We start from the raw sequence: 56,722 nt of genomic DNA, 5'->3' as shown, positions 1-56,722 counted from the left end.
GGTTGAACACCTGCACCCCGGCCTCGCGGCAGGCCGCGAGGTCGATGTTGTCGGTTCCGGAGCCCGCCCGTGCCACCACCTTCAGCCGGCTGCCGCGCCGGATCACGTCTCCGGTGATCCGCACGCCGCTGCGCACGACCAGGGCGTCGGCATCGGCGGCCAGGTCGAGGAGTTCCTCGTGGGCGGGCTGGATCCGCACCGTGATGTCGTGGTCCCGCCCCAGGTCCGCAAGGGCGTCCGCGGACACGGGGTCCAGGACGACGACGCGTGCTCGATAGGTCATGCCGTCGATCCAACCGCAGACCGCAAGGCTTGGCAAGTAATTGACAGAGTCATTGACACACGCGCCTGCCCGCCTCTACCTTCATCGAGCTGCCGGACGTGGACACTCGCGATAATCGCCAGCACAGCACGCTGTAAAGAAATTGCCCAAGTTGGTGACCGACGGGCTCAGCACCGTCTCGTGACGTCCCAAGAAAGGCCGTAGATGCTCAAGCGCAACTCTGCCTCTTTCCGTTCCGTACTCGCGTCCCACGACGTGGTCAGGGTCGCGGGCGCCCACCACGCGCTCAGCGGGGTCCTGGCCCAGGAGGCCGGATTCCAGGCCGTGTGGTCGTCGAGTTTCGAGGTCTCCGCGTCCCGGTGCCTGCCCGACGCGAGCATCCTGAGCATGACGGAGTACCTGGAGGCAGCGGCCAACATCCAGAAGGCCCTCGACATCCCGGTCGTGGCGGACTGCGACACCGGGTACGGCGGCAACTACAACGTGGCGCACATGGTCCACGAGTTCGAAGGGGCCGGCATCACGGCGGTCTGCATGGAGGACAAGCTCTTCCCGAAGATGAACAGCTTCGCCGACGGTGACCAGACGCTGCTCTCCACCAAGGCCTTCGCGAGCAAGATCGAGACCGCCAAGGCGGTGCAGTCCTCCGAGGAGTTCTTCGTCATCGCCCGCACCGAGGCGCTCATCTCCGGGGCGGGACTCGACCAAGCCGTCGAACGCTGCTTCGCCTACGCCGACTCCGGCGCCGACGCGGTGCTGATCCACTCCAAGGCGCCCACCAAGGACGAGGTGCTCGCCTTCCTGGACCGCTGGGACCAGCGCGTCCCGGTGGTGATCGTGCCCACCACCTACCCCGACTGGCACATCGACGACGTCCGCGAGGCCGGCGTCTCGGTCGTCATCTACGCGAACCAGGGCATGCGCGCCACCCTGTCCGCGCTCCGCGCCACCTACCGCGCGATCTACGAGGCCGGGGACACCACCGCTCTGGAACCGGAGATCGCCGCCGTGCGGGACATCTTCGACCTGCAGCGGATGGGCGACTGGCAAAAGCTCGGCGCGTGAGCCGTCCCTGCGGCATCCGGTGGACGGACGGAGGTGAACGGAGCGCATGACCATCATCACCGGAGCGGATGAGCTCTTGGACAACGAGGTCTATCTGGACCTCCGGCGGCTGCTGAACTGCCGTCTCTACCTCAAGTGCGAGGGGTTCAACTTCGCCGGTTCGGTCAAGGTCCGGCCCGCCGCGTGGATGGTGACCACGGCGCAGCGCGACGGGCTCATAGGCCCCGACTCGGTCCTGATCGAGTCGTCGTCCGGCAACCTGGGCGTCGCCCTGGCCGTGATCGCCGCGGCCAAGGGGCTCCGCTTCGTCTGCGTGACCGACCCCAAGTGCAATCCGGCGGCGGCCGACCTCATGCGGGCCCTGGGGGCGGAGGTCGTCGTGGTCGACGAACCCGACGCCGCGGGCGGCTACCTGGCGGCGCGCAAGGCGCGGGTCCGCGCCCGCTGCGCCGAGGACCCGTCGTACGTCTGGCTCAACCAGTACGAGAACCCCGCCAACTGGGTCGCGCACTACGAGAACACGGCCGCCCTGATCGCCAAGCAGTTCCCCCGGCTGGACACGCTGTTCATCGGCACGGGCACCGGAGGCACCCTCATGGGGTGCGCCCGCTACTTCCGGGAGCACCGTCCGAGCGTCCACATCGTCGCCGTGGACAGCGTCGGCTCGGTGAACTTCTCCGGTGCCCCCGGGCCACGGCACATCCCCGGGCTGGGGGCGAGCACCCCCATGCCGCTGATCGACGCGTCCCTCGTGAACGAGGTCGTGCGGGTGCGGGAGGCCGATGCCGTCCGCATGTGCCGCCGCCTGGCGAGCCACGGCGTACTGCTCGGCGGCTCCTCGGGAACGGTGGTCGGCGGGGCGACCGAGTGGCTGAAGCAGCACGACAGCGACCGGCTGACCTCCGTGGCCATCGCCCCCGACCTCGGCGAGCGCTACATGGACACGGTCTACGACGACGCGTGGGTGGAGCGCCACTACGGCCCCGGCACGCAGGACCTCCTGGAGAACACGTGAACAACCCAGCTGCGGCACCGGACTTCGCGGTGGTCCCCGGCACCACCGTGCACGAGATGCTCGACGGACGGCAGGAGGAGGTGACCGGGCTCGTCGAGAAGACCTACCTGCTGCACGGTGAGGCCCGGACCGTCAACCCTCCCTCCTACTTCCTGCGCTTCCCCGACCGGCCCGCCTCCCGGATCATCGCGCTGCCCGCGTCCGTCGGCGGTGACCGCGCGGTGGACGGCATCAAGTGGATCGCCAGTTTTCCCTCCAACCTGGAGCGCGGCATCCCCCGCGCATCCGCCGTGCTGGTGCTCAACACCCCCGAGACCGGCTACCCGTACGCCTGTCTGGAGAGCTCGATCATCAGTGCCGTGCGCACCGCCGCGTCCGCGGCCGTGGCCGCCCGCGCCCTGACCCGTGACCGGCCCGCACCGCGCCGCGTCGGCTACATCGGCACCGGACTCATCGCGCGCTACCTGCACACCTACCTCTCCTCCCTGGGCTGGGAGCCGGAGGAGACCGGAGTGCACGATCTGTCGCAGGAGTACGCCGAGGCGTTCGCCGGCCACCTGAGGAGCACCGGCGACGCGGGCACCGTCCGCGTCCACGACACCGCCGAGTCCCTGATCCGGTCCTGCGACGTCGTCGTCCTCGCCACCACGGCCTCGGCCCCCCACCTCACCGACCCGTCGTGGTTCGCCCACCATCCGCTGGTCCTGCACGTGTCGCTGCGCGACCTCGGCACCGACGTCGTGCTGGACAGCGTCAACGTGGTGGACGACGTCGAACACGTACTCAAGGCCGATACCTCGGTCCACCTGGCGGAACAGCTCACCGGGGGGCGCGAGTTCATCGGCGGAACCCTGTACGACGTCCTGACGGACCGGTTCACCCCGCCCGCCGACAGGACCGTCGTCTTCTCCCCCTTCGGGCTGGGCGTGCTCGACCTCGCCGTGGGGGACCACGTGTACACGCGCGCCCGTGAGAGCGGGAAACTCGCCGTCGTCGACGGCTTCTTCCACGACCTGGAGCGCCACCGTGCGCCCGCGTCCCGGGGCGGGGACCGATGACCGCCCCGGCCGAGGGCCGCGTCTGGGCGGAACTCCCCCTCGCGGAAGGCGCCTTCGAGCGGGCCAGGGCGTCCGCGCTGACCGCCGCCGGGGACGTGGACACGGCGACCGGTGTCCTGGAACACGTGCTGGAGCACGCCGCGAAGGATCCCGGCCGCCCGGCCGTCACCGAGGGCGCGCGTACGGTGGGCTACGGCGAGCTGGCCGAACGGGTCGCAGCCGTCCGCACCCTGCTGATCGGCCGGGGTGTCGGCGCGGGGGACGTCGTCGCCTGCGTGGGTCCGCGCGGCACCGGCACACCCGTCGTGTTCCTCGCCCTGGAGAGCGTCGGCGCCTCCTACCTTCCGGCCGATCTCGACTGGCCGCAGGAACGGGTCCGCGACGTGCTCGGACGCAGCCGCGCCACCCTCCTCCTCGACTACACCGGCGGCCCCGCCTCGGCACCGGCCCTGGAGGCGGCCCGCGCGGCCGGGGTGGCCACGGCGTCCGTGCCCGCCGTCACCGCACCGGGCGGCCCACCGCCCCGCGACGCGTCCGACCGCTCCCACGAGGCCCGCTACACCATCTTCACCTCGGGCACGACCGGACGGCCCAAGGGCGCCACCGTCGAGCACCAGGGAATGCTCAACCACCTGTGGGCCAAGGTCGTCGACCTGTCGCTGACCGGGGACGACGTGGTGGCGTTCACCGCTCCGCTCGTCTTCGACATCTCGATCTGGCAGATGCTCTGCCCGCTGATGGTCGGCGGCCACCTCGTGATCGTGGACGACACCGTCATGCGCTTCCCCCGCCGTCTGGTGAAGACACTCGACGCCCACGGGGTCACCGTCGTGGAGCTCGTCCCCACCGTCCTCGGGTGGCTCGTCGACGAGACCGTCAGACGCGATCAGGCGCCCCTGCGGTCGCTGCGCAGCCTTCTCTCCACCGGCGAGGAACTGCACCCGGCGGTGGCTGAGCGCGCCATGGCCGCGCTGCCGAACGCCTCGCTGGTCAACGCCTACGGTCCCACCGAGTGCTCCGACGACGTCACCCACCACGTGGTGACCCCGGCCGATCTGCGGCGCCCCCGGCTGCCGATCGGTGCTCCCGTCCTCAGCACCGCCCTCTACCTGCTGGTGGAGGACGAGGACGGCCGCTGGCGTGCCGCCGGCGCGGACGAACCGGGCGAACTGTTCGTCGGTGGGAAGGGGGTCGGCCTCGGCTATCTCAACGACCCGGGGACCACCGACCGCGCCTTCTTCCGCGACCCGTTCGACCCCGCCTCCCCCACCGGCCGCCTGTACCGCACCGGCGACCTCGCCCGGATCGAGGACGGGCTCGTGCACTACCTCGGCCGGGGGGACCGCCAGGTGAAGGTCGCCGGCGTACGCATGGAACTCGACGAGATCGAAGCCGTCCTGGGCCGGCAGCCGGCCGTGGAGCGGTGCGCCGTGGTGGTCTCCGGTGACGGGGCGCGATCGGAGCTGGTCGCCCACTACACCCTCCGCGAACCGGTGACGTCCGACGATCTCTACGCGGCCGTGCGTTCCGCGCTCCCGCCGGCCATGGTGCCCCGCCGCTGGCGGGAGTGGGAGGCGCTGCCCCTCACGCACAACGGCAAGGTCGACCACAGGTCCCTCGCGGCCGCCCACCAGGAAGAGGCACGATGACCACCGCACCGGAGAAGAACCCGGCGCCCGGCGCCCGGCCGCAGGCCGGACCGGACACCTCGGGACTCCCCCCGCACGCCCGGCTGCTGCTGGTCCTGGCCCGGGTGCGCCTCGATGCCGCCCAGGTGGCCGAGGTCCGTGCCCTGGCCGGGCGCGACGACCTCGACTGGGGCGCGTTCTGCGACGCGGCGGCACGCCACAAGCTGCTTCCGCTGGTCGGCCGCCACGTCTTCACCCACCGCCTGGGCCGCTCCGACGGCGACACCAAGGGCTTCCCGTACAGCTGGGTGTTCACCACCGCCTACACCGGGAACCGTGCCAGGAACCTCGCCCTGTTCGACGAGTTCGGCCAGGTCTTCCGCGAGCTCGGCGAGGCAGGGGTGCGCCACGCGGTGCGCAAGGGGTTCTCGCTGGCCGAGGGCGAGTACGCCGACGTGGGGCTGCGCCGGATCAACGACGTGGACCTGCTGGTGGACCGGGAGGACGCCCCACGGGCCCACGAGGTCCTGGAGCGCCTCGGATACGTCCAGGGGCAGCTCGCCGACGACGGTGAGGTCGTACGCCCCTTCAGCCGGAAGACGCAGATCTTCTGGCGCGTGAACCTGAGCAACCAGCTGCCGTACGTGAAGGCGGGGAACCGTCCGGACGTCCCCGAGTTCAACGTGGACCTGTGCCACGACATCTTCCAGAAGAAGTCCGGGGTCACCGCCCCGGCGGCGCAGCTGCTGGAGCGCAGCCTGCCCACCGTCCTGTGCGGCGCGGCCACCTGGGTCCCCGGCCCGGCGGACCGTCTCCTCGACCTCTGCTCCCACCTGCACAAGGAGGCGACCAGCCTCCGCTTCATCGAGGACAGCGTCGACCTCCAGATCAGCAAGTTCCTCGACCTCGCGCTCGTCGCCGCCGGCTACGACGAAGCGCTGTGGAAGGACTTCCTGGCCCGGGTGGAGGAGTACGGGGCCGGCCCCATCGCCTACTACGCCCTCCACTTCACCGCCGAGCTCTACCCGGAGAGCGTCCCCGCCCACGTGCTCGCTTCCGTGCGGCCGGACGACACCGACTACCTGGAGCAGTACGGGACCCTCGACGGCACGACGGCCCGCTGGTCCCTCGGTTTCCTGGACCGCCTCTTCGAGACCGGCCGCAAGAAGGGCAGCGCCCAGTCCAATGTCCCCCACGACTGATCCGCGGGCCCGCGGCGCCGGCGCGGCCGGCCGCCCCCTTCCCACCGACCTCTCTCACCGACACCGGGAACTCTCATGAACGCACCCTGGGACAGCCGCTTCGAGGCGCTGTTGCTGCGGATCGTCGACCTGCGCCGGGACGGCGGACTGCGGGCGGACGACGATCTGCCGCGCCTCGGACTCGACTCCATCGCCATCGTCGAACTCGTCGTCACGCTGGAGGAGACGTACGACATCGAGATCCCCGACGAACACCTGACCCAGCAGTCCTTCGCGACGCCCGGCATCCTCTGGTCGGTCGTCTCCGGCCTGCTGGACCGGGAACCCAGCCAGGAGGCCGGCAGGTGATCGTCTCGCTCGTGGGCTCGGACGGGGCGGGCAAGTCGACCGTCTCCAAGCTCGCCACCACACGGCTGGCGGGGCTCGGCACCGAGGTCGAGAGGGTGGACCGCTGGGACATCGTCGACAACCCGGCCTACCCCGCCGCCCGGTTCATGCGCCCGGATGTCCCCGACACCCGGCTGTGCGTCGCGGAGATGCCGAACGCGACCCGTTTCCTGTTCCTGATGTGGTCGATCTCCCACGCGCTGCTGGGCCGCACGCCCGCCGCCGTCCGGCCGGGTGCGGTCACCCTGCTCGACGGGTACTGGATGAAGCACGCCGCCAGTGAGGTCGTCTACGGGCTCGACCGCGCCTGGGCGGAGAGCGTCGTGTCGGGCCTCCCCGCTTCCGACCGGGTCCTCTACCTGCGGATCGACCCCGAGCAGGCCTGGGAGCGCAAGGCCGACGGCGACGTCGTCCCGTACGAGTGCGGGATGGACGAGGAGTGCTCGCAGAAGAGCTTCCTGACCCACCAGGGACGCATCCTCGACGTGCTCGACGGCTGGGCCGAGCGCTTCGGATGGACGGTGCTGGACGCCGGGGCCCCCCTCGACACGGTCGTGGGACAGGTCGTCGGAGCCGTACGCGGAGCCACCGCGGAGGGCGCGTGAACACTCCGGCGGCCGTCCTGCCGCGCGCCGGCACGACCGCCCCGCGCACCCTGGTGGTCAAGGTCGGGGGCAGTCTCGTCTCCGACAAGCGCACCGACGACCACCTCGACGCCGAGGCGCTGCGCGACTACGCCGCGCAGATCGCCGACCTGGTCCGGACGTTCCCGGGCCGGACGGTCTTCGTCGCGGGCGGTGGCGCCCTGGGCCACGGCGCGGTCCGGGACCTCGACGCCGCGGACGACTTCGCGGTACTCGGCCTCACCCACGCCACGTTCGCGGTCAAGTGGGCCTGGGTGACCGCGTTCCGGGAGGCCGGCATCCGGGCCCTGCCGCTCCAGGTGGCGGCCATGTGCTCGGACGGGCCGGAAGGGACGTCCGCCGACCTGACGCTCGTGCGGGAGCTGCTCGGCAAGGGCGTGCTGCCCGTGCTGTCCGGCGACTGCATCCTGACGCGCGACGGCGGCCTGCGGATCCTCGGCAGCGACCACGTCCCCGGCGTGCTCGTCGACGACGCCCTGGCTCCGGTCCGGATCGTCACGCTCACCGACGTCCCGGGCATCCTCACCGGCACCGGGCCCCACAGCTCGGTCCTGGCACGGGTCAGCGCCGACGACCCCGCACCCGCCCACGACCTCGTCTGGGAGACCGCCGCCTGGGACACCAGCGGAGCGATGCACGGCAAGGTCGACGCCCTGGTGGCGCACGCGCGGCGCGGCGCGGAGTGCGTGATCACACGCGGTGACCGTTCCGCCGGCTCGCTGAGGCATCTGCTCGCACCGATGGACCGGTGGCCCGAGGACCTGCCGCACACCCTGATAACCCGAACCTCTCCCCTCACCTGAGCGCGGCGGGCCGCCGGCTCCCCGAGCCGCCCCGGACCACGCCCCTCACCACCTTCGACCGACTTCACCGAGGAGATCCCGGCATGCCCGAGAACACCGTCACGCCCCCCGCCGGCCGTCTGGTCCTGCTCAACCCCGGCCCGGTCAACGTCCACGACGACGTGCGCGCGGCAATGACCTCACCCGACCAGTGCCACCGCGAGCCGGAGGCCGCCGCCCTGATGGCCCGCGTCCGCGAGAAGGCGACCCTGCTGAGCGGCGGCGACGACAGCTGCACCTCGGTCCTGCTGGCCGGTTCGGGCACGGCGGCGCTCGAGGCGACGTTCTCCTCGATCGTCCCGGACGACGGCCGCATCCTCATCCTGGACAACGGCAACTACGGCGAGCGGCTCTGGCGCATCGTCGACGTCCACGGCATCCCGCACCGCCGCATGGAGTTCGGGTGGTGCAATCCGATCGACGTCGACGCGGTGGACCGCGCGCTCGCCGACGACCCGGGCATCACCCACGTGGGCCTCGTCCACCACGAGACGAGCACCGGCATGCTCAATCCGCTGCGCGAGATCGGCGCCGTGGTCGCCAGGCACGGCCGCCAGCTGGCCGTCGACGCCATCAGCAGTCTCGGGTCCGAGCGCCTCGACCTGCGCGACGACAACATCGACTGGTGCGTCGGAACGGCCAACAAGTGCGTGGAGGGCCTGCCCGGCGTCAGCTTCGTCACCGCCCCCCGTGAGCGGCTGGAGCAGCTGGAGCACGTACGGGCGCACACCTTCTACCTCGACCTGCACGGCCACTACATCTCGCAGGACCGCCTCGGGGCACCGCTCTTCACACCGGCGCTCCAGGTCATGACCGCCCTGGAGGCAGCCCTCGACCGGTCGCTCGACGAGGGTGTCCAGGGGCGAGGGGCCCGCTACGACGCGCTGGCCGAGCAGGTGCGCGAAGGCCTGGCCGCGCGTGGGGTCCGCTTCCTGCTGCCGCCGGCCGAACGCGCCAACTCGGTGACCAACGTCTACGTGCCCGACGGCATGACCTACGACGAACTCCACGACGGGCTCAAGGCCGAGGGATACGTCGTCTACTCGGTCCAGGCTCAGCTGGGCGGTGTCTTCCGGGTCGCCAACATGGGCCAGCTCGACGCCACCGACATCGAGGGGTTCCTCGCCGCCTACGACCGGGTCGTCGGCAAGTACGCCGGTCCCGGAATCTGACCGGCCCAGGCAGCGGACCGTCCGCACCGTAACGACCAAGGAGAGCGACCCTATGCGTTCCACCCGACTGGCCATCGTCGGCGCGGGCCCGAGCTGCACCTACGTTCTGGACCGGCTCGCCGCGACGGCGCGGGCGGCGGCGGGGCCCGTGTCCCTCGACGTCCACATCTTCGACCGCGCCGGGCAGTTCGGAGCCGGGCAGGTCCACAGTCCCGACCAGCCGGTCACCAGCTTCCTCAACCGCATCGTCGGGCAGGTCGCGTTCGCCGCCGACGAGAGCGTCGAGGGCGCCGGGCCCCTGCTGCCGAAGGAGGACCGCCCCACCCTGCTCGAATGGTGCCGTCTGCGGTACGAGGAGACGCGGGACCCCGTCTTCGACGTGGCGGCCGAGCACTGGCCGAAGCGGTACGTGCACGGCCTGGCTCTCCGGGACCAGTTCCAGCGGTATGTCAGGATGCTCCGGGAGGTCCCCGGGGTGGAGGTCCATCTGCACCATGCCGAGGTCACCGACCTCGAGGACCTGACGGACGGCCGCCTCGCCGTCCTCACGGGCGGTGGTGAGCGCGTCGTGGAAGCCGATCACGTCCTGATGCTGACCGGGCACTCCTCCAACGACCCCGCGCGCTACCCGAGCCAGGCGGAGTGGCGGCGGTTCGCCGACGGGCACCGCGCCGTGTTCGTGCCGTCCGCCTACCCGCTGGAAGCGGCCTTCGGCCCCGGGGAGGCCGGGCCGGGCACGACGGTCGGCTGCGTGGGGATGGGGCTCACCGGCATCGACGTGATCCTGCACCTGAGCGAGGGCAGGGGCGGCACCTTCGACGAACAGCCCGACGGCAGCCTGGTCTACCGGCCCTCCGGCCTGGAGCCGGACTCCGTCGTCATGTTCAGCCGGGCCGGACTGTTCACCTTCGCGCGCCCCTACAACGCCAAGGAACGCGATCCCCTGAGGCTGGAGCACCGGGGCGTGTTCCTGACCGAGGAGGCCATCCGCGGCCTGCGCCTCTCCGCGGGCACCCCGGCGACCGTGGGGCGCAGGAGCCAGCGGCAGCTGGACTTCCGGGACCACGTCTTCCCGGTGATCGTGCTGGAGATGGCCTACCTCTACTACAGGACGCTGCTCGGTGAGGACTTCGGCGCGCGTCTCGTCTCGGCGGTGCTCCCCGAGTACGAGGCGTTCCTCGCCGACGGCGGCCGGCGCCAGGCGTCGGACGTCTCCGTGCGGCGCCTGCTCGCCCCGGTGGAGGCTCTCGTCGACGAGGCGGCGGACGTCATCGACCGTGTGCTGGCCGGCGGGCCGTCCCTCTCCGGGACCGGACTCGGCTGGGACGCCGAGGCGGCGCTGCTCCGGTTCCTGGACGTGGTCTTCGGCCCCGCGCAGGCCTCGGCCCTGGCCGGCTTCCTGGACGACCCGGAGGCGTTCGCGGCGGCCGTCGACACGGCGCGGTCCCCCTGGCGGCACGCCAAGAACGTCGCGGGGCAGCGCTTCTCGTGGGAGCGCTCGATCCGCCCGATCGACCGTGGCTCGTTCGGCACGCCCGAGGAGTACCGCGACGCGCTTCTGGACTTCCTCGACGTGGACCACCGCTGGGCGGCCCAGGACAATCTGACGAACCCCGCGAAGACCGCGGCCGACGGCGTCTGGCGGGACCTGAGGGACGTGCTGGCGACGGCCGTGGACTTCGGCGGTCTGCACGCGTCCTCGCACCGTGACTTCCTCGACGTCTTCATGCGTCACCACAACCGTCTCTGCAACGGGGCGGCACTCGAGGTGATGGAGAAGATCCGTGCCCTGATCCGGCACGGCCTGGTCGACGTGTCGGCGGGCCCCGGGGCCGACGTCGTCACCGACGCGGCCGACGGCCGCTTCGTGGTGCGCGGCACCACCACCGGTGCCGTGCTGCCCGTCGATCTCCTGGTGGACTCGCGGGTCCACCCCTTCGACGCCGAGAACGACGTCCTGCCGATCTACCCGAACCTGCTGCGACGCGGAATCGTCCGCAAGTGGAGCAACCCCGGTGTGGGCGTCCCGGACTTCGCGCCGGGCGGACTCGACCTCACGGAGGACTTCCACCCCGTACGCGCGGACGGCGAAGTGGACCGGCGCATAACCTTGTTGGGCCCCCCGAGCGAGGGCGTGATGTTCTTCCAGCTGGGAGCCCTCCGCCCGAACCAGAATCATCACGTCATGCAGGACATCCTCTGCTGGATGCGGGGGTTCTGGAAGCAGGACGCCGCCGCAGCCGACCCGGGCGGCCCTCTCATCACGACAGGAGTGTGACCGATGGCCACCGCACACGGAACATCAGTGGGACGGCTGGACGAGATCGCGTCCACGCACGCGCGTCTGCGTGAGGACGCCGCCGCGCTGGACGAGGCGGCCGCCCGCGCGGCGACGGTGCTGCCCGGATGGACCCGGGGGCACGTCCTGACCCATCTCGGCGATCTCGCACGGGCCTTCGCGCGCCAGGCGGAGGCAGCGCTCGAAGGCCGGACCGTCGAGGTGTACGACGGCGGCCGGCCCACCCGGGACGCCTCCATCGAGCGTGGGGCCGGGCGGCCCGTGGCCGAACTCCTGGTCTCGCTGGAGGACGGGCTCGGCCGGCTGGAGGAGGCCTGGGGCAAGCTCGGGCCGGACGACTGGGCCCTGCCGTGCGCGTACCGCGACTCCGACCTGCTGGCCACCCAGATGTGCTGGTGGCGCGAGGTGCACATCCACTACGCGGACCTGGGCGTCGGCTACCGGGTGGAGGACTGGGGCGACGCCCTCGAGGAGCACCTCGTCGACTACCTCCTGCCCCGGCTCCCCGACACCCGGACCACGGTCCTCCTGCCGGGGGACACGGCCCGCCGCTGGGAGTACGGGACGGGAGCACCGACCACGGTCCACGGCTCCCGGAACACCCTGGCGGCCTGGCTCGCCGGACGGCCCTGCGAGCGCCTCCCCAAGGCGTACGGAGCGGCCGACACCCTTCCGGAGCTGGGCAACTGGCCCTGACGGGGACGGGCCTGGCGGCGGTGCCCATCCCACCCGAGTACGACGAAGGAGCAAGACCGACATGACAGCACAGGGACAGACCCTCAGTGGCGACACCACTCTCGTCCTGCCCGAGTTCGACACGCCGCCCGAGGATCCGCTGGCGCTGATGCGCGACTGGCTGGACTCCGCGGTGGCCCGTGAGATCCGCGAGCCGCTCGCGGCGGTCCTGGCGACCGTGGACACGTCGGGCCGGGTGTCGAGCCGGGTCCTGCTGGTGAAGGAGGCCGACGCGCGCGGGCTCCTGTTCACCAGCTTCCAGGGAAGCCGCAAGGGCCGGGACCTGGCCGCCTCGCCCACGGCCTCACTGACGTTCTACTGGCGCGAGACGCTCCAGCAGCTCACCGTGCAGGGCCCGGTGGAGGTCCTGGACGCCGGGGCGTCCGACGACCTGTTCGCCCGGCGGCCCCTTGAGGCGCAGGCCACGACGGCGGTCTCACGGCAGAGCCGCACCCTCGACGACGAGGCGGAACTCAAGGCGCGGGCCAGGGCCCTGGTGGAGGCCGGCGACCCGGTGTCCCGGCCCGCGGAGTGGACGGGCTACCGGCTCGTGCCGGACGCCGTCGAGTTCTGGTACGGCAGTCCCGACCGGTTGCACCGCCGGCTGCGCTACGACCGTCCGGCGGAGACCGGCTCCTGGTCCCACCGCCGGCTCCAGCCGTGACGGGCCCGGCCGTGAGCGGTCCGACGCCCCCGCGGAGGGATCGCACGGACGTGGAGCGGCCTCTGCGCGCGGTGGCCGGCGAGCTGGCCGGTGAGATGCGCCGCCGCCGTCCGGCGGGATGTCTGGCCACGTCGGGCGCGGTGCAGGCCTGGCACCGCACCAGCGGGCGGTTCGCCGAGGGGCGGGTCAGCGACATCAGCGTGCAGCAGGGCCAGGGAACGTCGGCCCGGTACGTCCTGCGCGACGGCTACCGCCACCGGTCCGTGGCGGGACTCGACCCCCTCGCCGCCGCCCTCGACGGTCGCGACCGCCCCGGGCAGGCCGGTGCGGGAGCCGGGACGGCCGCCCCCGCCTGGATGGAGATCTCCTCCGTCCTGGCGGTCCTCGGGGAGCTGGAGGCCGCTGCACGCGGCTTCGATCCGTCCGTGGCCCAGGTCGTCATCGACTTCGAGCTCAGTGACCAGACCACGGTCCTCGCCAGGGACGGCCGGCTGTACGAGGACCACCGCCTGCTCAGCTATCTGACCGTGCGCGTCATCGCGCGCGGCGGCGGCCGGGTGGCGACCGGTTTCTACACACCCGGCGTGAGCGGCCCGCTGAGCGGCATCGACGCGCGGAGCGCCGGCGTGGAGGTCGCCAGGCGTGCCGTGACGGGCCTCGCCGCCCGCCCGGCTCCCGTCGGACGCCTTCCGGTCGTCGTCGCCGGCGGCCGGGGCATGGTCCTGCTCCACGAGGCGTGCTGCCACCCGCTCGAGGGTGACGAGGTCCTCCGCGGCTCCGTCTACGCCGGGATGCTGGGCAAGGACGTCGCCTCCCCGCTCGTGACCATCACCGACGACCCGACGGTCGCGGGCGCGGTCGGTTCCTTCGCCTATGACGACGAGGGGACACCGGGGACCCCCACCACGCTCATCGAGGACGGCGTCCTCCGGGGGTTCCTGACCGACCAGGAGTCCTCGTCCCGGCTGGGCGGGGCCTCCAGCGGCAACGGCCGGTGCACGACCGTGCTGCAACCGCCGCAGCCGAGGATGACCAACACCTGCCTGCGTGCGGGGACCTCGACGGTGGACGACCTCGTCGCCGGGACGGAGTCCGGCATCTTCGCCCAGCACGTGGGCGGCGGCGAGGTCATCGAGTCCACGGGCGAGTTCACGTTCAGGGTCACCAACGGCTTCCTGATCGAGAACGGCAGGATCACCGATCCGATCGAGGAGACGACCATTTCGGGAACGGGGACCCAGGTGCTCAGGGACATCAACGGAATAGCCGACGACACGGTGGTCGGAGCGGCCAAGTGCGGCAAGTTCGGTCAGTGGGTCCCGGTCGGCGTCGTCGGCCCCACGCTCCGGGTCGGCTCGCTGCTGGTGGGAGGCACCGGGCGATGAGCGACGTCAGCGTGTTCCTGACCGAGGAGGCGGCCCGCCGCGGAGCCGACGCCGAGGTGTGGGAGAGCACCCAGGAGATCCACGAACTCGTGTGCCGCGAGGGGGCGGTGGAGCGGCAGAGCGAGGTGACCGCCGCGGCGACCGCGCTCACCGTCTGGAAGGACGGCACGGAGGGGTACGCGGTACGGATGCCCGGCCGCGCGGACCCCGCGCTCGTCGACACCGCGCTCGCCGTCGGCAGGGCGCTGCCGGCCGGGCAGTCCCCGCCCGCCGCGGCGCCCGCGGACCACGCCCCGGAGGAGGTGCTCGCGCCGCCGGGATTCAGCACGTCCGCGGCCGGGCGGCTGTCCGCGCTGTCCGCCGGAGCACCCGGCGTCGACGTCGAGCTGCGGGCGCGGGCCGACCGGACGCACGTGCTGCTGCACAGGGCGGGCAGCACCCCACTCGCCCGCACCACCGGGACGGTGCAGCTCCAGACCCGGGTGACCGCGAAGGACGAGCGCGTCGGATTCATGGCGCACCAGGTCTTCGGCCGGACCGTGGAGTCCGTCATGGAGGCGGCGGACCGCGAGGTCGCGTCGCTGACGGGTCTCGCACGGATCCTGGCCTCCGAGCCGGTGGCGGACTGCTCCTACGCCGACGTCCTCGTCGACGGCCGGGTGATGGTCAAGCTGTTCGCCCTCGTCGCCCCGGCGTTCCAGTGGGACTCCGTCCTGGAGGGCCGCTCCCCGCTCGCGGACCGCGTCGGCGAGCGGGTGGCCGTCGCCGGAGTGGAACTGGTGGACGATCCGCTGTCGCCGGACTGCCCCGGCCCGGCCCCCTGGGACGACGAGGGCACGGCGTGCCGGCGCACCGTGCTCGTGGACGACGGCGTGCTGCGCGGCTTCCTCGGCTCACGGCGCACGGCTGCGGCCTCGGGGGTCCCTTCCACGGGTTCGGGCCGCCGGGGCCCCTCCGGTGAGATGGCCACGATCCAGCCCGGCTTCCTGGCACTGCGCCCCGGACCCCTGCTGGGTGACGGTCCCCGGGAGGGCCGGCCGCTGCTGAAGGTCGTCCAGGCGAACGGCGCGCACACGTCGAACGGCATCACCGGCGACTTCTCCATCGGCGCCAACGCGGTACTGGTGGGGAGTGACGGCACCGGGCGCAACGCCGGCAACATCACTCTCGCCGGCAACGTCTTCGAGCTGCTGCACCGGATCGACGGGCACGACGGACACATGAGGGTCAACCGCGGCCACCACTCCTTCGTCGCCTCCCCCGGTGTGTGGACGTCCGGCCTCACCGTGGGGCGGTGACCGTCATGTCCCTGTTGAGGCATCGCGACTTCCGGCTCTTCTGGGCGGCGCAGACGGCCAGCACCGTCGGCGGCAACATGAGCCGGGTCGCCATTCCCCTCCTGGCGGCCACGGCGCTGGCCGCCACCCCCTTCCAGATGGGGCTGCTCCAGGCCGCGCAGACCATCGCCTTCCTGCTGGTCGGCCTTCCGGCCGGCAGCCTCGTCGACCGGATGCGGCGGCGCCCCGTCCTCATCGTCTGCGACGTGCTGCGCGCGCTGTTCCTGCTGTTCCTGGTCGTCGGGTTCGCGCTGGACTGGGTCGACTTCACCGGTCTCATGGCCGTGACGCTGGTGATCGGCTTCGCCACCGTCTTCTACGAGATCGCCTACCAGTCGTACATCCCGGCGGTCGTGGGCCGGGAGCACCTGGTCGAGGGCAACGCGAAGCTGGAGAGCACCAACGCGGTCGCGCGGCTGGCGGGGCCCACCCTCGGGGGCTCCCTGGTCCAGCTCGTCGGTGCGACGTTCACGGTGACCGCCCAGACCCTCAGCCACCTGACGTCGGCGCTTCTCCTCACACGGATGCGCACCGTCGAGGAGGTCGCCCCCCACAGCGGCGAACGCCGCATGGCCGCCGAGATCAAGGACGGCCTGCTCTTCGTGGTGAGGCACCCCGTCTTCCGTGCCGTCACCGGGTCCGCCGCCACCTACAACTTCTTCTACGCCCTGATGCTGCCTCTGGTCATGCTCCTGCTCGTCGACGGGATGGGGCTGTCGGGCACCGCGGTGGGCGTGCTGATGGCGGTCAGCGGCCTGGGAGGCATCCTGGGGGCGTCGCTGTCGGGCCGGCTCACCGCCAGGTTCGGCCAGGTGCGCGTCATGTGGCTGTCCTACCTCGTGACCGTCCCCACCACCCTCCTCATCCCCCTGGCCCACGGCGGGTGGGGCGTCCTGCTGTTCGCCGTCCCCTGGTTCGCCGTCAGCTTCGGCATGGTCGTCTACAACGTCAGCCAGGTGAGCATCCGTCAGGCCCTCTGCCCGCCGGGCATGCTGGGCCGGATGAACGCGAGCGTGCGCTTCATCGTCTGGGGGATCCTCCCGCTCGGCTCGCTCACCGGCGGGGCCCTGGGCGAGTGGATCGGCATCCGCGGGGGCCTGCTCGTCGCCGGGCTCGGCATGTCGGCCGGCGTCCTGTGGCTGCTGCTGTCGCATCTGGTCCGTGTGCGCGACCTTCCGGCCGACGAGCCGCCCGGCAGCGACACGGCCGCCACCGCATCCGAAACATCGAAGTGACCGGCCCGCAGGCCGGACCCGACCAAGGAGCATCCTCATGTCCCACCAGGAGACCCCCCGCTACGTGGTCTTCGTCGAATCCCCCCTGACGGGTGCGGGGCAGGACTGCGCCCGCTTCCTGCTGGAGCAGGGGATCACCCCGGTGGTCGTGGCCGCCCGCCCGGAGGCCATGGCTCCTTCGCTGCTGAGCGACTACGCCGAACTCGGGGTGGAGATCAGGGCCTGCGACACGCAGGACCCGGAGGCCGTCGTGGCCGCCTGCCGGGAGATCGCGGCGGACGGCGCGCTCGTCGGAGTGAGCTCGGTCTACGAGTACTACTGCGCCATGGGCGCCGAGGTGGCGGCCAGGCTGGGCCTGACCGGGCCCGACCCGGCCGCGATCGCCGCCTGCCGGTCCAAGGCGTCCATGCGCAGGGCGATGTCGGCCGTCCCCGGCCTCAATCCGCCGTTCCGGGTGTGTTCGTCCCCCGCTGAGGCGGCCGCCGCGGGTACGGAGATCGGCTTTCCCGTCGTGGTCAAACCCCTGGACCTGACGGGAAGCCTGTGGGTGCGCCGCTGCGAGACGGCGGAGGAGGTGTCCGCCCTCGCCGAGGAGATCATGGGAATCGGTGAGTACCTGGGCCAGCGGGTGACTCCCGAAGTGGTCGTCGAGGAGTGCGTCCTGGGGGACGAGTACTCGGCCGAGGTCATGCACGGCAAGGTCCTCGGCCTCACCGAGAAGATCTGCAGCGAGCCCCCGCTGTTCCTGGAGATGGGCCACATCTTCCCGGCACAGGTCGACGGCGCACGGGAGCGGCTGCTCGTCGCGAAGGCCGAGCAGGCCGTCAAGGCCGTGGGGGTGACCTGGGGGCCCGCACACGTGGAGCTCAAACTCACCGGGGACGGGACGGACGCCCGGGTCATCGAGGTGAACGGACGCATAGCCGGGGACCGCATTCCCGAGCTGGTGCGGATCGCCACCGGTGTCGACATGTGCCGCCTCCACATGACGGCCCTGCTCGGCGGCACACCCGACCTGGAAGTGCCCTTCCTGCAGACGGCCGCCGTGCACTTCCTGATGTCCGCCCCGCTGGGCCGGCTCGACGCCATCGACGGGGTCCCGGAGGCGAGGGCGATGGAAGGGGTGCACGAGGTGCGCATGCGTCCCGGCGTGCAGCCCGGCATGGTGTACCGGGCGAACGGGTCCAACAGGGACCGCGCGGCCTGGATCATCGCCGAGGGCGCCGACAGCGCCGAGGCGCTCGGCCGGGCCGAGGCGGCCGGCCGGCGGCTCAGCTTCTCGTGGTCCCCCGTCGACGAGGTCCGGGCACAGCCGCCGTGCTGACGTCCGAGTGCCACCAGGTGCCCTTCGGCGGCGGCGAGCGCCGGCCGCCGGCCCCGCTCACCTGGAGCCAGCAGTACTACCTCGCCGAGCTCGACGCGGCCCGCCCCCAGGGCTGTTCCCTGGCCATCACCAGGGTGTACGCGCTACGCCCCGGCACGAGCCGTCAGGCGGTCGCCGACGCACTGGCCGGGCTGCTCCTGCGCTTCGAGGGGCTGCGCACCACCGTGCGGCGGGAGGGGGACTCCGCCCTGTTGCGGGTGCACACGCGGGGCGCGCTCCCCCTCGCCGTCCACCGCGCCGGGCACGGCGCGGAAGCCGACCGGGAGACGGCCGGGGTGGCCACCGCGCTCGCCGCGGCGCCGTTCGACGTCACGGAGGAACTGCCGGTGCGCGCCGCGCTGGTGGAAGGTGCGGGGGCGCCCCACTCGCTGGTCCTCGTCTTCAGCCACGTCGCCGTGGACGCCTTCGCCCTGCGGCCCGTCACCGACCACCTGGTGTCCACCGTCGCCCTGCGGCACCCGGACTGGCCCCCGGCGCGCGCCGGCGAACCGGGAGTCCACCCGTACGAGCAGGCCGCCGCCGAGGCGTCCGCGGCGGGTCTGAAGCGCGCCGGGCGGGCCCTGCGGCACGCCTCCGAGGTGTTCCTGACGATGCCCGCGGCACCTCGGACGGCGGACGACTGCCGTCCCGGGGAGCGGTTCGCGTTCCTGTCGCACCGGTCGCCCGCGCTGGACCTGGCTCTGGGAGCCGTGGCGCTGCGTACGGCGGAGCCCGTCTCCACCGTGCTGGCCGCGGCCATGCTGGCGGTCGACGCGGTCATGGCGGACCACACCGACGGTTATGTGCAACTGCTCTCCGCCAACAGGTCCCGGCCCGGGTCCGTCAACGCCGTGGTGCCGTACTCCCAGCCCGTCCCCTGCGGTGTGACCGTGTCCGGCGCCTCCTTCACCGAGCTGGTCCGCCGCACCGCGACGGCCACCCTGGGGGCCCTGCGTTTCGGTTCCTATCCGCCGGCCGGACTGGCGGAGGTACGCCGCGAGGCGGAGCTGCGGCGGGGGGCGGCCCTGGACGTGTCGCCGACGTTCAACTACCGGGGCAGGCCCGGCGCGCTGCCCCGCCGCCGCGTGACGGGGGACGAGCTCGCGCGAGCCGCGGACGGAGCGCGCACCAGCTGGGACTCCGGCGGCCTGCGGTGGCGGTCCACCCGCTATCTGAGCGCCGACACGGGCGAGGCCGGGATCCGGCTGACGCTCCAGGTGGACACCGCGGCGCACACCCCCGAGTGGGCCGAGGCCTGGATGTCGGCCCTGGAGCGGCTGGTGTGCGCGGCGGCGGTCGGGGACGTGTCACCCGCCGGACTGGTACGGGTGGTCGAGCAGTCGGAAGCGAGGAGTCAGTAGTGGACACAGCGGTGAACAGCGAGGACCGCACCCTGGTGCTGATCGGGGCGGGCGTCATGGCGGAGGGGTACCTGCACGCCGCGCAGGCCCTGGGAGTGCGGGTGGGGCTGGTCGAGACGCAGGCGCGCCACGCGGAGTTGGCACCCCGGTTCCCGTGCGTCGTCGACTTCGAGGCGGTGGAGGGCGTCGCCGCCCGCGACGAGGCGTGGCTGCCTCCGGCGATGGCCCTGGCCGAGCGGATGGCCCCGGACGCGGTCATGGGTTTCGCGGAGCCGCACGTCATGGCGACCGCGATGCTCCAGCACCGGCTCGGTGTGCCCGGTCCGGGTCTGGACGCCGCGGTGATCTCCCGCAACAAGGCCATGCAGCGCGGGGAGTTCCGGCGCGCGGGACTGCCACAGCCGGAACACCGGTACCCCGCACGGCTGTCCGAGGCCGCGGAGTGGGCGCTCGCCGGACTGCCGGTGATCGTGAAGCCGGTGTCCCTCCAGGGGAGTGCCGGGGTCGAGCGCGTCGACACTCCCGAGCAGTGGGAGGACGTGGTACGCCGCCGGGACGGGGAAGGCCCTCTCCTGGTGGAGGAGTACGTCGAGGGCCCGGAGTACAGCGTCGAGGCGCTGGTGCAGGACGGCCGGGTGCTGTTCACCAACCTCACCCGTAAGGAGACCACCGGTGCCCCCTACTTCGTGGAGCTGTTCCACGAGGCCGGGTTCGGCGCCGGACGGCCCGGACTGCGCCGGACCGCCGACGCGTTGTGCCACTCGGTCGTCTCCGCGCTGCGGATGCGCACCGGGATCGCGCATCTGGAGTTCCGGGCCCGGGCGGACGACGATCCGGTCATCATGGAGGTGGCGGTGCGCACGCCGGGCGACCACATCCTGGAGATCGTCTGCCGGGCGTACGGCTTCGACGTGTACGAGGCGTGCCTGCGGCTCGCGCTGGGCGAGAAGCCCTCGGTGCCGTCCCCGGCCCGGGGTCCCGTCCGGGCCGCCGGCAGCTTCTTCCTCAGCGCCGCCGAGGCCGGGACGCTGGTCTCACTGGACCTCTCGGACTGGACCGCCCGGCCCGGTGTCGTGCGCCACGGGGCACGGCTGGCGCCGGGCACGGCGGTGCGCCCCGCCGAGAACTCGGGCGACCGGCTCGCGTACGCGGTGCTCGACTGCGGTGATCCGGCGGAGCTCGAGCTGCTCGCCGCACAGGTGCGGTCCTCCGCCCGCGTGGTGACCGCCCCGGCGCCGGCCCCCACGATCCCCGGTCCGCCGGCCGGCTGACCGGCCCCACGATCCACGGACCCCAGGCTCTCAGCAGGACAGGAAAGGCACATGGCACAAGAACGCGTTCTGATCATCGGTGGCCGGATCGACAACGTCCGGAAGGCGGTGGAACAAGGCCTGGCGGTCGTCTGCCTCCAGCAGCCCGGCCAGTTCACGCCCCAGCACGCGGAGCTCGTCGATGCGGCGCTCCTCGTCGACTTCTCCGACTGGTCCGTGGTCGAGCCGCTGGTCGCCGCCGCCCACAAGGTCTACGGCTTCACCCGCGTCGTCACGACCGGGGAGGCCGGGGTGGAGATCGCGGGGCGGATCAACGACCTGCTGGGTCTCGAGGGTGTCCCGTACGAGGTGGCCAGGCTGCTGCGGGACAAGCTGGCGATGCGCGAACACCTGGCGCGGGTGGGCGCGGCCACGGTGCCTGCCGCCGAGGTGACCGGCCGCGAGTCGCTGGAGGCCTTCGGCTCCGCCCACGGCTACCCCTTCGTGGTCAAGCCGGTGGACGGCATCGCGAGTCTGGGCGTCCAGCTGGTGAAGGGTCCGGAGCAGGTGGCCGCGGCGTGGGAGCGCATCGGAGAGCTGCGCGGTTCCGACCACCTGTTCGCACGCTACTTCCCGCTGGACCGCTTCATCGCCGAGGGATACATCGACGGGCCGGAGTTCAGTGTCGAGGCGTTCACCTTCGAGGGACGCCACCTCGTGGTGGCGGTCACCGAGAAGCTGACGCACGGCAACTTCGTGGAGGCCGGCCACGTCATCCCGGCCCGGATCGACCGGGCGACGGAGCGCCTGCTCGAACTGGCGGTGGCGGAGTTCCTGGACGCCGTCGGTCTGACCCACGGCCCCAGCCACACGGAGCTGCGGCTCTCCCCCGACGGGCCGAGGGTGATCGAGTCCCACAACCGGCCGGGCGGTGACCGCCTACGGGACCTGGTGGAGGCCGCCTACGGGTTCGACATGGAGGCCTACACCGTCGCCTACCCCTCCCCCGGCCTGCCGGCACCGGGGGAGCGACCGCCGCTGCTGCGGGCCGCGGCGACGCGTTTCCTGGCGGCCGAGCCCGGCCGGGTCGTACGGGTGTCCGGTCTGGAGGAGGCCCGCGGACTCGACGGTGTGCAGGACGTGGAGGTGTCGGTCTCGGCGGGCGACCGGGTGACGGCCCTCGCGTCCAGCTGGGACCGGATCGGCCAGGTGATCGCCGTCGGTGCCGACGCCGACGCCGCGCTCGCCGCCTGCGAGGCGGCCGCCGCGACGGTCGTCGTGGTCACCGGGGCGGAGACGGAGCCCACCGGACCGGAGCCGGGCCGGTGACCTGGGCCGGAGGTACGGACGGACGGCCCCGGACGCGGGGCCGGTGACGACCGCGAACCGCTGAATGCCCTGCGCGCCGACAGCCGAAACGATTGCCAATCTCTGGCAATTTCTTGCCAAGAATGGTCTCCGCCCTTACTGTTGCCGCACAACCCGCACAGAAGGAGCGAGATAGTGAAGATCGCCAGGCTTGTCAGGATCGCAGCCGGGGGGCTGGCCGTTCTCTCCCTTTCCGTCGTGCTGGAATTCGGGGGCAGCGCCGCCTTCGGAACCGGTGCCACCACCATCAGCTCCGCAAGCGGGTCTGTCACGCAGCCGTCCGACAACATCGACTGGCCGTAACCGACGGCACACTGTCCACGCCCTTCACCGTGCCGTCCACGGCCGTTGTCAGGCTGGTCAAATCATTGCAATGCGCGCCGGTATAGTGACAAGCGGGGGCGAGTCGCACGACTCGCCCCCGTTCGGGCTCCGTTGATCCCGGGCCTAGACGCTTTTATCGCCACGCCGAGGTGGGAATTGCTCGAGCAGCCAGCGTTCGGCCGGCGCCTGCGCCAGCTGAGACAGCAACAGGGGAAGTCACAGGTCGAGCTGACCGGGCCAGGAATGTCGGCCACCTATCTGTCCCGGCTGGAATCCGGCAGCCGCCGTCCGACCGACCGGGCCGCGGCCTACCTCGCGGAGAAGCTCGGCATCCGGCCGGAAGGCTTCCGGGAGCAGCCCGAGGACAGCCTGACCCACGCCATCGCCGCGGTCGTCTCGCTCCCCGAGAGCGAGGTCGACCAGGAGGCCGTGCGCGTCCTCACGGACGCCCTGCAGTCCGCGGGCGACGCCGACCCCGTGATGCGGTGGCACGCGCTCGCCCAGCTCAGCCGCGTCCAGGAGGCCCTCGGCGACTTCCCGGCCCAGCACAGCGCCCTCACCGAGCTCAACGCGCTGAGCGACGAACTCGACAGGCCCGTCCTGCGGATCCGCGCGCGGCTGCGGATGGCCCGGTGCGCCCGGAACATCGGCGAGGCCCGAGCGGCCCGGCTGGCGGTGCGGGAGGCCCTCGCCCTGAGCGAGCAGTACGACGTCCACGTCTCCACCTCCGACATGGTGCGGAGCAAGCTGGTGCTGGTGTCCGCGGAGGCGGAGCTCGGCGACCTCGCGGAGGCCGCCCGGCTCGTCGAGGAGATATACGCCTCCCTGGGGGACACCCGGGGCGCCCTGGCCGCCGAGGTGTACTGGACCGCCGCGACCGTCAGCACGCGGCAGGGCAACCACACCCGGGCCATCTCCTTCCTGCTCGAGGCCCTGGACGCCATCGACAGCCGGGAGGACCTGATGCTGTGGATCAGGCTGAGGCTGGCCGCCGCCTCGCTGTCCATGCAGGCGATGCCGCCCCGTCTCGCCGAGGCCGAGTCCTTCCTCGACAGCGTCGAGCCCCTGCTCAAGGTCACCGGCCCCCTCAGGCACTGGATGGAACTCCTCTTCCTCAAGGCCCAGCTGGCCTTCCGGCGCGGGGACACGGACCGGGCCTCGACGCTCGCGGCACAGGTGGAGGCGAACCTCCAGCTCCTCTCCTACCGCGACCAGGTGCGCTTCGCCGCGCTGCGTGGAGTCCTGGACCTGAAGGCCGGTGACCCGGAGGCGGGGACCCGTCTCAAGGAACTGGTGACACAGGTCCAGACGGCGAACATGCCGGACCTGGCCGCCGAGGTGTGGCGCTCGATGGCCGAGAGCACGATCTGACGGGCCCGGCTCCGGACCCGCCCCTCACCGCGTGCCGACCGTCACAGACCCTTCGCCGTGACCGGCGGAACCGATCCTGCCGGCCACGGCGTCCTGGTGGACGTGCGCCACAGTTCGGACGGCCCGGCCGTCATCCGCTTCCGCGCGGCGGGGGTCATCCTCCTCCTCGCGCATCTTCTGTTCGTCGGCTGGCTGACGCTGCGCCCGCTGGACGTGCCCTGGATGACGGCCGCGAACCTCCAGCCGTTCGCCGGCATCAGGGCGGATCTGGCCCTGGGCCCGGCCGAGGCGGTGCGCCGCATCGGTGAGGGCCTGCTGCTGCTGGCACCGCTCGGCATACTCCTGCCGATGGCCGGCGGCAGGCTGCGGGTCTCCCCGTGGGCGTCGCTGGCCCGTACGGTCGCGGCCGGCGCCCTGATCTCGATGGCCATCGAGCTGGCGCAGACGGGGGTGCCCGGCCAGGTCGTCGACGTCGACTCGCTGCTCCTGAACACCGTGGGCGTCGCGCTGGCCCACCTGCTGGTCGTCCCGCTGTCGCGTTCGCGGCTGCGCCGGGGCAACCGGGCGGGGGCCGGTGACCTGTCCCGGATCGGGACCCGCTCGTTCCGGGGTGAGGCCCCTCAGGGGACCACCCCGACGATTACCAGGGTCGGTATCGCCCCGTAGAGCGACGCTTTGCACCCCTTCGCGGAGCGACCATGGAGGTACCGGGAGCGCGACGGAGCCGCTCCCCGAAACGGTTCGCGAAGGAGCCCATCATGGCCGCACTTGTCCGCCCCCGCGAGGGACGCATGATCGGTGGGGTGTGCGCGGCGCTGGCACAGCGCTTCGGCACCTCCGCGGGAACGATGCGCGTCATCTTCCTCGCGTCGTGCCTGCTCCCCGGCCCCCAGTTCGTCGTCTACCTGGCCCTGTGGGCACTCCTGCCGTCGGAGAAGAGCCCGGCCGCGACGGCCTGGTGACCACCGGGACCACGGGGAGGGAGACGAGTGGGGCGCACACCCGGTCCGGGTGTGCGCCCCACATGCGTGTACCGGCGGTCAGCCGCCGAGCGGCAGGACGCCGGTCAGGCCGCCGGCGGGCAGGCCGCCGAGCAGGTTGGTGCCGGGCGCCGAGAGGTCGCTGCCGCCGCGCTGCTGCTGGTCGAGGAGACCGCCGGCCGCCTTCTGCACGGCGGGCAGCGCCTCCGTGACCGAGTCGAGCGCGACGTTGGAGGGCAGGCCTCCGGCCAGGGCGTCGACGGGCACGGCGACGGCGGAGGCGGTGCCCGCACCGGCTGCGGCGAAAGCGGCACCGAGAGCGGCGACACCGAGGGTCCTGACAGCGGACTTCTTCATGTGGAATTCATCCTTGGGGAGAGGGATGTGAGCGGCTCTGCAACGTAATCAGCACCGCACCCCTCCCGCAAACATGCCAGGACACGGAAAACGGCCGGGATCTGCTGAACCCGGCCGTTCCCCTTTCCCTCAGATCAGCCCGCCACGGATGAAGAACTGCTGGTCACAGACGTCTGACGGAAGAGCCACTCGGATTTCAGCTCCGCGTACCCGGGCTTCACCACGTCATTGATCATCGCCAGACGTTCATCGAAAGGAATGAACGCTGATTTCATCGCATTGACTGTGAACCACTGCATGTCATCGAGCGTGTATCCGAATGTCTCGATCAGTCGCTCGAATTCCTGACTCATGCTCGTCCCGCTCATCAACCGGTTGTCCGTGTTCACGGTGGCGCGGAAGTGGAGCTTCCGCAGCAGCCCGATGGGGTGCTCGGCGTACGAGGCGGCCGCGCCGGTCTGGAGGTTGGAGGTCGGGCACAGTTCGAGCGGGATCCGCTTGTCACGCACGTAGGAGGCGAGACGGCCCAGTGTCACGCTTCCGTCGTCGGCGATCTCGATGTCGTCGATGATCCGGACGCCGTGGCCGAGCCGGTCCGCACCGCACCACTGCAGGGCCTGCCAGATCGACGGCAGACCGAAGGCCTCACCCGCGTGGATGGTGAAGTGGTTGTTCTCGCGCTTGAGGTACTCGAAGGCGTCCAGGTGGCGGGTGGGAGGGAAGCCGGCCTCGGCACCCGCGATGTCGAAGCCCACCACACCCAGATCGCGGTAGCGGTTGGCGAGTTCGGCGATCTCCAGCGCGCGGGCGGCGTGCCGCATCGCGGTGAGGAGGGCACCCACGCGGATGCGGTGGCCGTTCGCGCGGGCCCGGCGCTCACCCTCGCGGAAACCCTCGTTGACCGCCTCGACGACCTCTTCGAGTGACAGGCCGGCGGTGAGGTGCTGCTCGGGCGCGTACCGCACCTCCGCGTAGACGACACCGTCCTCGGCGAGGTCCTCGGCGCACTCCGCCGCCACCCGGAACAGCGCGTCGCGGGTCTGCATGACGGCGCAGGTGTGGGCGAACGTCTCCAGGTAGCGCTCCAGCGAACCCGAGTCGGCGGCCTCACGGAACCAGATCCCGAGCTTGTCGGGCTCCGTCTCCGGCAAGGCGTCGTAGCCCTGCGCGAGGGCCAGTTCGACGATCGTGCCGGGGCGGAGGCCGCCGTCGAGATGATCGTGGAGCAACACCTTGGGCGCGCGGCGGATCTGGTCGGGACCGGGAACGTTCAGGGTCTGGCTCGTCATCCGGGCACTCTAGCGCCTACGCGCGTAGAGCGCGCGGAGCAGCGGCCTCCGATGCGTAACAGTGACCGCGAAGCCGGGTGGAATACACCTGCCCTTCTGACACTGTTCTGTCATGGCACAGCGCGCACTTCCCCTGCCTGCCGCCAGGCTGGGACGGGCCGTCCTCACGGCCGGAGCAGCACCCGAGGTCAGCGGCGTGGTCCTGCTGCTCCCGGACGGCGAGACGGACTCCCGACGCCGCCCCTCCGCCATCTCGTACGCGGCGCAGCTGCCGTTCGCCCGGACACTGGCCCGCGCGGGCCGGGACGACGGCCTCGCGGTGCACGTCGTGCGCTACCGGACCCGGGGCTGGAACGCCGGAGCGGATCCGGCGGCCGACGCCCACTGGGCCGCCGACGAGGTCGTACGCCGCTACGGCGACGTCCCCGTCTGCCTCGTGGGGCACGGCATGGGAGGCCGGGCGGCCCTCCGCGGCGCCGGACACGACGCCGTCAACTCCGTTCTCTCCATGGCCCCCTGGCTGCCGGAGGCCACGGAACCCGAACCCGAACCGGTGAAGCACCTGGCGGGGCGCCGGGTCATGATCGTGCACGGCACCAACGACGCGAGGACGAATCCGGAGCTGTCCTACCGGCTGGCGGAACGCGCCAAGAAGGCCAACCGGGACACCTGCCGCTTCGAGGTCCACTCGGACGGGCACGCACTGCGCCAGCACCGCTCCGAAGTGGTGGCCCTGGCCTCGGACTTCGTCGGGGGCTCGCTGTTCGCCCGGTCGTACGCCCGCCCGGTCGCCGACGCCTTCGCCGCTCCCCCGCCGCTCGGACTGCGGATGCCGCTGGCGGCGGGGTTCGGGCGGTCGCTCAGGCACTGAGCCGCCCGGGCACCTGGCCGCCGCAACCTCAGTCCGGCAACAGGCTGCCCCGGCGCGACAGCAGGAAGCGCTTGAACGCGGCCACCGGCGGCGTGTCGGGATGGCCGTCCAGCCAGGCCACCCCGATCTCACGGGCCGCGCGCGGCGCCGTCACCGTCAGCTCGACCACCCCGGGCCGGGCGACCGCGGGCGGCGGCAGGAGCGCCACGCCGAGCCCGGCCGCGACCAGTCCGCGCAGGGTCTCCGCCTCCTCGCCCTCGAACGCGACCCTCGGGGTGAAACCCGCCTCGGCGCAGAGGTCGTCCGTGATCCGCCGCAGCCCGTAACCGGGTTCGAGGGTGACGAACGTTTCGTCGGCGGCCTCGGCGAGGCGGACGCGACGGCGCCCCGCCAGCCGGTGGTCGTCGGGGACGACCAGGCGCAGCCGCTGCTCGTCCAGGCGCATGGCGACCAGGTCCGGCGCGTCGGGGACGGGTGAGGTGAGACAGAGGTCGAGGCCGCCCGCCCGCAGACGGTCGATCATCGCCTCGCCGTAGTTCTGGACGAGCTGGAAGCGGACCCGCGGATGGTCGGCGCGGAAGGCCCGGATCAGGGCGGGCACCGTCTCGGATCCCATGGTGTGCAGAAAGCCGAAGGCGACCCGGCCCGCCGTGGGGTCGGCGTCGGCGCGTACCGAGTCGGCCGCCTTCTCCACCTCCGCCAGCGCGCGTTCGGCGGAGCCGAGGAAGGTGCGCCCGGCGGGGGTGAGCGAGACCGTGCGGCCGCGTCGGGCGAACAGGGCGACCCCCAGGTCCTGTTCCAGCCTCACCATCGCGCGCGACAGCGTCGACTGGGGGACGCCGAGCTCGTGCGCGGCGCGGGTGACGTGCTCGTGGCGGGCCACCGCCTCGAAGTACGCGAGGCGGGGCGCGAGTACGGCCCGGATGTCTTCTTCGTAACTGCTCGGTGACAGCCGAGGCCCTGAGCTGTATTGATGCGCCATGGGAACGATTATGAGGGTTTCATGCATTGGACGCATGAAACCCGGCGGTCTACGTTCGCCGTATGCCTCCTGCCAGTACCGGGGCGTCCACCATCGTGCTGGACGCCGCCGTTCCGTCATCCCCCGCCGCCGTCTCCCCGACCGTCCCGGACCGCCTCACTCCCGGTGGTCCCGGCTACCGCAGGATGAGCTTCGCGCTCTTCGCGGCGGGGATCGCGACCTTCGCCCTCCTCTACTCCACCCAGGCCCTGCTGCCCGCCGTCTCCGCGTCCTTCGGCGCGACGGCCGGCCAGGCGAGCTGGACGGTCTCCGCGGCCACCGGTGCGCTGGCCCTGTGCGTGCTGCCGCTGAGCGCGCTCTCGGAGCGCTTCGGGCGGCGGCAGATGATGACGGCCTCCCTGGCGGTCGCCGTGGTGATCGGACTGCTCGTCCCCTTCGCCCCGTCGCTCGGCTGGCTGATCGCGCTCCGTGCGGTCCAGGGCGCCGCGCTGGCCGGACTGCCGGCGTCCGCGATGGCGTACCTGGCCGAGGAGGTGCGGCCGAAGGCCCTGGTGGCCGCGATCGGACTGTTCGTGGCGGGCAACAGCATCGGCGGCATGAGCGGCCGCATCCTCGCCGGGTGGATCGCCCAGCTGTGGGGCTGGCGGATGGCGCTCGGCGCGATCGGGCTGCTCGCCGTGGTCTGCGCGGTGGTCTTCCACTTCATGATCCCCAAGGCCCGGCACTTCAGCCCCTCCTCGCTCAACCCGAAGGCCCTGGCCGAGACCGTCACCGGTCACCTCTCCAACCCACTGCTGCGCAGGCTGTACGCGATCGGCGCGCTGTTCATGACGGTCTTCGGCGCGGTCTACACCGTGATCGGCTACCGGCTCGTCGAGGAGCCCTTCAGCCTCCCGCAGGGCGTCGTCGGCTCGATCTTCCTGGTCTACCTCGTCGGCACGCTCTCCTCCGCCGCCGCGGGCCGGCTGGTCGGCCGGCTCGGCCGCCGGGGCGCGCTCTACCTCGCCGTCTCCACGACGGCCGCCGGCCTGCTGCTCTCCCTGGCCGACCAGCTGGCTGCCGTCCTGGCCGGCCTCGTCCTGATCACGGCCGGCTTCTTCGCCGGGCACGCGGTCGCCTCGTCCTCGGTGAGCCGTACGGCGACGTCGGGCCGTGCCCAGGCGTCGGCGCTCTACCAGTCCGCGTACTACCTGGGTTCGAGCGCGGGCGGCACGCTCGGCGCCGTCGCCTTCCACGCGGGGGGCTGGGGCGGCACGGTCACCCTCGGTGTCCTGGCGGTCCTCGGTGTCCTGTCGATCACCCTCTTCGGGACCCGGGCGGCCCGGAGCGAGCGGCTCCGCGCCGCGTCCCCCGCACCGGTGCACAACTGAGACCTTCCCACCACAACCGCCGCTCCCCTGCGCGCGTCCAACAAGCGGAGACATCGTCCGCGGGCGAACGCGAAGGGGAGCAGGCGTACATGACGATCATGGGGAACATGCGCGGCGTACGGGTACGGCGTGGAGCCGTCCTGTCCGTCGCCGGACTGGTGGCCGCGCCGGCCCTGGTCCTGGGCACGGGGACGTCCGCCCAGGCGGCGTCCTGCACGGCGTCGAAGGGGCCGTACCAGAAGCAGGTCGAGCAGTGGCTGGGGCGGACGGCCGACGGAAAGCAGTCGTCGGCGGACTGCGCGGCGATCCGCTCGTTCCAGGTGGCGAAGGGCATCACCCCGGCCATCGGGTACGCGGGACCGGTCACCTGGCGCACGATGAAGACCATCACCGCCCAGAAGGCCGCGGGCAAGACTCCCAACAAGGCGAAGGCCTGCCCCACGAACAAGGGGCGCATCGCCTGCGTGGACCTGACCAGGCAGCTGAGCTGGATCCAGGACGGGTCCAAGCTGAAGTTCGGCCCGGTGCCCGTACGCACGGGACGCAACGGTGACGAGACGCGGACCGGGTCCAAGAAGATCTACTGGCGCAACATCGACCACTGGTCGACGCTCTACGACGTCAGCATGCCGTACGCCCAGTTCTTCGACGGCGGGCAGGCGTTCCACTCGGTCACCAAGTCCATGTACAACAACCCGGGGTCGGCGGGCTGCGTCAACATGCGCCCCGCGGACGCGAAGTCGTACTGGAACCTGCTGAAGAACGGCGACGACGTCTACGTCTACGGACGCAAGCCCGGCACCTGAGCAGCGGTTTCCACGCTTCCCGCCCCTGTTGTCAGTGCCCTGAGGTAGCTTCCACAGTGCTGGGTGAGCGGTGTCACAGCGCAACAGGGGTGGAGCGATGAGTGATCTGACGGCGACGGCTGACATCGACAGCCGTCTGGAGGGGCACCGGGTCGAGCTGACCGGCTACTGCTACCGGATGCTCGGCTCGGCGTTCGAGGCGGAGGACGCGGTCCAGGACACGCTGGTGCGCGCCTGGCGCAACTTCGACAAGTTCGAGGGCCGTTCGTCGCTGCGCTCCTGGCTGTACCGGATCGCGACGAACGTCTGTCTGGACATGCTGAACGCGGGCAAGAAGCGGGCCAGGCCGGTGGACCTGACCGGCCCGACCCCGCTGGCCCAGGCCGCGCTGAATCCTCTTCCGGAGAACACCTGGCTGGAGCCGATGCCGGACGGGCGCATCCTGCCCTCGGTGGCGGACCCGGCGGAGGCGGCGGTGGCCCGCGAGTCGGTGCGCCTCGCGTTCGTGGCGGCACTCCAGCACCTCCCGCCCAAGCAGCGCGCGGTGCTGATCCTGCGCGAGGTCCTGGCATGGAAGGCGAGCGAGGTCGCAGAGCTGCTCGACACCACGGTCGCGTCGGTCAACAGCGCTCTGCAGCGGGCCCGGGCGACCCTCTCGGACACCGAGAGCTCCGCACCGGACACCTCGAACCCTCTGGACGAGGAGCAGCGCAAGCTGCTGGACCGCTATGTGGCGGCGTTCGAGGGGTACGACATGGCGGCGCTGACGGCGCTGCTCCACGAGGACGCCGTGATGACCATGCCGCCGTTCGACCTCTGGCTCCAGGGGCACGACGACATCGCGGGCTTCATGCTCAGCATCGGCGCGAGCTGTGCCGGTTCCCGGCTGGTGGCGACGGAGGCCAACGGGACGCCGGCCTTCGCGCACTACAAGCCGAATCCGGACGGTCCGGGCTTCGTGCCGTGGGCGGTGCAGATCATCGACATCTCGGACGGCGCCATCACCGGGATGCACTGCTTCCTGGACACGCCGCGCTGGTTCCCGCTGTTCGGTCTTCCCGACCACCTGGAGGACGACGCCGCGTGAAGGTGACGCGCCCCGTGGTGATCGGCTGGGCCCTGTTGGTGGCGGGTGGCTGGGCGGCGACGCTGTGGCTGGGCGAGCCGTCCGCCACGGCGGGCCCGGGCCCGTCGCCCGCGTCCAGCGCGCCGGGTGACACCCGCGAGCCGGGTCCACAGCCGGAGGGTTCGTGCCCGGAGCGGTGGTCGGCACCGACGCCGTCGGCGGTCGCGGCACCGTCGCTCAAGGACGTGCCGCACGAGTACGCGGAAGGACGTGCGGAGCTGGTCATCTGCAGCTACAGCGTGGCCCGCGACACCGCCGTGATCCGCTGACCGCCGCTCACTTTGGAGCCTGCCGGACGTTGCCCACCACATCGGTCAGCCCCACCAGGTCGAGCAGTGCACCGAGTTCGGGCGGCACGTTGCGCAGCCGCAGCTCGACGCCCCCGGCTCTGCGGGCAACGAGTCCCAGCCGCGCTATCGCCTCGACGAGGGCCAGGTCAGGGCGTACGACGCCGCCCACGTCGCAGTCCACGGCGGCTCCCGGGGCGTGGGCGAGCAGCGCCTCCAGTTCGGCGCGGAGTCCCGGCACATCGGCGCGGGCGATCCGGCCGGTGAGGACGAGGACGTTCGGGGTGATGGCATCCACACCAGGGAGACCGGCGGGATGCCCGGAACTCATCGGTGCCCGGGCACGTGTGCCTCAGCTCACCGGGAAGATTCCGGTGTCCAGATCCAGGCCGAAGGGCTTGGGCAGCGTCAGTGTCCCGCCGTACTCGACCGCTTCCAGGACCCGGTAGGTGCCGTCGCTCGGCTCCCCGTACAGGGTCGCGGTCGGGCGGCCGGTGTGCCAGGGGTCGAGCAGCAGGAACAGCTCCACACCGGCTCTCGCGTACCCCCGCGCCTTGCCGATGCGGTCGTGGTTGGCGTTGGCCGGTGAGGTGATCTCCACGACGAGCCGGACGTCCTCCGCCGGTACGCGGTTCCCCGGCCCGGACGCGGCGATCCGCGGCAGGACGACGAGATCGGGGATGTAGAGCCCGGCCCGTCCGGGCAGGGAGACGCCGAGCTTCTGGTAGATCCCCCACTCCTCCGGGATGACGGTGTAGAGCCTGCGCTGGAGCAGCGCCGCAGTGGTGTTGTGGTCCTTGGACGGCGGTGGCGACACGGTGGCGATCCCCTCGATGATCTCCACCTTGCAGCCCTCGGGTGCGTCCGTCTCCTCCCAGATCCGGACGAGGTCGTCCCAGTCCCGGCCGGGGCCCGGCCCGGGATCGACGGTGATGGGGCTCATGACGGTCTCCACTGATCGGTACGTCACCGATGACAGCATGCCGAACGGGACCGGTGGTGGTCCACCGGTCCCGTTCACCCGAAAGGGAAAGCCGCAGGTCAGGCGATACGTTCCCGGACCACCGGCGTGGCGGTGAAGGGGGTGCCTGCGGGGGCGATGTCGTACGAGCCGGGCAGGGCCTTCAGCGCGTACTCGAACTTCTCGGGGGTGTCCGTGTGCAGGGTCAGCAGCGGCTGGCCCTCGGTCACCGTGTCGCCCGGCTTGGCGTGCAGCTCGATGCCCGCACCCGCCTGCACGGGGTCCTCCTTGCGGGCGCGGCCCGCGCCGAGGCGCCAGGCCGCGACACCGACGTCGTACGCGTCGAGGCGGGTCAGCACGCCCGAGGACGGGGCGCTGATCACGTGCTGCTCGCGGGCCACGGGGAGCTCGGCGTCCGGGTCGCCGCCCTGAGCGGAGATCATGCGGCGCCAGACGTCCATCGCGGAGCCGTCGGCCAGGGCCTTCTCCGGGTCCGCGTCCTTGAGTCCGGCGGCGTCGAGCATCTCGCGGGCGAGCGCCAGGGTCAGGTCGACGACGTCCTGCGGGCCGCCGCCGGCGAGGACCTCGACGGACTCGCGGACCTCCAGGGCGTTGCCCGCGGTCAGACCGAGGGGGGTTGCCATGTCGGTGAGCAGCGCGACGGTGCGTACGCCGCTGTCGGTGCCCAGCGCGACCATGGTGGAGGCCAGTTCGCGGGCGTCCTCGATCGTCTTCATGAAGGCGCCGGAGCCGACCTTGACGTCCAGGACGAGCGCCCCGGTGCCCTCGGCGATCTTCTTGGACATGATCGAGCTGGCGATCAGCGGGATCGCCTCGACGGTGCCGGTGACATCGCGCAGCGCGTACAGCTTCTTGTCGGCGGGGGCGAGCCCGTCGCCCGCGGCGCAGATGACGGCGCCGGTGGTGTCCAGGACGTCGAGCATCTCGGCGTTGGAGAGGTGGGCCCGCCAGCCGGGGATGGACTCCAGCTTGTCGAGGGTCCCGCCGGTGTGGCCGAGGCCCCGGCCGCTGAGCTGGGGCACGGCGGCGCCGCAGGCGGCGACCAGCGGGGCGAGCGGCAGGGTGATCTTGTCGCCGACGCCGCCGGTGGAGTGCTTGTCGGTGGTCGGGCGGGAGAGCGCGCCGAAGTCCATCCGCTCGCCGGACGCGATCATCGCGGCGGTCCAGCGGGCGATCTCGGTGCGGTTCATGCCGTTCAGCAGGATCGCCATGGCCAGTGCGGACATCTGCTCGTCTGCGACGTCGCCGCGGGTGTACGCGTCGATGACCCAGTCGATCTGCTCGGGGCTGAGCTCGCCCCGGTCCCGCTTGGTACGGATGACGGAGATGGCGTCCATGGGAGGGGAGTCCTTCCGGCCGGATGGGTGGGCGAGAGAGTCCCGTTGACTCTACGCGCATAGAGGTGGAACGTTCCGCCGCGCCTTCCGGGCGGCCCGGTCGGGCCCGCCCGGAGAGCGGCGCGGCGGCCGGGGGGATCACCCCAGGTGCTGCGGTCCGAACGACTGCGGCAGCATCTCGTCGAGCGTACGGAGCCCGTCCGGCGTTTCGAGCACGAGCCCGGGCCCGCCGAACTCGTACAGCAGCTGCCGGCACCGGCCGCACGGCACGAGCACGGAGCCCGTGCCGTCGACGCAGGTGAAGTGGGTCAGCCGGCCGCCGCCCGTGGCCGCGAGCTGCGATACCAGCCCGCACTCGGCGCACAGACTGATGCCGTACGAGGCGTTCTCGACGTTGCACCCGGTGATCATGCGGCCGTCGTCGACGAGGGCCGCCACTCCGACCGGGTACCCCGAATACGGGGCGTACGCCCGGGACATGGCGTCCCGGGCCGCCTCGCGCAGCACCTCCCAGTCGACGGGAGGCGTCGGGGTCGTCACTTGCCCTCGCCCTTGCGGTACGGCACTCCGTCGGCCTTCGGCATGCGCAGCCTCTGCGCGGACAGGGCGAGCACCAGGAGGGTCGTCACGTACGGCGCGGCGTCGACGAACTGGCTCGGGACCTGGTCCGTCAGGAAGTACCAGGTGAACAGCAGAGCGGAGACGACCGCCGAGATCAGCGCGGCGACGTACTTCTTCCGGTACAGCTGCCAGAACACGACGATCACCAGCAGGATCGCCAGGAGCAGCAGCATCGCGTGGACGTTCTCGGCTCCGCCGCGGAGCTTGAGGCTGTCGGTGAAGCCGAAGAGGCCCGCGCCCAGGGCCATGCCGCCGGGCATCCAGTTGCCGAAGATCATGGCGGCGAGACCGATGTACCCACGGCCGCCGGTCTGGCCCTCCTGGTAGATGCTGGTGGCGACGAGCGAGAGGAACGCGCCGCCGAGTCCGGCCAGCCCGCCCGAGATCGTCACCGCGATGTACTTGTACTTGTAGACGTTCACACCGAGGGTCTCGGCCGCGACCGGACTCTCACCGCAGGAGCGGAGCCGCAGACCGAACGAGGTGCGCCACAGCACCCACCAGGTGGCGGGGATCAGCAGCAGGGCGACGACGGTCAGCAGCGACAGACCGGTGACCAGGCCGCCGATGATGCCGGCGAGGTCGGAGACGAAGAACCAGTGGTGTTGCTGCAGGTCCTGCATCCAGTCCGACAGCCCCGGAATGGTGATCTTGTCGATCTCCTCCAGCCGCGGGGACTGCTTGGAGGACCCGCCGGGCTCGTCGGCGAAGGTGAAGTTGGAGAGGTAGCGGGTGACGCCGACGGCGAGGATGTTGACGGCCACACCGGAGACGATGTGGTTCACACCGAAGGTGACGGTGATGACCGCGTGCAGCAGCCCGCCGAGCGCGCCGCCGACGATGCCGAAGAGGACGCCCACCCAGGGGCCCCACTGGAATCCGGCCCAGGCACCGAACCAGGTACCGAGGATCATCATGCCTTCGAGGCCGATGTTGACGACGCCGGCCCGCTCGGCCCAGAGTCCGCCGAGACCGGCCAGACCGATCGGGACGGCCAGTTCCAGGGCGCCGGCCACCTGCCCGACCGAGGTCACGTCGTCCGCGCCGCTGATGAGGCGCACCAGCGAGACGAGGGCGAGCGCACCGGCGACGATCAGGAGGACGGCGGGCAGGGAGAGCGTGCGCCGGCCTTTGCCCTTCGGGGTGGCGACGCGTGCGGCGGAGACTTTGCTGGTGCTCACAGGGCCGCCTCCTTCTCGGTGGTGAGGGCGTGGCCGGCGGCGAGTTCCTCGCCGACCTTCTGCTGCTGGCGGCGGGTCCCGTAACGGCGGACGAGCTCGTAGCTGACGACGACGGAGATCACGATCAGCCCCTGCATGATCGTGGCGATCTCCTTCTCGAAGCCGAACTGGTCGAGCGGGGACGACGCCTTGTCCAGGAACGCGATCAGCAGCGCGCTGAGCGCGATGCCCAGCGGGTGGTTGCGGCCGAGCAGGGCGATGGTGATGCCGGTGAAACCGAGACCGACGGGGAAGTCGAGGCTGTAGGTGTGCGTGTCACCCAGCAGCGTCGGCATGCCGACGAGTCCGGCGATCGCCCCGGAGATCAGCATCGAGGTGAGGATCATCTTCTTGGCGTCCACACCGGAGGCCTGGGCGGCGCTCTCGCTCGCACCCGTGGCACGCAGGTCGAAGCCGAACCGCGTCCGGTTCAGGACCAGCCAGTAGACGAGGCCGCAGCCGGCCGCGACGAAGGTGAAGCCGTAGATCTCCCCGGCCTCCGGGCTCAGGGACAGGCCCGGGAACCAGCCGGACTCCGGGATCTCGCCCGTGGTCAGGTTGTTGGAGCCCGCAGCCTGGTCGCCGAAGTTCTTCGGCAGGATCAGCCAGGCGATCAGCGAGGTCGAGATGGAGTTGAGCATGATCGTCGCGACGACCTCGCTCACGCCCCGGGTGGTCTTGAGGATGCCCGCGATACCGGCCCAGAAGGCGCCGACCAGCATCGCCACGACGACGATCAGGGCGATCTGGAGCGGCCCGGGAAGGGTGACGCTGGCGCCGACGAGGGCGGCCACCATCGCCCCGAGGCGGTACTGCCCGTCGACCCCGATGTTGAAGAGGTTCATGCGGAAGCCGACCGCGACCGCGAGTGCGGCGAGGTAGTACGTCCCGGCCTGGTTGATGATCAGGACCTGTACGTCGCTGTACGACACCTGCTCGAACAGCAGCCGGTACAGCTCGAAGGGGTCGCGGTTCGAGATCAGCAGCACCAGGGTGCTGAGCGCGAAGGCGACGACCAGGGCGAGCACCGGGCCGGCGAAGCCCAGGATCAGCCGGTCCTTGTCGAATTTCCTCATCAGGCCTCGTCCTCCGGTGCCGCTTCGAGGTGACCGGCGGCGGCGCCGGTCATGGCCGAGCCCAGTTCCTCGGGTGTGATGGTGGCGGGGTCGGCGTCCGCGACCAGCTGCCCCCGGTACATGACGCGAAGGGTGTCGGAGAGCCCGATGAGCTCGTCCAGGTCCGCCGAGATGAGCAGGACGGCGAGCCCTTCGCGGCGCGCCTCGCGGATCTGGTCCCAGATCTGCGCCTGCGCGCCGACGTCCACCCCGCGGGTGGGGTGCGCGGCGATCAGCAGTTTCGGGTTGTGGCTCATCTCGCGGCCGACGATCAGCTTCTGCTGGTTGCCGCCGGAGAGCGAGGCGGCGGTGACCTCGATGCCCGGGGTCCGGACGTCGTACTCGCGCACGATCCGCTCGGTGTCGACGCGTGCGGCCTTCGGGTCCAGGAGCCAGCCCTTGCTGTTGGGCTTCTCCGTGACGTGGCCGAGGATGCGGTTCTCCCAGAGCGGGGCGTCCAGCAGGACGCCGTGCCGGTGGCGGTCCTCGGGGATGTATCCGATGCCGTTCTCGCGCCGCTTGCGCGTGGGGGCGGACGAGATGTCGTCGGTGTCCAGCGTGATGACGCCGCTGTCCGGACTCCGCATGCCGACGAGCGTCTCGATCAGTTCGGTCTGCCCGTTGCCCTCGACGCCCGCGATGCCGAGGACCTCGCCCTTGTGGATCGTGAAGCCGACGTCGGAGAGGACGTCGCGCACGACACCGTCCGGGTCGGTGACACCGAGGGAGAGCCCTTCGACGCGGAGCATCGGCACGTCGGTGACAGTCGACTCGCGGGTCTCCGGCGAGGGGAGCTCACTGCCGACCATGAGCTCGGCGAGCTGCTTGGTCGTGGTGTTCGCGGGGTCGGCGGTGCCCACCGTCGTACCGCGCCGGATCACCGTGATCTCGTCGGCGACGGAGAGGACCTCGCCGAGCTTGTGGGAGATGAAGATGACGGTGAGGCCCTCGGCCTTGAGCTCGCGGAGGTTCGCGAAGAGCGCGTCGACCTCCTGCGGGACGAGCACGGCGGTCGGCTCGTCGAGGATGAGGATGCGCGCGCCGCGGTAGAGGACCTTGAGGATCTCCACGCGCTGGCGGTCGGCGACCCCGAGGTCCTCGACGAGCGCGTCGGGCCTGACCCCCAGGCCGTACGCGTCGGAGATCTCCTTGATCTTCTTGCGCGCGGCGGATCCGATGCCGTGCAGCTTCTCGCCGCCGAGGACGACGTTCTCCAGGACGGTGAAGTTGTCGGCGAGCATGAAGTGCTGGTGGACCATTCCGATACCGCGCGCGATGGCGTCACCGGGGTTGCCGAACGAGACCTGCTCGCCGTCCACGGCGATGGTGCCCTCGTCCGGCTTCTGCATGCCGTAGAGGATCTTCATCAGGGTGGACTTCCCGGCGCCGTTCTCACCTACGAGGGCGTGGACCGTTCCCTTGCGTACGGTGATGCCGATGTCGTGGTTGGCCACGACGCCGGGAAAGCGCTTGGTGATGCCGTGCAGTTCTACGGCAGGGGGACTGCTGGACGCGTTGATGACGCACTCTCCTTGGCCGGACAGGAGCGGGGGCACAGAGGGCAGGGGGTGGGGTGAAGTTATCGCGCCAAAGGGCTGTCTACACGCGTAGCGCTGCCGAATCGTGAGGCGCAGGCACTCGGCACGGCCGGACTCCTGGTGCGGAGCCGGTGCGGCGGGGCACTGCGAGGGGCACAACTTCTTCGATGAGCACCCCACGGGCCCGGAGCGGCAAGGGTGCGCACTCCGGGCCCACGGGAAACCAGCGTGACGACCGGAGTCGTTACGGGGCGGTCTTGACGGTGATGGTGCCGTCGATGATTTCCTTCTTCGCCTTGTCCACGGCCGCGATGACCTCGGTCATCTTGGTGAAGGCCGGGTTGGACATGGCCAGGCCGACACCGTCCTTGTCGAGGCCGTAGCGGACCTCACCGGACTGCGGCTTGCCGTCCTGGACGGACTTGATCAGGTTGAAGACGGAGTCCTCGACGTCCTTGGTGACCGAGGTCAGGATCGACTCCTTGTAGGCGGCGAGGCCTTCCTGCTTGTACTGGTCGGAGTCGACGCCGATGTTCCACTTGCCCGCCTTGGAGACGGCCTCGATGGCACCGGAACCGGCCAGACCGGCCGCCGAGTAGACGACGTCGGCACCCTTGTCGAGCTGGCCCTGGGCGGCGGCCTTGCCGAGGTCGGGCTTGGAGAAGCCCGCGAAGTCCGGCGGCTGGGTCAGGTACTGCGGAAGGACGTTGACCGAGGCGTCGGTGTCCTTGACGCCCTGGATGAAGCCGGCCTCGAACTTCTTGATCAGCGGGGTCTCGACACCACCGATGAAGCCGACCTTCTTGGTCTTGGTGACCTTGGCGGCGGCGACACCCGCGAGGTAGGAGCCCTGCTCCTCGTTGAAGACGATGTTGGCGATGTTGTCGCCGGTCACCGAGGAGTCGTCGATGATGCCGAAGGTGATCTTCGGGAACTTCGGCGCGACCTTCTTGATGGCGGGCGCGTAGGCGAAGCCGACACCGATCACCGGGTTGTTGCCGGCGCGGGCGAGCGAGGTGAGGCGCTGGACCTTGTCCGCGTCCGACTCGCCCTCGGAGGGCTCGGCCTCGGTGCCCTTGACGCCGAGGTCCTTCTCGGCCTTGGCCAGCCCCGCGTAGGCGGCGTCGTTGAACGACTGGTCGCCGCGGCCACCGATGTCGTAGGCGATGGCCGTCTTGTCGGCCTTGGAGTCGGAACTACTGCTCGACGAGGAGGACTCGCCACACGCCGTGACGCTCAGCGCGAGTGCCGCGGACATAACGCCCACGGATGCAATCCTGGTGATCCGGCGCAAGGGAAGGCTCCTTCAAACCTGACCGAAGCGCCTCTTCCGGCGCTGGTTTCGCGGCGATCGTAACGCGCGTAGATGTCAGATAAGGACCTGTACGGAAGCCGTTATCGGATCGTCGCGAACAGGAGGTGTCATGTCCGGGTACGAGCCGTCACCCCCGCGGAACAAGAGGTGGACAGGGCGTGAGCGACCGGCCCCGCCCCACGGTACCCCGGGGCGGCCGGAAGGTCCGGAAGCTCCGGGGCCGCTGAAAGGTCAGGCGGCTCCGGGGCCACCCTCGCCCGTACCCGTGCACCCCGGCCGGCCGATGACCTTCCGCACGGTCCGGCCGCAGGTCCAGCCGGTCAGACCTCCAGCAGCGCGGCGGCGGTGAACAGCTCCACGCCGACCGTGATCGCCTCTTCGTCCACGTCGAAGTTCCCCCGGTGCAGGTCCAGGCCGCGGGTGTCCCCCGGGGCCCGTACGCCGAGCCTGGCCATGGCGCCCGGGATCTTCTCCAGGTACCAGGAGAAGTCCTCACCGCCCAGGCTCTGTTCGGTGTCCTCGATCGCATACGATCCGCGGCGGATGGTCATCGCGGCGTCGAGGAGACCGATCGTCTCCGCCTCGTTCACCACGGGCGGCACGCCACGGACGTAGTCGATCACCGTCTTCGCCCGGTACATTCCGGCCACCTCGTCGATCGCCGCGTGGACCAGGTCCGGCGCCTGCCGCCAGCTCTCCAGATCGAGGCAGCGGACCGTCCCGGACAGCTCGGCGTGCTGCGGGATGACGTTGGGCGCGTGGCCGGTCTGGAGCCGGCCCCAGGTGACGGCCATCCCCGCCCGCGCGTCGACCCGCCGTGCGAGCAGGGCGGGCACGTCGGTGGCGACCCGGGCGGCAGCGGTGACGAGGTCGGTGGTGAGATGCGGCCGGGCGGTGTGCCCGCCGGGTCCGTCCAGGGAGATCTCCACGCGGTCGCACGCGGAGGTGATGGGCCCGATCCGGAGCCCGATCCTGCCCACGTCCACCTTCGGGTCGCAGTGCACCCCGATGATCCGTCCCACGCCCTCCAGCACCCCGGCCGCCACCGCGTCGGCGGCGCCGCCGGGCAGCACCTCCTCGGCGGGCTGGAAGATCAGCCGCACCGGGCGGGGCAGCAGCCCCTGCCGGTCCAGCTGGCTCAGGACGAGTCCGGCGCCCAGGACACAGCTGGTGTGGACGTCGTGCCCGCAGGCGTGCGCCCGGTCGGGCACGGTGGACCGGTAGGAGACCCCCACCTTGGTGTCCGGGATCGGCAGCGCGTCGATGTCGCCCCGCAACGCCAGCATGGGTGTGACGCCGTCCCACTCCCCCACGTCACAGACGAGTCCCGTGCCACCGGGCAGCACCTGCGGCTCCAGCCCGGCCTTCTCGAGCCTGGCCTTGATGGCGGCGGTCGTACGGAACTCCTGGTTGCCGAGCTCGGGGTGCATGTGCAGATCACGGCGGAAGGCGATGAGCTCGGCACGCAGGTCGTCGGGCAGGGTGCCGGGCAGGACGGCCTCTGCGTGGGGCGCACGGGACTTCAACTGGTTCACCCAGTCAAGGGTAGGCCCATGACACCTGCAACTGGCTACAGATCAACTAAAGTTCAGCCGCATAGAGGAACAAAAGATGGCGCCGCGGCGTGTGACGGATGGTCGAGACGGGTAAACTCACCCCTTTTCCCACCGCGTGCACGACCTGCCGGCCGGCCCCGTCAGGGGAGTCGGAGCAGGTCCCGGAGCGTGCCGACACAGGCGGCGGCACAGGCGGCGACGTCACGCTCGGCGGGCGGGCCGGGCAGGGCCTGCGCCCCGTTCGGGGAACCCCGGGAGGCCTTCGGCCGTTGCCGCACCGGCATGTTCCGACGGAAGGCGCACACGTTGACCGGACCACGCACGGACGGCTCCGCTTCCCCTCTCGTGCACCGGACCGGGCGCAGCTTTCGCGTCTGGCGGTACGGGGTCGGGCACATGCACCTGTTGCTGCGCGCCCTGCCCGACCATGAGCACACCACCCAGCTCGACCTCCACTTCGTCGCGGTCGACGCCATGCGGCTCGCGACCATGAGCTACAAGGCGCTCGACGTACACGCCGCGGGCGAGCAGGACTTCTCCCGCGTCTACGAGGAGTCCGGCATTCCCCCCGCGTTGCGGGAGAAGCGGGTCGTCGTCCGGCTGGAGTCCCCGAGCGGTACGGGGTTCGTGCAGTGCGCACACGTCGTCCTGGACCGGCGGGAAGGAGCGACGGACGACAGGGTGCCCCTGGACGGCTACAACGACGTGGTCTGGCGCCTGCGCCCCGAGGACCTCCACGGTCCCCGGGATTCCGGCAGGTCCAGGGACGCGACGACGGGCACCGGCGGGGAGTAGCTCCCCCGGCCGGGCGTTCGGCCGACGACCCGCGCCGCTTAGGCTGCTGCCGTTGGCCAATGCATCGAAGTGGGGGGTACACGGCTGATGAGCCATGCCGCAGAGGTCTTCCAGCCACTCCAGACCGACGACCCGGCCTCGGTGTCGGGCTATCGGTTCGCCGCGCGCCTGGGCGCCGGCGGTATGGGCCGGGTCTATCTGTCGCACACACGGGGCGGCCGGCCCGTGGCGATCAAGGTGGTGCGGCCGGAGCTGGCCGATGATCCGGACTTCCGGCGGCGGTTCGCCCGGGAGATCAAGGCGGCGCGGCAGGTCCAGGGGGCGTACACCGCCGAGCTGATCGACGCCGACGCCGAGGGCACACCCCCGTGGCTGGCCACGCTGTACGTGCCGGGGCCGTCGCTGACGGAGGCGGTGGCCCGGCGCGGTCCGCTGCCGGTGCCGGCGGTGCTGTGGCTGATGGCCGGGGTGGCCGAGGCGTTGCAGGCGATCCACGCCCAGGGCATCGTGCACCGGGACCTGAAGCCGTCGAACGTGCTGCTGGCCGCCGACGGCCCGCGGGTGATCGACTTCGGCATCGCGCTGGCCGCCGGCGGGACGTCGTACACCGTGCCGGGGAGCGTGATCGGCACGCCCTCCTTCATGGCCCCGGAGCAGGCGTCCGGGGGTGAGATCACGGCGGCGACCGACATCTTCGCGCTCGGTCAGACGGCGGCGTTCGCAGCGCTGGGCCGGACGCTCTACGGCGAGGGCTCAGCCGTCAACGTGCAGTACCGGATCGTGCACTCCGAGCCCGATCTGTCCCTGCTGCCCGAGTCGCTGCGTCCGCTGTTCGCCCGGTGCCTGGCCGCCGAACCGGCGGAGCGCGCCACGCCGGCCGAGGTCGTGGAGTGGTGCCGTCAGCGGCTGGGAGCGGAGGCGGACGCGGGCGGGGGACCTGCCGTGTGGCGGGAGGTCGCCGGGCCCCGGACCGCGGCTCCGGGGCCCGTGCCGGAGCCGACGCCGGCCGGTCCGCGGCCGCCGGCGCTCACGCCCACGTCCGGGTACACGGCTCCCGGGCTCGCGCACGCCCCGGCGTACCCCCGGCCGCAGGCCGGCTGGCAGCAGCAGCCGGCGACGGTGGAGGAGCGCAGGAGCAGAAGACGCCGCACCGCGCTGATCACGGCCGCGGCTGTGACGGGAGGGGCGCTGCTGGTGGTGGCCCTGTCATGGACCCTGATGGATGCTGTGGACCGGTTCGGCGACCGGGACACGGACCGCTCCAGGACATCCGCGACCGGACCGGCCGCACGCTCGTCCGCGTCCGCACCGGGATCCGCGTCGGCCCCCTCCTCGAATGCCTCCGACGGATCCGACGCAGCCGGTTCCACACCGGTCGGGGCCGGTGACGGGGACGCCGCGTCCGCGTCACCGGCCCCGACCGACGCGCCACGGCCGGAACCCTTCCCCTTGGTGACGCTGGACGCGGATTCCTCACTGAGCCTCAAGAGCCCCGAGCCGGCGCTGAACAGCCGCAAGGGTGACGTCCGCCTCAGCTGCGGAGCGGCCGAGTGCGAACTGACGGGCGAGAAAACGGTGTTCCTGCAGATCTTCGGCGCGCACGGCACCACCCTCGACGAGTGCCGGCTCCTGCTCGGGAGCGCCGACAAGCACAGCTGGACACTGGCGGCGGCCGCGGCGGGCACCGAGTTCTGCATGAAGGACGACGAGGGGAACATCGGGCTGTACGTGCTCCAGACGAAGTCGACCGCCCTGCCGGAGGCCGCCTTCCTCCAAGGGGACCTGACCGTCTGGAGGAACGCGGACCGGTAGCGCCCTGCCGCGCAGGGCGGGCAGGGACTCCGCGAGCGGGCGCCACTCCTCGGCCGGGTGCCCAGTGCCAGGCGTGAGCGATTTCGGCGGATGTCCGCGACGCCCCGCACAGCCAGAAGGGCCGAACTCCCTCGGAGTTCGGCCCTGACGCATCTCACCGGAGAGTGGGCAGGCGGGTTCGACGGCGGAGGTGGCCCGCCCGCGCGACGCCCGTCGCTCCGTTCTTCACCCTTCCGTGGCGGCTGCGGTGACCCGCCAGGGGGCCAGCCGCTGGACGTCCTTGGCCGTCTCCGTGACGCCGCTCAGGAAGCCCTGGGCGCGGGGGGACGCCGTGTCGCGGAGCCATTCCGGCGCTATGTCGCACACCGCGACCTTCACCCCCGTGCCCACCAGGGCGAGCGGCAGGGTGTGGACCACCGTGGACGGGAAGCTCAGGACGGTGTGGCCGATGGGGCCCCGGCGGGCGATGAGCTCCAGCGGGAGGTCGGGGCGGACGATCTCCAGGCCGGTGGCGGATTCCAGGGCGTGGAGCTTGTCCGCGGACTCGCGCCGGTGGGCGAAGTAGCGGGTCGCGCCGTGGGTACGGGCGAGCGAGGTGACCGCCTCCTGGTAGGGGACGGGATCGACCACGCCCGTCTCCACCAGGGAGGTTCCGACCATGTCGGCGCCCTTGGTGATGAGGGGCGGGCCGAAGCGCTCCCGGGTCCAGGCGAAGGTGTTCGCCGTGACCTCGATGCCGGCGGGAGCCTCCACCGGCATCGCGGTGAACACCTCGACCGTGCGGGTCGCCGACGGGGTGAAGCTGCGGCGGGCCGCGGAGGTGACCGGGGTCAGGAGCAGCTCGCGCGGGCCTCCGCTCCCCCGGCGGTGCCAGCGCACCAGGCGTTCGCCGCGCGCCAGTTGCGCGACGAACTCCATGGTGGCGGTGCCGTCGTCGACGACCGTGATCCGGCGGGTGCGGACCAGGCTGAGGAGCAGTTGCACGTACCGGGAGAACGGGTCCCCGATGACGATGCGCTCGGCCTTGCGGATCAGTCCGGTCAGCGCGCGCAGGGCCTTCAGAGGCGCGCCGCTCTCTCCGCGCGCCTCCTGCCAGCGGACCGTGATGCCCTCGTCGCGGGCCAGCTCCGCCATCCTGCGCAGCTGTCCGCGCGACATCGGGTCGACCGGGGGGAGGACGACGATCGTGGTGTCGGGTCCTCCCCTGGTGTGGGTCCACTCCAGGACGTTCAGGAGCTGGACCGGGCTCTCGACGAAGGCGAGGTTCACCGGTCGGCCCGTCAGACCGCGACCGGCTCGGCGGCCGGCGCGTTCTCGGTCTCGGCGACGACGCCCGCGACCCGGCGGAGCTTCTTCATCGGGCCGAGCTCGGACTCGTAGACCTTCTTGACGCCGTCGCCGAGGGACGCCTCGATGGTGCGGATGTCACGGACGAGGCGCGTGAGGCCCTGCGGCTCGACGGAGGCGGCCTGGTCGGAGCCCCACATGGCGCGGTCCAGGGTGATGTGACGCTCGACGAACGTGGCGCCGAGGGCGACGGCGGCGAGGGTCGTCTGCAGGCCGGTCTCGTGGCCGCTGTAGCCGATCGGGACGTTCGGGTACTCCTGCTGCAGGGTGTTGATGACCCTCAGGTTGAGCTCCTCGGCCTTCGCCGGGTACGTCGACGTGGCGTGGCAGAGCAGGATGTTGTCGCTGCCGAGGACCTCGACGGCGTGCCGGATCTGCTTCGGCGTCGACATGCCGGTGGAGAGGATGACGGTGCGGCCGGTGGCGCGCAGGGCGCGGAGCAGCTCGTCGTCGGTGAGGGAGGCGGAAGCGACCTTGTGCGCGGGGACGTCGAACTTCTCCAGGAAGGCGACGGCCTCGGTGTCCCACGGGGAGGCGAACCAGTCGATGCCGCGCTTGGCGCAGTGCTCGGCGATGGCGGTGTACTCGTCCTCGCCGAACTCGACGCGGTGGCGGTAGTCGATGTACGTCATCCGGCCCCAGGGGGTGTCGCGCTCGATGTCCCACTGGTCGCGCGGGGTGCAGATCTCCGGGGTGCGCTTCTGGAACTTGACCGCGTCGCAGCCGGCGTCGGCGGCCACGTCGATCAGCGCGAGGGCGTTGTCGAGGGAGCCGTTGTGGTTGATGCCGATCTCACCGGTGACGTAGACGGAGTGGCCGGGGCCGGCGGTGCGGGTGCCGAAGGTGCGCAGGCGGGAGGTGCTCATGGTGGTGCTTCCTTACGTGGTGGGGGTGTCGGGGGTTTCGGTGGAGACGGTGAGAGTGGGGCCGAGGAGCCAGGCCGCGATCTCGCGGACGGCGCCGGAGCCGCCGGGGTTGGTGGTCACGGCACGCGCGGCGGCGCGTACCGAGTCGTGGGCGTTCGCGACGGCGACGGGCCAGCCCGCCAGGCCGAAGCAGGCCAGGTCGTTGACGTCGTTGCCGACGTAGAGCACGCGGTCGGGAGCGATGGACTGCTCCTCGCACCACTGCTTGAGTGCCAGGTCCTTGCGGTCGATGCCGTGCAGGACGGGGACCTGGAGTTTGCGGGCGCGGGCGGCGACGACCGGGTTCTGTTCCGTGGAGAGGATCAGGACCGGCAGGCCGGACCGGCGCAGGGCGGCGACACCGAGGCCGTCGCCGCGGTGTACGGCGACGATCTCGCGGCCGTCGGCGTCGATGAGGACGCGGTCGTCGGTCTGCGTGCCGTCGAAGTCGAGGACGACGGCGTCGACGTCCGCCCGGGTGGGGAACGGCGACGGGTCCAGGAGGGGCGCGAGGGCGCGGGCGCGGGCCAGGTCGTGCGGGTCGTCGATCTCCAGCACCCGGGCGGGGTCGGTCGGCACGAGTGCCGTGTGGCCGAAGAAGCGGTGGCGGTGGGTGCGGAAGCCCTCGACGTCCATGGCGTACGCGGCGCCGGTCTCCAGGTAGTCCTGGGGGCGGTCCTGGCGGCGGGGGCGTACGGCCTTGTCGTGGTTGACGCCGTAGGTGCCGTCCTCGACCGCGCTGCCGTCGCGCCACACGAAGGCGTGGAAGGGGGCGACGGTGACGGCGGTGTCGGCGCCCTCGCGGGCGACCGCGGCGGCGACGCCGTCGATGTCCTCCCGGGTGATGAAGGGGCTCGTGCACTGGACCAGCAGCACGACGTCGGCCTTCCGGCCGTGCGCCGCCGTCTCGTAGGTGTGCAGGGCGTGCAGGACCGCCGCCTCGCTCGTCGCGGAGTCGCCGGCGATGGCGGCGGGGCGCTGCACGCAGTGCAGCCGGGGCTCCTCGCCCAGTGCCGCCGCCGCGGCCCTGGCCGCGTCGGCGATCGCCGGGTCGTCGGTCGTCACGACGACGTCCGTGACCTCGGGCGAGGCGAGGCAGGCGCGGACCGCGCGGGCGACGAGCGGTACGCCGCCGACCCGGGCGAGGTTCTTCGCGGGCACGCCCTTGGATCCGCCGCGGGCGGGGATCACGGCGAGCACGGTTGGGGGCGGGGTCATGGTTGCTCCTGAATCGGTGGTCACAGCTCGCCCATCCGCCGGATCACGGGGGCGACCCGCTGGACGCCGTGGCGGTAGGCGCCGCGCGCCGCGTTGCGTACGGTGTCGCGGACCGCGCCCCGTACCCGGCCGGTCTCCTTCGGCGTGACGGCGCCGGGAAGCGGGTGGCCGTCGGGGCCCAGGTGGTGGCGGGCGAGGATGCCGGGGAGGTATCCGGGCGCGGTGGCGGGCGTGTAGTAGGGGGCGAGGGCGGGGAGCGGACCGGCGGTGAGCAGCGACGCGACCCGGGCGCGGGCGGTGTCGTAGGCCGTGCCGTAGCTGCCGTCGGCGGCGACTCCCTGGCCGGCCAGCCACTCCTCGTCGGGCTCCGGGCGGAGGCCGCCGTCGAGGTGGTCCCAGGACGTGATCAGCCCGGAGCCGACGAAGTGGTGGTTGCCGAGTGCCTCGCGGACGCCGAGGTCGGAGAGGACCGCGGTCGGGATCCTGCGGTGCAGGGACTCCAGTGCGGCGGTCGAGGACACGGTGACCAGGAGGTCGGTGCGGTCCAGGACCTCGCCCATGTGCCCGTACACGAGGCGGAAGTTGGGCGGCAGGCCGCCGGGGATCCGCTCCGCGAGGCGTTGGTAGGGCAGTTCCTCGATGTGTGTGGTGTGCTCGCCCGGCTTGGAGCGCAGCTTGAGCAGCACCTCCCTGCGGGGGTGCAGCCGGGCGTGCTCGACGAGCCGGCGCAGCAGATACGTGCGGTCGGCGCGGGACGCCGGCACGGAGGGCTGGGCGGCGAACACGACGGTGTCGCGGCCTTCCTCGGCCCGGTGCGGCTCGCCGCCGAGGAACGGCAGGGCCGCTTCCGTGACGGACGAGGCGTCGGCGCCGACCCCTTCGTACACCGCGCGGAAACGTTGCGCGTCGTGACGGGAGTTGGCGAGGACGATGTCGGCTCCGTGGCGCAGCAGGAGTCCGTCGGCGAGCTTCTCGTAGACGACACCGACGTAGCCCGTGACGACGACGGGCCTGCGGGGCAGGTCCAGTGCGGCCAGGCCGTGCAGCATGGCCTGGACCGCGCCGCCGACGAGGGCGAGGACCACGACGTCGTACGCCTCGTCCCGCACGGTGTGCAGGAATTCGACGGCCGTCACCTCGCGCACCCGGTCGGCGTCGATGCCGACCTCACCGACTTCGGCGAGCTGGCGGGGCGTCGGGGTGGCCCGGCCGCGCAGCAGCAGCCCGCTGATCTCCACGGGGCGCTCCGGCGCGCCGGAGTCCGGGGCCCCGGTGAGGCGGCGCGCGGTGAGCGCGCCCCATTTCCACCGGGTGTCGGAGTCGGCGAGCACGGCTATGCGGAGCGCCGCACGGTCGGCTGCTGGGGTGGCGGCCGGAGCGGCCGCGTCATCGGTACGAGGGGGCACGTCGTAAAAGCTAGGAAGCCATTTCGATCCGCGGCCCAACGTGATGGCAACAGATGGTTAACAGCCGGTCGACGGTTGGGGATTCGGCCCGTTCTTACGATGAATCCGCCGCGGGCGCGGCCCGGTTCACTTTCCGGTTGCGCGTCGTTCACTTTCCGTACGGGCGGGGGTCAAGGGGAATGCCGGGGCCGCGTCTAGCGTGATGCGGGTGGTCAAGCTCTCCGTCATCGTGCCGTTCTACAACGTCCGGGCATACGCTCCCGACACCCTCAGAAGCCTGCGGAACAACGCCCGCGAGGACTTCGAGTTCATCCTGGTCGACGACTGCTCGACCGACGGGACCGCGGATCTCCTGCGGCGGGCCCGGGACGGCACCGAGGGCGTCGTCGTGCACCGGCACGAACGCAACGCCGGTCTCGCCACGGCCCGCAACACGGGCCTGGACGCCGCCCGGGGCGAGTACATCGCCTTCCTGGACGGCGACGACTGGCTCGCGCCCGGTCACTACGCCCGCCTCCTCGCCCAGGCCGAGGCCCTGAGCTGCGCGTTCGTGCGTACGGACCACGTCCAGGTCACCGGCACGGCCCGTACGGTGCGCCGCGTCCCGCACGGGACGCGCGGAGTGGTGAGCGACCCCCGGGCGGCGATCCTGCCGGCCGGACGGACGACGTCGGTCGACTACGCCTACGCCTGGGCGGGTCTCTACCACCGCAGCCTGCTGGACCGGGGGCTCCTGCACTTCACCGACGGGCTGCGCACCGCCGAGGACCGGCCGTGGATCTGGCGGCTGCACCGGGAGGCGGAGTCCTTCGCGGTCCTGGGAACGCTCGGCCATTTCTACCGGCGCGGAGTCTCCTCGTCGCTCACCCAGATCGGTGACGAAAGGCAGCTGGATTTCATTCGCGCGTACGACCAGGTGCTTTCCGATACAGCGGCGGACCGCGACGCGGAAACACTGATGCCGAAAGCGGTGCGGACCTACTGCGCCGTCATCTCCCACCACATGGGATCCATCGGCAAATTCGAACCTGCGGTGGCCCGCACCCTGAAATCACTCGCCGCGCGGGCACTCCGGAATATGCCCCGCCGCGTGCTCGACGACGTCCTCGACTCCATGGACACCGAACGGGCGACCGTGCTGCGCAGGCTGCGCCGCCGGTCCGCCACCACTCAGGGAGCGGCTGCCGCGTGACCACCCAGATCTTCGCCGCCTCCGGCCTCCGCGGTACGGCCGTGCTCGCCGCGGCGCTGGACTCCGGCTGTTTCGTCGACGCCCGCCGGCGCGTCCTGCTGCTCTGCGACACCACGCCGGTCCCCGAGGCCGCGGCGCCGCTCGACACGGTGCCCGGTTTCGACCGGCTGCGCTCCCGTTTCGACGAGGTGCTCTCGTGGAACGACGCCGTCTTCCCCCTGCACCCGGCTGCCTGGACGCCACGGCCCGACGACGTGCCCCTGTGGGAACGCCATCTGCGCCGCGTGTGGGGGCTCGGGGACGAGGAGGTCGAACTGGCCCTGGAATCGCCGCTCACCGGGCCCTCCCAGGCCCTCGCCCAGATCTTCACGGGCGGCCCGGTGACCGTGTACGCGGACGGCCTGACCGGCTACGGCCCGACCCCGGGCAAGGTCCCGCCGCTGATCGGCACCCGTGTCCGGCAGCTCCTCCACCCGGACCTGCTCCCCGGCCTGGAGCCGCTTCTGCTGGGGGAGTTCGACGTCGTACCCCGCCCGCTGCCCACCGCTGCCCTGCGTGAGGTCTTCGGGGAACTGGCGGCTGCCACACCGGAATCCGGGGCCCCTGAAGGGTCCGTGATCCTGATCCTCCCCGAGTCGGGGACGCTCCCCGCCGCCGAGGAGACGGACCTCCACCTGCGGATGGTCCGGGCGACGGCCGCTCTCGGCCACACCCGTCTGGTCCTCCTGCCCCACCCCCGCGGCTCCGCCCCCACCGTCCCGCCCGTACGGGCCGAGGCCGCACGCCTCGGTGTCGGGCTGACAGTGCCGGAGTCCGGTCCGCCCGGCACCCCGGTCCTGGCCGAGGTCCTCTTCGAGCGGCTGCGCCCCGCACTCGTCGCCGGCTGCTCCTCGACGGCTCTGCTCACCGCGGCGACGCACTACGGCCTGCCGGTGGCCAGGACCGGGACCGGGACCCTCCTGGAGCACCTGACCCCGTACGAGAACCCGGCGAGGATCCCGGCCACGATCATCGACGCCCTGCTGCCCGATCTGGCCGGACCCGCCGTACCTGACGGGTCACCGCTGACCCGGCCGGGGGTCGCGGAGGCCCTCGGAGGGCTGCTGCCGGCGGTCGCGTTCGCGATGCGGCCACGTGTCCGCCCGGACCTTCGTCCGGCCGCCGAGCGCTACCTCTCCGCCCACCTGAACGCCCGGACCTGGCGCTACTTCAAACGCCGCCGACTGGGCTCGCTGGCCCTCCCCGGCGTGGTGCCGGCGCGCCTCGCCTTCGTCCGCCGGAACGCCACACTGCGCCGGCTGGCCCGGCGGGCACGGGCGCTCGGGCGCCGCTGAGGGCCGGACTCAGCCCAGGAGACGGGTCAGCCCGAGGCGGGTCCAGAGGAGTGCCGCGCCGAAGGAGAGGGCGGTCGTGGCGGCGGTGACACCGAGCACCAGGGCCGCCGCCACCGGCAGGCTCAGGTCCGCGTCCACGAGGACGTCGGTGAGCACGCCCAGCACCAGCACGTGCACCATGTACGCGCCGAACGAGGCTCCCGACAGACGGGCCAGGGCGGGACGCAGACGCCCGGGAACGCGCACGCGGTGCAGGGAGAACAGCACGGCGGCGCTGAGCAGGGCCACCAGGACGCTCGCGTACGGGATCGTGTAGTGCACCTCGTGCTGGTACGCGACGATCGCGGTCAGGGCCGCGACCGCCGGCAGCGGCCACCACAGCCGCCGCCTGCCCGGGGAGACCGCGGGCAGGGCGATGAGCAGGGCACCGAGTACGGCGTAGATCAGCTGGTACGGGCCGAAGCCCCACCCGAAGCGCGGCAGGTCCAGGTCCGTCGTCCTCGCCAGGTCGCCGAACAGGGTCGGGGCGGCCGCGAGGACGAGCAGGGCGGTGCCGAGGCCCCAGGGGCGCTTGCCCGACCTCACCAGCGCGACGAAGCCGAGGACCATGATCACGGGAATGTAGGCGTAGAGGTACCAGAGGTGGTAGGCCGGGCGGATCGAGGCGGACAGCGCGTCGAGCGCGAGCTCCCCCGCCGGTGCGCCGTTGGTGCCGCGCAGCCTGCCCCAGGCGATGTAGAGCGCGCTCCACACGGCGAGCGGCACCACGATCCGGACGATCCGCCGCCACAGCTGCCGGCCGTCCCGGACCGGGGCGCCGACGAGGACGACCCAGCCGGCCATCGCGAAGAACAGCGGCACGGCGAAACGGCCCGCCGAGTCCGCCACCAGGCCCGCCCAGTAGGTGCCGGGGCCGTTCGCGGCCTCACGGCCCGCGGTGTTCACGAACGCGGAGCCGGTGTGGCAGAGGATCACGCCGACCGAGCAGAGCAGCCGGATCAGATCGATGTCGTACCGGTGTTCGCGGTGCGGGCGGGGTTCGGCGGCCGGACGCGGCGCGGGGGCGGTGCCGGGGGCGGCCGAGCCGGCCCGGGAGACGGAGGAAGACATGGTCATCGCAGGCTACGAACGCGTCGGGCCGGGGTGAACTCCGGTCAGGTGAACAGTCACTTCGGTTGGATGTCCGGCAGGTGAAGGCCCGGTGCCGGCTCGGCGGTCCGAGGGCCGGGGACGTGCGGGGCGCGGCGCCCGGCGAAGGGGTCCGGCAACCCGAAGAGGCCCCGGAGCTCGGCGAGGTTGGCGCGGGTGACCGACCAGAGGTGTTCCTGCCGGCCGTGCACGTCGGCCACCGCGGCCCCGTGGTCGTCCAGCACGACCGCCGCACGCTCGGCGAGGCGTGCGCCCAGCGACCGCTCGTGGACGGACACGCCCCACTCGGGGCGCTCCACGTCCGTGAGGAAGTAGGCGAGTTTGGGATGGGAGACGAGGCTGATGATCGGTGTGCCGCAGCCGAAGGGGATCATCGCCGCGTGTCCGCGCGCGCCGATGACCAGGCGTGTACGCCGGTAGAGCTCGCGGATCCGGTCGTTGGAGAACAGGTACAGCGGCTCCACGGGGAGGGCGATGCCGTGTTCCCTGCGCAGGTCGTGGACGAACTTCTCGTCGGTCGGCATGTGGGCCGCGTACCGGACCTCGGCGCGCTCGCCGACGGCCCGCACGGCGGCGGCGGTCTCGGCCAGGAAGTGGCCGTAGTCGTGGCCGAAGCGCAGCCCGGCCCGGTCGTAGGCGCAGTTGATCAGCACCGTGTCGTCGCGGTCCGTGCCGTCGTCGCGGTCGTCGTCGAGGCCGGGGTCGAGGTGCCGGGCCACGGTCGTGGGGCACGGCTGGTAGCGCACCCGGTCCCGCAGCTCCTGGGGCAGCAGCTCCCTGACCCGGTCCACGGAACCCTGGTTGCGCAGGCCGAAGAAGGCCGACTTCCCGACGAGGGCGCGCAGGCTCGCCGCGAAGCGCTCCCGGCGGTAGCGCTGGCCGTCGAAGACGTTGTAGCCGACCGCGAAGACGGCGAGCGGCGCGGTGATCCGGGCCAGGACGTCGTCGGGGATGTTCCACTGCCAGCCGCTGTTGCCGTTGGGCGCGGTGTCCGGGAGGAAGAGCCCTCCGCCGCCGACGACGATGCCGCGCCGGGCGTTCAGTTCCTCCAGGCCGGTCTCGTCGACCAGCCGGTGCACCGACCGCTCGTGCCAGCGGGCGGGGCCGGTGTCGGGGCCGAAGCACATCCGCACCGCTTCGGGGAGCACCTTGTCGCCCGCGTTCTCCTGGCCGTCGGCGAACAGGGCCACGTGCGCGAGCTGTTCGCGCGCGGTCCCGGAGGCGGCCTCATGCGACACGGCGGGCGCCGGGCTCGTACGGGCGTACCAGGCACGGCAGTTGCCGTCGGTGGGGTCCGCGTCGAGGCCCTCGCGGGCGTAGGCGTGGGCGTCCTGCTCTCGTCCCAGCAGCCAGGCGAGCCGGGCGAGCTGGCCGTAGGCGCGGGCGGCGAAGTCGGGTGAGACGGTGGCCAGGAGCAGGTGCGCCTCGGCCTCCTCGTAGCGGGACAGGGCCATCAGGCTGATGCCCAGCGTCTCGTGGCAGCGCGGCAGGTCGGGCCGGTCCGCCACCGCCGGGGTCAGCAGGGCGACGGCCTCCTCGTAGCGGCCCTGCTGCCGGTGCACCTCGGCGACCTGGCGGACGAGGTCCACCGGCGCGCGCCTCCCCTCGGGAAAGGGCAGGGCGAGGTGCAGGAGCAGTTCGGGGTGCTTGGGGCCCGGCAGGGCGCAGTAGGCGGCGCGGAACTCCTCGTCGTCCATCTCGTGGCGCTCGAGTGCCTCGCGCGCCGGGGTCCCGGGCGCCGGGTCCTCACCGAAGTGCAGGACGACGGTGCTCCCGGGCACGGGGGTGTCGTCGTACGGCCGGCCCGCCGGGACTTCGTAGCGGGAGGCGAGCGGTTCCAGGAGTCCGGCCTCCGTCAGGGCACGGTCCACCGCGTCCTCGCCGCCCGCGGCCAGGGCGTCCAGCAGGGCGTCCGTCACGTCCTGGCGCTGGATCACCAGCAGCCCGCCGTCCCGCACGGTCCGCGTGCCGCCGGGGCCGGGCTGCGGCACGGCGGCCACTCCGGTGCGCAGGGCCAGCAGCGGGAGGAGCGATCCGAGGACGACCATGCCGGGGCCGAGGGCGACGACCGTGTCGTGACCGGTCTCCCGGAAGACGTCGAGGCGGCTCTCCGCGCTGCGCGGGACGAGGCGCGGGTGCAGTCGGCGGGCGGCGTCGAACGCGGAGTCGGGCAGCCCCGGGTGCAGGACGAGGAAGTCCTCGCAGACGGCGGGATCGGCCAGCGCGAGGCTGCGCAGCAGCACGAGCAGGCCGGGCATCCCGGGCTCGTCGGTCCAGGCCGCGAAGGCGATCCTCCGCTTGCCCGTGACGGCACGCCGGTCGTCGGCGTCGGGCGCGGCGGCCGTGGTGGCGTCGGTCCGTCTGTCGGCGGGAGTGCTCATCGGAGTGCGGTCCTCATCTCGGTCTCGTCCTGGTGTGTCGCGCGTGCGGCGACCCACGCGCGCTCGCGCGGCTGCAACTGGCCCGGCAGTCCGAAGCCGATGAGGTCCAGGCGGTCGGCAGCGTCGAGGAAGTCCAGGAGCCGCAGCACGGTGAAGGCGGTGCCTGCCCGGGGCCACCGGCCGTCCTCGCCGAGGAGCGCCGGATCGTCCAGGGGGTGCCGCAGCGACGCGTCGCCGATGTGGTCCTGCGCGCCGGCGACCAGGCGGGCGCGCAGCGACCGGCGCCAGTGCGGCAGGGAGTCGCCGAAGACCAGCCGGGTGCCCGCCCGCCGGTCCCATGCGGGGCCCGTCCACGGGGTGCCGCCCCGCAGCGTGAGCGCGTGCAGGTCGGTACGCGGGGCGGCGGAGGGCACGCTGTCGCAGCGCACCACCAGGTCGTAGCTGTCGATCAGTCTCCGCAGCCCGCTGTCCGGGACGCGCTCCTCGTCGGCGATCCGGGGCGCGCCCGCGACCAGGCAGACCGAGCGTCCGGCGACCAGGCGGCGCAGGGCGGTGACGCCGAGCGGCTCGGCGCCGCCGAGCAGGGGGTCGGCGAGCCTGTCCCGGTCCAGCAGCCGGCGGTGGGCGGCGTAGAGGGCGGCGAGGCGGCGCGCCTCGGGGTCGGTCATCCCGCCGGCCTCGGCGGTCCGCCGGCGCACGGCCTCGGCGAATTCGGTGCGAGCCTGCCCGGCGGGGGCGTTGTGGAGCGTCCGCAGCCGGGTGCCGTCCTCACCGGGGAGCAGCCCGGCGGCCTCGTCCAGACAGGAGCGGAGGTCCTTCAGGGTGGCGATCCGGCGCACGATGCCGGCGGCGGCCCGCTGGTCCTGCTGAAGCGTCAGGTGCCGCTCGTAGGCCTGGACCGCCTCGTCGCGGCGGCCCAGCGCGTCGAGGGCGCTTCCGCGCAGCCGCCACGCCCCCTTCGACCTGGGCCGCAGCTCCGCGGCCTCGACGGCGATGTCCAGGGCGAGGCGGGTCTCCGCCTCCCCACCGGCCTCCAGAGCTCGCTGCCCGGTGCGCAGCAGAGCATCGAACAGGTCGTCCCCTTCGGTGCCGCATGCGGTCGTGAGGCCGCCGATGGCGGCGACGAGCCGGGTCCGGGGGGCGTCGCTCAGGGGCCCGCCCGCGGCGAGGCCCGCGAGGTAGTCACCGCACAGGCGCAGGGCGGCCGTCGGCGCGGGCCGCGCCGCACCGCCCTGCCCGGTCCTCGCCCGTACCGCCTTGAGCAGCCCCGTGAAGGTCTGGCCCATGCTCGTTCCGCCGTTCTGTCATCAGTGGCCGGACGGGGCGCGCGCCCCGGTTCCGGGGTCAGAGGCCGAGGCTGCTGCGGGTACGCCGCACGGTGCGGCGCAGCCGGATCGCCGCTCCTCGTGGGCCGCCGCCGGGCAGGGTGAGCTTCTGCAGGCG

Annotated in this window: 53 protein-coding genes (2 of these 53 only partly in view); 32 read left to right on the top strand and 21 right to left on the bottom strand. The window is 72.1% G+C overall.

The features are described 5' to 3' along the window. Positions 1 to 283, bottom strand: partial view of an NAD(P)-dependent oxidoreductase gene (locus tag ACIRJR_RS07535; protein ID WP_403775246.1) — the beginning only. It extends 668 nt beyond the left edge of the window; only the first 283 of its 951 coding nucleotides appear in the window; the start codon lies at positions 281 to 283; the stop codon falls past the left edge of the window. Between the two features lie 204 nt (positions 284 to 487). Here ACIRJR_RS07535 and ACIRJR_RS07530 point away from each other — a divergent pair, with 204 nt between their 5' ends. The 23 genes from ACIRJR_RS07530 to ACIRJR_RS07420 all read left to right on the top strand — a co-directional run bounded on the left by ACIRJR_RS07530 (position 488) and on the right by ACIRJR_RS07420 (position 24,950). After that, positions 488 to 1,348, top strand: a complete 861-nt coding sequence (locus ACIRJR_RS07530) for an isocitrate lyase/phosphoenolpyruvate mutase family protein (protein ID WP_403775243.1) — start codon at positions 488 to 490, stop codon at positions 1,346 to 1,348. Positions 1,349 to 1,394: 46 nt separating this feature from the next. Further along, complete coding sequence (sbnA, locus tag ACIRJR_RS07525) at positions 1,395 to 2,363, top strand: 2,3-diaminopropionate biosynthesis protein SbnA (RefSeq protein WP_403775240.1); 969 nt, start codon at positions 1,395 to 1,397, stop codon at positions 2,361 to 2,363. Further along, a complete protein-coding gene (gene sbnB, locus ACIRJR_RS07520; protein ID WP_403775237.1) occupies positions 2,360 to 3,421 on the top strand; it encodes a 2,3-diaminopropionate biosynthesis protein SbnB in 1,062 nt (353 codons plus the stop codon). Before sbnA ends, sbnB begins: the two co-directional genes overlap by 4 nt. Further along, a complete protein-coding gene (locus ACIRJR_RS07515; protein ID WP_403775234.1) occupies positions 3,418 to 5,070 on the top strand; it encodes an amino acid adenylation domain-containing protein in 1,653 nt (550 codons plus the stop codon). Before sbnB ends, ACIRJR_RS07515 begins: the two co-directional genes overlap by 4 nt. Next, entirely contained in the window at positions 5,067 to 6,251 is a 1,185-nt protein-coding gene (locus ACIRJR_RS07510) for a nucleotidyltransferase family protein (protein ID WP_403775231.1), read from the top strand. The genes ACIRJR_RS07515 and ACIRJR_RS07510 overlap by 4 nt, the downstream gene beginning before the upstream one ends. A 75-nt stretch (positions 6,252 to 6,326) precedes the next feature. Further along, a complete protein-coding gene (locus ACIRJR_RS07505) occupies positions 6,327 to 6,599 on the top strand; it encodes a phosphopantetheine-binding protein (RefSeq protein WP_403775228.1) in 273 nt (90 codons plus the stop codon). Further along, the gene (locus ACIRJR_RS07500; protein WP_403775225.1) at positions 6,596 to 7,243 is read left to right on the top strand and encodes a thymidylate kinase; all 648 of its coding nucleotides are present in this window, start codon (positions 6,596 to 6,598) and stop codon (positions 7,241 to 7,243) included. Before ACIRJR_RS07505 ends, ACIRJR_RS07500 begins: the two co-directional genes overlap by 4 nt. Next, on the top strand, positions 7,240 to 8,085 hold the full coding sequence (locus ACIRJR_RS07495; RefSeq protein ID WP_403775222.1) for a hypothetical protein: 846 nt from the start codon (positions 7,240 to 7,242) through the stop codon (positions 8,083 to 8,085). Before ACIRJR_RS07500 ends, ACIRJR_RS07495 begins: the two co-directional genes overlap by 4 nt. Before the next feature lie 83 nt (positions 8,086 to 8,168). Then, the gene (locus ACIRJR_RS07490) at positions 8,169 to 9,296 is read left to right on the top strand and encodes a pyridoxal-phosphate-dependent aminotransferase family protein (RefSeq protein ID WP_403775219.1); all 1,128 of its coding nucleotides are present in this window, start codon (positions 8,169 to 8,171) and stop codon (positions 9,294 to 9,296) included. A gap of 52 nt (positions 9,297 to 9,348) precedes the next feature. Beyond that, a complete protein-coding gene (locus ACIRJR_RS07485; protein WP_403775216.1) occupies positions 9,349 to 11,574 on the top strand; it encodes an FAD/NAD(P)-binding protein in 2,226 nt (741 codons plus the stop codon). A 3-nt stretch (positions 11,575 to 11,577) separates the two neighbouring features. After that, positions 11,578 to 12,291, top strand: a complete 714-nt coding sequence (locus ACIRJR_RS07480; RefSeq protein WP_403775213.1) for a maleylpyruvate isomerase family mycothiol-dependent enzyme — start codon at positions 11,578 to 11,580, stop codon at positions 12,289 to 12,291. Positions 12,292 to 12,352: 61 nt separating this feature from the next. After that, the gene (gene phzG / locus ACIRJR_RS07475; protein WP_403775210.1) at positions 12,353 to 12,994 is read left to right on the top strand and encodes a phenazine biosynthesis FMN-dependent oxidase PhzG; all 642 of its coding nucleotides are present in this window, start codon (positions 12,353 to 12,355) and stop codon (positions 12,992 to 12,994) included. 50 nt (positions 12,995 to 13,044) lie between these two features. Continuing rightward, on the top strand, positions 13,045 to 14,379 hold the full coding sequence (locus ACIRJR_RS07470; protein ID WP_403775207.1) for a TldD/PmbA family protein: 1,335 nt from the start codon (positions 13,045 to 13,047) through the stop codon (positions 14,377 to 14,379). After that, positions 14,376 to 15,677 carry a metallopeptidase TldD-related protein gene (locus ACIRJR_RS07465; protein WP_403775204.1) on the top strand — a complete coding sequence of 434 codons (1,302 nt, stop codon included), beginning with the start codon at positions 14,376 to 14,378 and terminating at the stop codon, positions 15,675 to 15,677. The genes ACIRJR_RS07470 and ACIRJR_RS07465 overlap by 4 nt, the downstream gene beginning before the upstream one ends. Positions 15,678 to 15,682: 5 nt before the next feature. Beyond that, a complete protein-coding gene (locus tag ACIRJR_RS07460) occupies positions 15,683 to 16,951 on the top strand; it encodes an MFS transporter (protein WP_403776397.1) in 1,269 nt (422 codons plus the stop codon). Between the two features lie 37 nt (positions 16,952 to 16,988). Beyond that, positions 16,989 to 18,275: an ATP-grasp domain-containing protein gene (locus ACIRJR_RS07455; RefSeq protein WP_403775201.1), complete on the top strand. Its 1,287-nt coding sequence runs from the start codon at positions 16,989 to 16,991 to the stop codon at positions 18,273 to 18,275. Next, positions 18,269 to 19,675: a condensation domain-containing protein gene (locus tag ACIRJR_RS07450; protein ID WP_403775198.1), complete on the top strand. Its 1,407-nt coding sequence runs from the start codon at positions 18,269 to 18,271 to the stop codon at positions 19,673 to 19,675. The genes ACIRJR_RS07455 and ACIRJR_RS07450 overlap by 7 nt, the downstream gene beginning before the upstream one ends. Then, complete coding sequence (locus ACIRJR_RS07445; protein ID WP_403775195.1) at positions 19,675 to 20,946, top strand: ATP-grasp domain-containing protein; 1,272 nt, start codon at positions 19,675 to 19,677, stop codon at positions 20,944 to 20,946. The genes ACIRJR_RS07450 and ACIRJR_RS07445 overlap by 1 nt, the downstream gene beginning before the upstream one ends. A 51-nt stretch (positions 20,947 to 20,997) precedes the next feature. Further along, positions 20,998 to 22,254 carry an ATP-grasp domain-containing protein gene (locus tag ACIRJR_RS07440; protein WP_403775192.1) on the top strand — a complete coding sequence of 419 codons (1,257 nt, stop codon included), beginning with the start codon at positions 20,998 to 21,000 and terminating at the stop codon, positions 22,252 to 22,254. 174 nt (positions 22,255 to 22,428) lie between these two features. Then, positions 22,429 to 22,596, top strand: coding sequence for a hypothetical protein (locus tag ACIRJR_RS07435; RefSeq protein ID WP_403775189.1), 168 nt, complete (start codon positions 22,429 to 22,431; stop codon positions 22,594 to 22,596). A 177-nt stretch (positions 22,597 to 22,773) separates the two neighbouring features. Next, on the top strand, positions 22,774 to 23,988 hold the full coding sequence (locus ACIRJR_RS07430) for a helix-turn-helix domain-containing protein (RefSeq protein WP_403775186.1): 1,215 nt from the start codon (positions 22,774 to 22,776) through the stop codon (positions 23,986 to 23,988). Between the two features lie 96 nt (positions 23,989 to 24,084). After that, complete coding sequence (locus tag ACIRJR_RS07425; protein WP_403776394.1) at positions 24,085 to 24,654, top strand: VanZ family protein; 570 nt, start codon at positions 24,085 to 24,087, stop codon at positions 24,652 to 24,654. Between the two features lie 92 nt (positions 24,655 to 24,746). After that, positions 24,747 to 24,950, top strand: a complete 204-nt coding sequence (locus ACIRJR_RS07420; protein ID WP_403775183.1) for a PspC domain-containing protein — start codon at positions 24,747 to 24,749, stop codon at positions 24,948 to 24,950. Positions 24,951 to 25,028: 78 nt separating this feature from the next. Here the strand turns inward: ACIRJR_RS07420 and ACIRJR_RS07415 are convergent, their stop codons facing one another. Together ACIRJR_RS07415 and ACIRJR_RS07410 are read right to left on the bottom strand one after the other, a co-directional pair. Continuing rightward, positions 25,029 to 25,325 (bottom strand): hypothetical protein, encoded by a 297-nt coding sequence (locus tag ACIRJR_RS07415; RefSeq protein ID WP_403775180.1) that lies wholly within the window; start codon positions 25,323 to 25,325, stop codon positions 25,029 to 25,031. Between the two features lie 134 nt (positions 25,326 to 25,459). Further along, positions 25,460 to 26,614 (bottom strand): adenosine deaminase, encoded by a 1,155-nt coding sequence (locus ACIRJR_RS07410; RefSeq protein WP_403775177.1) that lies wholly within the window; start codon positions 26,612 to 26,614, stop codon positions 25,460 to 25,462. Between the two features lie 112 nt (positions 26,615 to 26,726). Here ACIRJR_RS07410 and ACIRJR_RS07405 point away from each other — a divergent pair, with 112 nt between their 5' ends. Then, positions 26,727 to 27,485 (top strand): alpha/beta hydrolase family protein, encoded by a 759-nt coding sequence (locus ACIRJR_RS07405; RefSeq protein WP_403775174.1) that lies wholly within the window; start codon positions 26,727 to 26,729, stop codon positions 27,483 to 27,485. Positions 27,486 to 27,513: 28 nt separating this feature from the next. Here the strand turns inward: ACIRJR_RS07405 and ACIRJR_RS07400 are convergent, their stop codons facing one another. Continuing rightward, on the bottom strand, positions 27,514 to 28,467 hold the full coding sequence (locus tag ACIRJR_RS07400) for a LysR family transcriptional regulator (RefSeq protein ID WP_403775171.1): 954 nt from the start codon (positions 28,465 to 28,467) through the stop codon (positions 27,514 to 27,516). 62 nt (positions 28,468 to 28,529) lie between these two features. Here ACIRJR_RS07400 and ACIRJR_RS07395 point away from each other — a divergent pair, with 62 nt between their 5' ends. From ACIRJR_RS07395 to ACIRJR_RS07380, 4 genes are all read left to right on the top strand, one after another. After that, the gene (locus ACIRJR_RS07395) at positions 28,530 to 29,837 is read left to right on the top strand and encodes an MFS transporter (protein WP_403775168.1); all 1,308 of its coding nucleotides are present in this window, start codon (positions 28,530 to 28,532) and stop codon (positions 29,835 to 29,837) included. 89 nt (positions 29,838 to 29,926) lie between these two features. Further along, positions 29,927 to 30,643: a L,D-transpeptidase family protein gene (locus ACIRJR_RS07390; RefSeq protein WP_403775165.1), complete on the top strand. Its 717-nt coding sequence runs from the start codon at positions 29,927 to 29,929 to the stop codon at positions 30,641 to 30,643. A gap of 97 nt (positions 30,644 to 30,740) precedes the next feature. After that, complete coding sequence (locus tag ACIRJR_RS07385) at positions 30,741 to 31,730, top strand: sigma-70 family RNA polymerase sigma factor (protein WP_403775162.1); 990 nt, start codon at positions 30,741 to 30,743, stop codon at positions 31,728 to 31,730. Next, positions 31,727 to 32,038 carry a hypothetical protein gene (locus ACIRJR_RS07380; protein WP_403775159.1) on the top strand — a complete coding sequence of 104 codons (312 nt, stop codon included), beginning with the start codon at positions 31,727 to 31,729 and terminating at the stop codon, positions 32,036 to 32,038. The genes ACIRJR_RS07385 and ACIRJR_RS07380 overlap by 4 nt, the downstream gene beginning before the upstream one ends. A gap of 7 nt (positions 32,039 to 32,045) precedes the next feature. On the opposite strand, the gene ACIRJR_RS07375 is transcribed toward ACIRJR_RS07380, so the two are convergent. The 9 genes from ACIRJR_RS07375 to ACIRJR_RS07335 all read right to left on the bottom strand — a co-directional run bounded on the left by ACIRJR_RS07375 (position 32,046) and on the right by ACIRJR_RS07335 (position 41,719). Next, entirely contained in the window at positions 32,046 to 32,387 is a 342-nt protein-coding gene (locus tag ACIRJR_RS07375; protein WP_403775156.1) for an STAS domain-containing protein, read from the bottom strand. Positions 32,388 to 32,408: 21 nt separating this feature from the next. After that, a complete protein-coding gene (locus ACIRJR_RS07370) occupies positions 32,409 to 32,999 on the bottom strand; it encodes a Uma2 family endonuclease (RefSeq protein ID WP_403775154.1) in 591 nt (196 codons plus the stop codon). A gap of 98 nt (positions 33,000 to 33,097) precedes the next feature. After that, a complete protein-coding gene (locus ACIRJR_RS07365; RefSeq protein ID WP_403775151.1) occupies positions 33,098 to 34,375 on the bottom strand; it encodes a thymidine phosphorylase in 1,278 nt (425 codons plus the stop codon). A 138-nt stretch (positions 34,376 to 34,513) separates the two neighbouring features. Further along, on the bottom strand, positions 34,514 to 34,915 hold the full coding sequence (locus ACIRJR_RS07360; RefSeq protein WP_403775148.1) for a cytidine deaminase: 402 nt from the start codon (positions 34,913 to 34,915) through the stop codon (positions 34,514 to 34,516). Further along, a complete protein-coding gene (locus ACIRJR_RS07355) occupies positions 34,912 to 36,177 on the bottom strand; it encodes an ABC transporter permease (RefSeq protein ID WP_403775145.1) in 1,266 nt (421 codons plus the stop codon). The genes ACIRJR_RS07360 and ACIRJR_RS07355 overlap by 4 nt, the downstream gene beginning before the upstream one ends. Next, positions 36,174 to 37,292 (bottom strand): ABC transporter permease, encoded by a 1,119-nt coding sequence (locus ACIRJR_RS07350; RefSeq protein WP_403775142.1) that lies wholly within the window; start codon positions 37,290 to 37,292, stop codon positions 36,174 to 36,176. The genes ACIRJR_RS07355 and ACIRJR_RS07350 overlap by 4 nt, the downstream gene beginning before the upstream one ends. After that, positions 37,292 to 38,875, bottom strand: coding sequence for an ABC transporter ATP-binding protein (locus tag ACIRJR_RS07345; RefSeq protein WP_403776391.1), 1,584 nt, complete (start codon positions 38,873 to 38,875; stop codon positions 37,292 to 37,294). Before ACIRJR_RS07345 ends, ACIRJR_RS07350 begins: the two co-directional genes overlap by 1 nt. A gap of 238 nt (positions 38,876 to 39,113) precedes the next feature. Further along, positions 39,114 to 40,163 (bottom strand): BMP family protein, encoded by a 1,050-nt coding sequence (locus ACIRJR_RS07340; protein WP_403775139.1) that lies wholly within the window; start codon positions 40,161 to 40,163, stop codon positions 39,114 to 39,116. Between the two features lie 341 nt (positions 40,164 to 40,504). Further along, positions 40,505 to 41,719: an amidohydrolase gene (locus ACIRJR_RS07335; protein ID WP_403775136.1), complete on the bottom strand. Its 1,215-nt coding sequence runs from the start codon at positions 41,717 to 41,719 to the stop codon at positions 40,505 to 40,507. A 417-nt stretch (positions 41,720 to 42,136) separates the two neighbouring features. Here ACIRJR_RS07335 and ACIRJR_RS07330 point away from each other — a divergent pair, with 417 nt between their 5' ends. Then, positions 42,137 to 42,535 (top strand): hypothetical protein, encoded by a 399-nt coding sequence (locus tag ACIRJR_RS07330; protein ID WP_403775133.1) that lies wholly within the window; start codon positions 42,137 to 42,139, stop codon positions 42,533 to 42,535. Between the two features lie 87 nt (positions 42,536 to 42,622). Then, a complete protein-coding gene (locus tag ACIRJR_RS07325) occupies positions 42,623 to 44,347 on the top strand; it encodes a protein kinase (RefSeq protein WP_403775130.1) in 1,725 nt (574 codons plus the stop codon). A gap of 225 nt (positions 44,348 to 44,572) precedes the next feature. Here the strand turns inward: ACIRJR_RS07325 and ACIRJR_RS07320 are convergent, their stop codons facing one another. Genes ACIRJR_RS07320 through ACIRJR_RS07305 form a run of 4 tightly spaced genes read right to left on the bottom strand, consistent with a single transcriptional unit; the run spans position 44,573 to position 49,223 of the window. After that, positions 44,573 to 45,616 carry a hypothetical protein gene (locus ACIRJR_RS07320; RefSeq protein WP_403775127.1) on the bottom strand — a complete coding sequence of 348 codons (1,044 nt, stop codon included), beginning with the start codon at positions 45,614 to 45,616 and terminating at the stop codon, positions 44,573 to 44,575. Between the two features lie 11 nt (positions 45,617 to 45,627). After that, positions 45,628 to 46,560 carry an N-acetylneuraminate synthase family protein gene (locus tag ACIRJR_RS07315; RefSeq protein WP_403775124.1) on the bottom strand — a complete coding sequence of 311 codons (933 nt, stop codon included), beginning with the start codon at positions 46,558 to 46,560 and terminating at the stop codon, positions 45,628 to 45,630. 12 nt (positions 46,561 to 46,572) lie between these two features. Next, entirely contained in the window at positions 46,573 to 47,817 is a 1,245-nt protein-coding gene (locus ACIRJR_RS07310) for a cytidylyltransferase domain-containing protein (protein WP_403775121.1), read from the bottom strand. A gap of 20 nt (positions 47,818 to 47,837) precedes the next feature. Next, positions 47,838 to 49,223, bottom strand: a complete 1,386-nt coding sequence (locus tag ACIRJR_RS07305) for a DUF6716 putative glycosyltransferase (RefSeq protein WP_403775118.1) — start codon at positions 49,221 to 49,223, stop codon at positions 47,838 to 47,840. 208 nt (positions 49,224 to 49,431) lie between these two features. Here ACIRJR_RS07305 and ACIRJR_RS07300 point away from each other — a divergent pair, with 208 nt between their 5' ends. After that, positions 49,432 to 50,415 carry a glycosyltransferase family 2 protein gene (locus ACIRJR_RS07300; protein WP_403775115.1) on the top strand — a complete coding sequence of 328 codons (984 nt, stop codon included), beginning with the start codon at positions 49,432 to 49,434 and terminating at the stop codon, positions 50,413 to 50,415. After that, positions 50,412 to 51,749 carry a polysialyltransferase family glycosyltransferase gene (locus ACIRJR_RS07295; protein ID WP_403775112.1) on the top strand — a complete coding sequence of 446 codons (1,338 nt, stop codon included), beginning with the start codon at positions 50,412 to 50,414 and terminating at the stop codon, positions 51,747 to 51,749. The genes ACIRJR_RS07300 and ACIRJR_RS07295 overlap by 4 nt, the downstream gene beginning before the upstream one ends. 9 nt (positions 51,750 to 51,758) lie before the next feature. Here ACIRJR_RS07295 and ACIRJR_RS07290 read toward each other — a convergent pair whose 3' ends face one another. The 4 genes in view from ACIRJR_RS07290 to ACIRJR_RS07275 are tightly spaced (at most 58 nt apart) and all read right to left on the bottom strand, a layout consistent with a single transcriptional unit that may run on beyond the window. Then, positions 51,759 to 52,865, bottom strand: a complete 1,107-nt coding sequence (locus ACIRJR_RS07290; RefSeq protein ID WP_403775109.1) for an acyltransferase — start codon at positions 52,863 to 52,865, stop codon at positions 51,759 to 51,761. A 50-nt stretch (positions 52,866 to 52,915) separates the two neighbouring features. Then, positions 52,916 to 55,279, bottom strand: coding sequence for a polysaccharide pyruvyl transferase family protein (locus ACIRJR_RS07285; RefSeq protein WP_403775106.1), 2,364 nt, complete (start codon positions 55,277 to 55,279; stop codon positions 52,916 to 52,918). After that, positions 55,276 to 56,565, bottom strand: coding sequence for a hypothetical protein (locus ACIRJR_RS07280; protein ID WP_403775103.1), 1,290 nt, complete (start codon positions 56,563 to 56,565; stop codon positions 55,276 to 55,278). The genes ACIRJR_RS07285 and ACIRJR_RS07280 overlap by 4 nt, the downstream gene beginning before the upstream one ends. A 58-nt stretch (positions 56,566 to 56,623) precedes the next feature. Further along, positions 56,624 to 56,722: the 3' end of a polysialyltransferase family glycosyltransferase gene (locus ACIRJR_RS07275; RefSeq protein WP_403775100.1), read on the bottom strand. It continues 1,248 nt past the right edge of the window; the window shows 99 of its 1,347 coding nt (coding positions 1,249–1,347); the start codon falls outside the window, past its right edge; it ends in the stop codon at positions 56,624 to 56,626.

This window comes from Streptomyces sp. NPDC102402 (assembly GCF_044765765.1).
Taxonomy (GTDB): domain Bacteria; phylum Actinomycetota; class Actinomycetes; order Streptomycetales; family Streptomycetaceae; genus Streptomyces.
Note: the sequence above shows the minus strand (reverse complement) of the source record. Positions and strands in the feature narration are given on the sequence as shown.

Coding starts and splice junctions, on each gene's coding strand:
- ACIRJR_RS07530 (WP_403775243.1), top strand. CDS start 488: ATGCTCAAGCGCAACTCTGCCTCTTTCCGTTCCGTACTCGCGTCCCAC.
- sbnA (WP_403775240.1), top strand. CDS start 1,395: ATGACCATCATCACCGGAGCGGATGAGCTCTTGGACAACGAGGTCTAT.
- ACIRJR_RS07515 (WP_403775234.1), top strand. CDS start 3,418: ATGACCGCCCCGGCCGAGGGCCGCGTCTGGGCGGAACTCCCCCTCGCG.
- ACIRJR_RS07510 (WP_403775231.1), top strand. CDS start 5,067: ATGACCACCGCACCGGAGAAGAACCCGGCGCCCGGCGCCCGGCCGCAG.
- ACIRJR_RS07505 (WP_403775228.1), top strand. CDS start 6,327: ATGAACGCACCCTGGGACAGCCGCTTCGAGGCGCTGTTGCTGCGGATC.
- ACIRJR_RS07490 (WP_403775219.1), top strand. CDS start 8,169: ATGCCCGAGAACACCGTCACGCCCCCCGCCGGCCGTCTGGTCCTGCTC.
- ACIRJR_RS07485 (WP_403775216.1), top strand. CDS start 9,349: ATGCGTTCCACCCGACTGGCCATCGTCGGCGCGGGCCCGAGCTGCACC.
- ACIRJR_RS07480 (WP_403775213.1), top strand. CDS start 11,578: ATGGCCACCGCACACGGAACATCAGTGGGACGGCTGGACGAGATCGCG.
- phzG (WP_403775210.1), top strand. CDS start 12,353: ATGACAGCACAGGGACAGACCCTCAGTGGCGACACCACTCTCGTCCTG.
- ACIRJR_RS07465 (WP_403775204.1), top strand. CDS start 14,376: ATGAGCGACGTCAGCGTGTTCCTGACCGAGGAGGCGGCCCGCCGCGGA.
- ACIRJR_RS07460 (WP_403776397.1), top strand. CDS start 15,683: ATGTCCCTGTTGAGGCATCGCGACTTCCGGCTCTTCTGGGCGGCGCAG.
- ACIRJR_RS07455 (WP_403775201.1), top strand. CDS start 16,989: ATGTCCCACCAGGAGACCCCCCGCTACGTGGTCTTCGTCGAATCCCCC.
- ACIRJR_RS07440 (WP_403775192.1), top strand. CDS start 20,998: ATGGCACAAGAACGCGTTCTGATCATCGGTGGCCGGATCGACAACGTC.
- ACIRJR_RS07420 (WP_403775183.1), top strand. CDS start 24,747: ATGGCCGCACTTGTCCGCCCCCGCGAGGGACGCATGATCGGTGGGGTG.
- ACIRJR_RS07415 (WP_403775180.1), bottom strand. CDS start 25,325: ATGAAGAAGTCCGCTGTCAGGACCCTCGGTGTCGCCGCTCTCGGTGCC.
- ACIRJR_RS07410 (WP_403775177.1), bottom strand. CDS start 26,614: ATGACGAGCCAGACCCTGAACGTTCCCGGTCCCGACCAGATCCGCCGC.
- ACIRJR_RS07405 (WP_403775174.1), top strand. CDS start 26,727: ATGGCACAGCGCGCACTTCCCCTGCCTGCCGCCAGGCTGGGACGGGCC.
- ACIRJR_RS07400 (WP_403775171.1), bottom strand. CDS start 28,467: ATGGCGCATCAATACAGCTCAGGGCCTCGGCTGTCACCGAGCAGTTAC.
- ACIRJR_RS07395 (WP_403775168.1), top strand. CDS start 28,530: ATGCCTCCTGCCAGTACCGGGGCGTCCACCATCGTGCTGGACGCCGCC.
- ACIRJR_RS07390 (WP_403775165.1), top strand. CDS start 29,927: ATGACGATCATGGGGAACATGCGCGGCGTACGGGTACGGCGTGGAGCC.
- ACIRJR_RS07385 (WP_403775162.1), top strand. CDS start 30,741: ATGAGTGATCTGACGGCGACGGCTGACATCGACAGCCGTCTGGAGGGG.
- ACIRJR_RS07375 (WP_403775156.1), bottom strand. CDS start 32,387: ATGAGTTCCGGGCATCCCGCCGGTCTCCCTGGTGTGGATGCCATCACC.
- ACIRJR_RS07370 (WP_403775154.1), bottom strand. CDS start 32,999: ATGAGCCCCATCACCGTCGATCCCGGGCCGGGCCCCGGCCGGGACTGG.
- ACIRJR_RS07365 (WP_403775151.1), bottom strand. CDS start 34,375: ATGGACGCCATCTCCGTCATCCGTACCAAGCGGGACCGGGGCGAGCTC.
- ACIRJR_RS07350 (WP_403775142.1), bottom strand. CDS start 37,292: ATGAGGAAATTCGACAAGGACCGGCTGATCCTGGGCTTCGCCGGCCCG.
- ACIRJR_RS07330 (WP_403775133.1), top strand. CDS start 42,137: ATGCACCTGTTGCTGCGCGCCCTGCCCGACCATGAGCACACCACCCAG.
- ACIRJR_RS07325 (WP_403775130.1), top strand. CDS start 42,623: ATGAGCCATGCCGCAGAGGTCTTCCAGCCACTCCAGACCGACGACCCG.
- ACIRJR_RS07315 (WP_403775124.1), bottom strand. CDS start 46,560: ATGAGCACCTCCCGCCTGCGCACCTTCGGCACCCGCACCGCCGGCCCC.
- ACIRJR_RS07310 (WP_403775121.1), bottom strand. CDS start 47,817: ATGACCCCGCCCCCAACCGTGCTCGCCGTGATCCCCGCCCGCGGCGGA.
- ACIRJR_RS07290 (WP_403775109.1), bottom strand. CDS start 52,865: ATGACCATGTCTTCCTCCGTCTCCCGGGCCGGCTCGGCCGCCCCCGGC.
- ACIRJR_RS07285 (WP_403775106.1), bottom strand. CDS start 55,279: ATGAGCACTCCCGCCGACAGACGGACCGACGCCACCACGGCCGCCGCG.
- ACIRJR_RS07280 (WP_403775103.1), bottom strand. CDS start 56,565: ATGGGCCAGACCTTCACGGGGCTGCTCAAGGCGGTACGGGCGAGGACC.